Genomic DNA, 56,961 nt, shown 5'->3' with positions numbered 1-56,961 from the left:
TGGTCGGGGTGACCGCAGTGGCCGGGGGGACGAAGATCATGACCTACGACGGCCGGCCTGTCTACTACTTCAGCGGCGACGACTCCCCGACCCCCACCGGGGTCGGCATCACCTCCTTCGGCGGCAGCTGGTACGCGGTCTCGGTCTCGGGCGCGCCCATCGACGCCGCTGGGGTCGAGGTCACCGGCTCCGCCGCCAGCAGCGCCTCGAGCGCCGGCCCCAGCTACTGAGCCACCGAGCCGACCGGCCCAAGCCTCCCCTGGGGGCCCGGTCCGACCGGCCTCCCCGACCAGCCGGACCGGGCCCTCCGCACGGGGTTCCCCGCCTTGCTCCCCCTCTTCAGCCGATCGTCCCGGCGCTGACGCCGCCGGCCCCCTGGCCGGTCACCACCAGCTGGCCTGGCCCAGCCGCCGCGCTCGACGCCAGGGCCCCGTCGACCGCCCCGAGGACCTGGCGGGACACCGCGCCGGCCGTGCCCTCGGCCGTCCCGACCAGGCGGGTCGCCGCCGCCCGGGCCTGAGCGACGGCGGCACTGGCCCGGGCCTCGGCCGATCGCACCCGATCGGCGACCTCGCCGAGGAGCCCGGTCGCGCTGGTCGACCCCCCGGTCAGCCGGAGGCCGCCGGAGGCGGTGACCGCCGTTCGAGCCCGGCTCGTCGAGGTCCCCGGCACTGGCTCCCCGGTGGGCTCCGCGGCCTGCGCCGTCCCCTGCCCGGCTGCGGCCCCCCGAACCGTGGCCTGGCCACCGGCCGAGGGCCCACTGGCCGAGGGCCGGCTCGCCGAAGACCCGCCGGGCACCGGCGCAGGGGTCGTCGGCGAGACCGCCGGCGCGCTCGACTCGCCCCTCGCTCCGCCCCGTCCCTGGGTGGTCCCGTGGGCGCTCAAAGCCCCCACCGCCCCGGCAGCCCCCGCCCCGACCGCGGCTGCCAGGGCCACCTTGGCGCTCAGCTGGCCGATCAGCATGCTCCGCATCACCATGGGTCCGTCCTCCCATCCACGATAGCCGCCATCCGTAGCGACTCACTCACCCTCTGTGAATGGCAGTGGGCGGGGCGTCTTGCACAACATCGGATCAAGGGCACCGGCGGGGGTTCGGCCTACGCTGCGCGGGTGGCCACTCGTCTACTGCAGGTCCTTTTGGACGAGGAGCTCTGGTCCCGACTGGTGGACGAGGCCAGTCGCTGCGGCGTCTCCGTGGAGGCCCTCGTGCGAGAAGCCGTCGTCCGGCGCCTTGCCGCAGCCCGAGACCACCGTCGAACCGCCCTGCAGGCCGTCGTGAACGCCGAGCCGATGGAGGTGCCGGAACTCGCTGTCCTGCGGGACGAGCTGGGGCGCCTGCGGGGCGGCAAGCGTTGCTGACCTCCGGGCTCAGGCTGCCGGGCCTCGCCGGGGCCAGAGCCGAAGGGTCGGGACCTGGACGGTCTCGTCCTCGGCGCGCTCGGCGGCCACCAGGGGCGACTGGGCGTCGAACACCACCCGGAGACCTCGGCGGGCCAGCTTCTCGGTCATGATCCGCTCGTCGAGCAGCGCCTCGGCCACCACCTCGGCGAACGCGGTGGCCAGCAGCAGGGGGAGGAGGAGGTGGAAGCCGCCGGTGACCTCAGCGGCGAAGACCACCCCGGTCAACAGGGCCCGGGCCCCGACCCCGAAGGTGACGCCCATGCCGACCAGGGCGAAGGCCCCCGGCGCCAGGTGCCAGCTGGGCACGAGCCGAGCGAAGCCGCTGCCGACCAGCTCGCCCATGGTGGCCCCGATGAGGAACATGGGGGCCAGGGTGCCCCCCGAGGTGTTCGAACCGAGGCCCAGCCACCACGAGACGGTCTTGCCGACGAGGAGCACCGCAGCCACCCCGAGGGCGAAGCGGTCGTTCACCGCGTCGGTGATGGCCCAGTAGCCCACCGAGAGGGAGCCGGGGACCGCCAGCCCGACCAGGGCGTACCCCAGGGCGCCGAGCACCGGGTGGAGCCACTCGGGGACCGGCAACCGGCGGAACCCCGCCTCGACGGCCACCAAGCCCTTGTTCAACACGACCGCCAGGAGCCCGGCGACGAGCCCGAGGACGGCGAAGAACGGCAGCTGGCGGGCCGGGACGGCCAGGTCACGGGCCAGGGGGAAGAGTGGGTGGGGCGAGATCAGCACCTCGTGGAGGGCGCTCGCCACGGCGGTCGCCGCCACCAAGGGGAGCAGGGCCCGCAGGGACCGCTCGAAGAGCAGCAGCTCGAAGGCGAGGACGACCGCCGCCACCGGCGTGTCGAAGACCCCGGCCATCCCCGCTGCGGCCCCGCAGGCCAGCAGGATGCGCCGCTCGGCCGGACTGACCGGCAGGAGCTGGCCGAGGAGCGAGCCGATCGCCGAGCCGGTCACGATGATCGGCCCCTCGGCCCCGAAGGGCCCGCCGGTGCCCATGGCCACCGCGGCCGACAGGGGCTTGGCCAGCGCGGTCCGGGGCCGGACCCGGCTCTGGCGCAGCAGGATGGCCTCGATGGACTCGGGGATCCCGTGGCCCTTGATGACCGGGCTCCAGAAGGCCAGGCCGGCCACCACCAGGCCGCCGGCCAACGCGATGGGAATGAGCCACGGCGAGGGGTGGTAGTGCCGGAGGTCGGGCAGGCCGAAGCCCACCCGGTGCAGGAGGGCCAGGTTCGAGAGCAGCCCGACCAGCCGGACCACCACGAAGGCCGCCACCCCGCCGACCCCGCCGAGCAGCAGGCCGAGCCCGAGCAGCAGGAGCATGCGCTGTGGCGAGGTGCCCAGGCTCACCTCGCCCTCGCGCCACCGAGTCGCCCACCCCCTCTTCCCCGCCTCGCCGGCTCCTCCGGGCATGGCCCCCGGGTTCGTCCCCATCCACCCTCCACAGATCCTGCTACGATCATATCGTGCCACGATATGATGTGCCGGATGAAGTGTACCGGCAGCTACTGGCCTTCCGGACCGAGCTGCGCCGTTTCCTGCGCTGGAGCGAGACCCAGGCCCGCCGCCAGGGCCTGACCCCGGCCCAGCACCAGCTCCTCCTGGCCATCCGGGGGAGCCCCGACCCCGCCGGCCCGACCCTCGGGGAGGTCGCGGAGGCCCTGCTCCTTCGGCACCACTCGGCGGTGGGCCTCGTGGACCGGGCCGAGACGGCCGGGCTCTGCACCCGGGAGCGGGACCCCGAGGACCACCGGGTGGTGCGCCTGCGCCTGACCCCCGAGGGCCGACGGCGCCTGGCGGCCCTCTCGAGCGCCCACCTCGAGGAGCTCGCCCGTCTGGCCGGTCGGATCCCCCAGGTGGCCGAGGGGCTCGGATCCCCAGCGCCGGGGCCCCGGACGCGTCAGGCTGGGGCCTGATGCCGCCAGACCTGGGTCCCCGCCGCACCTACCTCGCCCGCCTGGACCCGCCCGGGCGGGGCCTTCGGGTGGCGGTGAAGGGCTGCGTGGCCGTCCGGGGCCTGCCCACCACCTCGGGTTCGGCGGCCCTGGCCGCCCGGGCCCGCCCCGAGGCGGCCGACGCCGCCTGTCTCGCGGGGGTCCGGGCCGCCGAGGCCGCCGGGCGGGCCCGCCTCGTGGGGGTCACCACCCTCCACGAGCTCTGCTTCGGGGTGACCGGCATCAACGCCTGGGCCGGCACGCCCCGCAACCCCCTGGACCGTCGCCTCGCCCCCGGGGGGTCCTCGAGCGGTTCGGCGGCCGCCGTCGGGGAGGGCAGCGCCGAGGTGGCGATCGGCACCGACACCGGCGGGTCGGTCCGCATCCCCGCGGCCTGCTGCGGGGTGACCGGCCTGAAGACCACCCGGGGGCGCCTCCCCCTGGAGGGCGTCCAGCCCCTGGCCCCGAGCCTCGACACCCTCGGCCCCCTGGCACCGGACTGCGGCGGGCTGGCGGAGGCCATGGCCCTGCTGGACCCCGCCTTCCCCGAGGAGCTGGCCACCGCCTGGCAGCGGGTCCGCGAGGGCCGCCTGCGGGTCGGCCGGCTCGACCTGCCCGCCGACCCGCTCGTCGACCAGGCCTGCGACCGGCTGCTCGCTCGGCTCGGCCTCGAGACCCGCCCGCTCCATCTGGCCAGTTGGCGGGCCGCCGACCAGGCGGCGCGGGTCGTCCTGCTCAGCGAAGCGGCCGCCACCCTCGACCCGTTGCTCGCCCCGACCGGCGTGGGTCCCCCCGGCGTGGGTCCCGACGTCGCCGAGCGGCTCGAACGGGCCCGGCGGGTCCGCCCCGAGGACCTCGAGGCGGCCCGCCTCACCGCCGGCATCTTCGCTGCCGAGCTGGCCGGGGTCCTCGCCGACGTGGACCTCCTGGCCCTGCCGACCCTGGCCGGGCCCGTCCCCGAGGTGACCGACGCCGCACGGCTCGACGAGCTCCGCCTCACCTTGCCGGCGAACCTCGCCGGCCTGCCGGCTTTGGCCCTGCCGGCCCCCGCTCGCCAGGGCCCGCCGGCCAGCCTCCAGCTGCTCGCCCCCCGGGGGGCCGACGCCTTGCTGGTGGCCGTCGGCCTGGCCCTCCAGGACCTCCGGCTCCCCCGCCTCGGCCGGATCGGCCGGCCGCTAGCCTCGGCACCGAAAGGGAGGCGCCATGGAGAAGCCCAGTGAGCTGCTCGCCGACCTCGCCGGCCTGGGCCGGCAACTCCGGGAGCACGTCCCCGCGGTCTACGAGGCCTACGGCACCCTTCACCGGGCGGCCATGGCGGACGGGGCCCTGCCGGCCCGCACGAAGGAGCTCATCGCCCTGGCCATCGCCGTCACCCGGGAGTGCGACGGCTGCGTGGCCAGCCACGCCCGGGCGGCGGCCCGCCGGGGGGCCACCACCGAGGAGGTGGCCGAGGCCATGGGGGTGGCGATCCTCATGAACGGCGGGCCCGGCACCGTCTGGGGCCCCAGGGCCCTCCACGCCTTCGAGGAGGCCAAGGCGGCCATGGGGGCCGGCCCGAATCCCGCTGCCGGGGAGGCCCAGTGAGCACCAGCGAGGCGGGCGCCGACGGGCCCGGGCCGGTGCGGGCGGCCTTCCTCGGCCACGGCTCCCCCATGAACGCCCTAGAGACGAACCGCTGGACGAGAGCCTGGGCCGAGCTCGGGGCCCGGCTCGGCCGGCCCCGGGCGGTGCTGGTGGTCTCGGCCCACTGGTACGTGCCGATGACGGCGGTGACGGCCATGGCCCGGCCCCGGACCATCCACGACTTCTTCGGGTTCCCGCCCGAGCTCTTCGCCGTTCAGTACCCGGCGCCGGGGAGCCCCGAGGTGGCCCGGGAGGTGGCCGCTGCCCTGGCCCCCACCTGGGTGGGCCTCGACGAGGACAGCTGGGGCCTCGACCACGGCACCTGGTCGGTCCTCCGTCACGTCTTCCCCGAAGCCGACGTGCCGGTGGTCCAGCTCTCGGTCGACGCCACGCTGCCCCTCGCCGCCCACCTCGAGCGGGGCCGGCGCCTCGCCCGCCTGCTCGAGGCCGACGTTGCCGTGCTGGGCAGCGGCAACGTGGTCCACAACCTCCGCCGCATGGACCCGGGACGGCCCGAGGCGGGCGAGGACTGGGCGGTCCGCTTCGACGAGGCCACCCGGGCGGTCATGACCAGCGAGCCGGCCAAACTGGTCGACCTCGAGGCCCACCCCGACTGGGCGCTGGCCGTGCCCACCCCCGACCACTTCCTGCCCCTCGCCACCCTGGCCGGGATCGCCGCCGAGCTCGGCCGGCCGGTCGAGGTGCTGACCGACGGCTACGCCTACGGCTCGCTCTCCATGACGGCCTACGCGCTCGCCCCCACCTGAATCACCCCGGCCTGGGCGGGCCCCGTCGAGGGGTGGCCCGGGGCGGGGGAGAATGGGCCATGCCCGACCTCCTTCAGACCCTCGCCGACCGCCTGGCCGCCGCCTTCGCCCAGGTGGCCCCCGGGGCCGACCCGGTGCTGCGCCGCTCGGACCGGGCCGACTTCCAGGCGAACGGGGCCCTGGCCCTGGCCAAGCGGCTCGGCCGGCCGCCGCAGGAGGTGGCCGAGGCGGTGGTCCGAGGCGCCGACCTCGGGGACCTCTGCGAGCGGGTGGAGGTGAGCGGCCCGGGGTTCGTGAACCTCACCCTCGCGGCCGACGCCCTGGCCGAGGCCCTCTCGACCATGGGGGCCGACGATCGCCTCGGGGTCGCCCGCAGCGAGCCGGCCGAGCGGGTCGTGGTGGACTACTCGGCCCCGAACGTGGCGAAGGAGATGCACGTCGGGCACCTGCGCTCCACCATCATCGGGGACGCGCTCGTGCGGGTGCTCGGGTTCCTGGGCCACGAGGTGATCCGGGAGAACCACGTGGGGGACTGGGGCACCCCGTTCGGGATGCTCATCGAGCACCTCCTCGACCTGGGCGAGGCGGCCGCCCTGAAGGAGCTCTCGGTCGGCGACCTCGACGCCTTCTACCGCGAGGCCCGGGCCTCCTTCGACGCGGACCCGGCCTTCCGGGAGCGCAGCCGCCGACGGGTGGTGCTCTTGCAGGCGAAGGACCCTGAGACCCTGCGGCTCTGGCAGCTGCTGGTGGCCGAGAGCGTCCGGGCCTTCCAGGAGGTCTACGACACCCTCGGGGTGCTCCTGCGCCCCGAGGACGTGGTCGGCGAGAGCGCCTACAACGACCAGCTGCCCGAGATCGTGGCCGAGCTGGAGGCCAAGGGCCTCCTCGTGGAGGACCAGGGGGCCCGCTGCGTCTTCCCGCCCGGCTTCACGAACCGGGAGGGCCAGCCCCTGCCCCTCATCGTCCAGAAGTCCGACGGGGGCTTCGGCTACGCGGCCACCGACCTGGCCGCCATCCGGGACCGGGTCCAGCGTCTCGGGGCCCGCCGACTGCTCTACGTCGTCGGGGCGCCCCAGGCCCAGCACCTCCAGATGTGCTTCGCCGTGGCCCGCCTGGCCGGCTGGCTCCCCGAAGCGGTGGACGCCGAGCACGTGGCCTTCGGCTCGGTGCTGGGCACGGACGGGAAGATGTTCCGCACCCGGGCCGGGGGCACGGTGAAGCTGGCCGACCTGCTCCAGGAGGCCGTGGCCCGGGCCGAGGCCGCCCTGGCCGAGCGGGGCCAGGAGGACGAGGACCCGGCGGAGCGCCGAGCGGTGGCCCGGCAGCTCGGCATCGGGGCGGTGAAGTACGCGGACCTGGCCACCGAGCGGACCCGGGACTACGTCTTCGACTGGAACCGCATGCTGGCCTTCGAGGGCAACACCGGGCCCTACGTGCAGTACGCCCACGCCCGGATCCGCTCCATCTTCCGGCGGGCCGCCACCGAGCCGCCCCCGCGAGGCACCCGGCCGCTCCTCGAGGCGCCCGAGGAGCGGGCCCTCGCCCTGGCCCTCGTGGCCTTCCCCCAGACCGTGGCCGAGGTGGCCCGCAGCGCCTTCCCGCATCGGCTCTGCCAGTTCCTCTCGGAGCTGGCCAGCACGTTCACCGCGTTCTACGAGACCTGCCCGGTGCTGCGGGCCGAGACCGAGGAGCGCCGGCAGAGCCGCCTGGCCCTCTGCGACCTGACCGCCCGGGTCCTCGCCCAGGGCCTCGACCTGCTCGGCATCGCCGCCCCCGAGCGCATGTGACGAGCGCAGCGGGGAGCCGGAGCGGCCCGGTCCCGCCCCCCGCCAGAGAGCTCAAGGCGAGGCCAACGACGCCCGATACCTCTTGACGGACGGGGGCTTGCCGGGTCCCTCGCCGAGCCCGGCTCGCTCCCGTCCAGCAGGCACCACGTGCGCCTCGGCCCGAGCGCCGCAGGACGCCGGCAGCGCTCGGCCCCCCGCCTCCCCGGGCCGCCGAGCGGGAGGACCGGTGCGCGGCGCTCGGGCCCGGGGCGAGGTGCCGGATGGGTGCTCGGGCGGCGGGAGGACCAGAATGGGACCATGGTCGACACCCCAGGTCCCCTCGCCCGCTCCCAGGACAGCTTCGGTGCCCGCGGCCAGCTGACCGTCGGCGACCGGTGCTTCGAGGTCTTCCGCCTCGAGGCCCTGGCCGGCCGCTTCCCGGTGGACCGCCTGCCCTACGCCCTGCGGGTCCTCCTCGAGAACCTCCTGCGCCACGAGGACGGCCGGCACGTCCACCCGGCGGACATCCAGGCGGTGGCCAACTGGGCGGCCCAGGGGGGCCGTGCGGGGAGCGGCGAGATCGCCTTCAGCCCCGAACGGGTCCTCATGCAGGACTTCACCGGGGTCCCGGCGGTGGTGGACCTGGCGGCCATGCGGGACGCCATGGCCGCTGCCGGCGGCGACCCAGGGCGGGTGAACCCCCTGGTCCCCGTCGAGCTGGTCATCGACCACTCGGTCATCGCCGAGTACTCCGGCCGACCCGACGCCTTCGCCGCCAACGTCGAGCTCGAGTACCAGCGGAACCGGGAGCGCTACCAGCTGCTGCGCTGGGCCCAGGGGGCCTTCGAGGGGTTCAAGGTGGTGCCCCCCGGCACCGGGATCTGCCACCAGGTGAACCTCGAGTACCTGGCCCGGGTGGTCTTCGCCACCGACGACGGCCAGGCCTACCCCGACACCCTGGTCGGCACGGACTCCCACACCACCATGGTGAACGGCCTCGGGGTCCTCGGCTGGGGGGTCGGGGGCATCGAGGCCGAGGCGGCCATGCTCGGCCAGCCCCTCACCATGCTCGTGCCCCCGGTGGTCGGCCTGCGGCTCACCGGCGAGCTGCGGCCCGGCACGACGGCCACCGACCTGGTCCTCACCATCACGGAGCTGCTCCGGCGCCACGGGGTGGTCGGGAAGTTCGTGGAGGTCTTCGGCCCGGGCCTGGCCCAGCTCCCCCTGGAGCACCGGGCCACCATCGGCAACATGTCCCCCGAGTACGGGGCGACCTGCACGATCTTCCCGGTCGACCAGGCCACCTTGGACTACCTCCGCTTCACCGGCCGCTCCCCCGAGCACCTGGCCCTCGTCGAGGCCTACTGCAAGGAGCAGGGCCTCTTCCACGACCCGGCCAGCCCTGAGCCGGTCTTCACCGAGCTGGTCAGCCTGGACCTCGCCGACGTCGAGCCCTCCTTGGCCGGCCCGGCCCGGCCCCAGGACCGGGTCCCCCTCGGCCAGGCCCCGGCGAGCGCCGCCCGGGCGATCGCCACCCAGCGGGGCGAGGACCCCGGGCAGCTGACCCGCCGGCAGGCCCGGGCCACCTTGGAGGACGGCCAGGAGGTCACCCTGGAGGACGAGGCGGTGGTCATCGCCGCCATCACCAGCTGCACGAACACCTCCAACCCCCAGGTCATGGTGGCGGCCGGGCTCCTGGCCCGCAACGCCCTGGCCCGGGGGCTGCGGCCCAAGCCCTGGGTGAAGACCTCCCTGGCCCCGGGCAGCCGGGTGGTCATGGACTACTACGACCGGGCCGGGCTCACCGAGCCCTTGGCCGCCCTGGGCTTCGACCTGGTGGGCTTCGGGTGCACCACCTGCATCGGCAACTCCGGGCCCCTGCTCCCCGGGGTCTCGGAGGCGGTCCGCTCCGGGGAGCTCTCGGTGGCCGCCGTCCTCTCGGGGAACCGGAACTTCGAGGGCCGCATCCACCCCGACGTCCGGCTCAACTACCTGGCCTCCCCGCCCCTCGTGGTGGCCTACGCCCTGGCCGGCACCATGGCCCTGGACCTCACCACGGACCCCCTCGGCAAGGACGCTGACGGCCGCCCGGTCTACCTGCGGGACATCTGGCCGAGCGAGCAGGACGTGGCCGAGACCATCCGGGCCGCGGTCAGCTCGGCCCTCTTCCAGAAGCGCTACGCCTCGGTGTTCGAGGGTGACGAGCGCTGGCAGGCCATCGAGGTGAGCGGCGGGCAGACCTTCGCCTGGGACCCCCAGTCGACCTACGTGCTCAAGCCCCCCTTCTTCGACCAGGGTCTCGAGCTGCCCCCGCCGCCGGCCGACCTCCACGGCGCCCGAGTCCTCTGCCTGCTCGGGGACTCGGTGACCACCGACCACATCTCCCCCGCCGGCAACATCCGCCCGGACTCCCCCGCCGGCCGCTACCTCCAAGAGCACGGGGTGGCGCCCGCCGACTTCAACTCCTACGGCGCGAGGCGAGGCAACCACGAGGTCATGGTCCGGGGCACCTTTGCGAACATCCGGCTCCGCAACCAGCTGGCCCCGGGAACCGAGGGCGGGGTCACCCGTCACCTGCCCGACGGCGCCCAGATGAGCATCTTCGAGGCTGCCATGGCCTACCAGGCCGAAGGGGTGCCGCTCGTGGTCCTGGCCGGCAAGGAGTACGGCTCGGGGTCGTCCCGGGACTGGGCGGCCAAGGGCCCGGCCCTGCTCGGAGTCAAGGCGGTCATCGCCGAGAGCTTCGAGCGGATCCACCGGTCGAACCTCGTGGGCATGGGCATCGTGCCCCTCCAGCTCCCCGAGGGCCGGACCTGGGCGGAGCTCGGGGTGGACCCCACCGAACCGGTCGAGATCCTGGGTCTTTCGGCCCTCGGGGAGGGCCAGGTGCCCAAGGAGGTGACGGTCCGCATCGGGACGGTCGAGTTCCCGGTCCGGGTCCGCATCGACACCCCCATGGAAGCCGAGTACTACCGCCACGGCGGCATCCTCCCCTACGTGCTCCGGCAGCTGGCCGGCTGACCTCCGGTGGCCGGGCCGACCCCGACCTCGGTCGACGGAGCCGACGCCGTCCTGGCCGGCCGCTGGCAGCTCGGACCGCTCCTCGGCCGGGGCGGCATGGCCGACGTGCACCGGGGCCAGGACCTCGTCGGGGGCGGGGCCGTGGCCGTCAAGGTCCTGCGGGTCCCCGAGCCGACCCTGGCCCGGCGCCTCGCCCAGGAGGCCCAGGCGCTGCGCCGGGTCAGCCACCCGGGGCTGGTCCGGGTCCTCGACGCCGGCAGCACCCCCGACGGTCGGGCCTACCTGGTCATGGAGCTCGTCGAGGGCATCAGTCTCGCCCAGCGCCTCGCCGCGGGCCCCCTCAGCGCCACCGAGACCGCCCGGCTCGGCACCCGGGTCGCCGGGGCGCTGGCCGCGGTCCACGCCGCCGGGGTCGTCCACCGGGACGTGAAGCCCGGCAACCTGCTCGTCGCCCGGGACGGGCAGGTGAAGCTGGCCGACTTCGGCATCGCCAGCCTGGCCGACGTCTCCTCCCTGACCGTCACCGGCACCACCCTCGGTACCGCCGCCTACATGGCCCCCGAGCAGCTCCAGCACCACCAGGTCGGTCCGGCGGCCGACGTCTGGTCCCTCGGGCTGGTCCTCCTCGAGTGCCTGCTCGGCCGCCGCCTCTACCAGGGCAGCCCGGCCGAGGTGGTGGCGAAGCGCCTCGCCGGACCGGTTCCCCTCCCCGAGGACCTGCCGGCCCCGTGGCGCACCCTCCTCGCCGCCATGCTCGCCGAGAACCCCGCCGGCCGGCCCAGCGCCGCCCGCTGCGCCGAGCAGCTGGCCGACCCGGGTCTACGGGTCCCCTGGCAGCCCGCCAGCAGCGTGGCACCGGCCACGGTTCCACTCGCCGCACCCGGCCCGCCCACGGCCGCCCTGGTCCCCACGGCGCTGGCCGACGGCACCGCGCCGCCCGCCCCTGACCTCTCGGCCACCGCCATCGGGGCGCCGGTCCTCGTCCCCCCGGGCGGGCCCACCCGCCGACGCCGCCGTCGGGCACTGGCCGGGGCGGGTGCTGGCCTGCTGGCCGTCGGTGTCCTGGCCTTCCTGCTGAGCGCCGGGGGCGGGACGGCACGACCGATCGAGCATCACCACCGGGCCGCCCCACAGCGCGCGGCGACGCCGACCAGCAGCGGATCGGCAAGCGGCTCGGCCAGCAGCTCCCCGAAGACCCCAAGCCCGCAGGCGGCGGCCGCGGCCCTCTTGGCCGCCGTCGGCGCCGACGTGGCCGATGGAGGGCTCTCGAGCGACCAGGCAGCCAAGATCGGCCGGGACGTCTCGGCGGCCCTCATCGACACCGCCGACGGCTCCCTCGCCAGCGCCGAGAGCGACCTGGCCGGCATCGAGCAGATCGTCGCCAAGGCGACCGACCAGGGCTCGCTGAGCGCCGCCCAGGCGGCCAGCCTCCAAGAGGACCTGGCGAGCCTCGCAGCGGCCCTCGGCCTGCCCGCGCCCAGCGCCCCGACCCAGACCCAGCAGACCAGCGGCGCCAGCGCCTCGGCGCCGGCCCCCGGGCCAGGCCCGTCTCCACCGCCGGGGCCCGCTGGCGGGGGCCCCGGCGGTGGTGGTCCGCCCGGGCACCAGCCGGGCCACTGACGAGGCGAACCGCTGGCGGCCCCGGGGGTGGTATATTTTCTGGTATGTTTTCACCGAGCGATCCTGAGGCCGTGATGGCGGAGCTCGGTGATGACTTCCTCCGGTCGCTGGTTGGTGCAGTCGACAGCGCACGCGAGGACCTGGAGGCGTTCCGGTCCTGGCAACCAGCCTGGTTCCCCAGCATGGCGGAACGAACCCTCGCGAGCTTCGTGCACGACCGCATCTGGGACTCCCTCGGCCAGCTCCTCGGCCCGCACGACGGTTTGACCATGCGAGAGGCTGGCGTGATCCGAGAGGTCGTCGTCGGACGGTACCGTCTGCGTCTGAAACGACACGATTTCGACAATCGGATCAGCAACTACCCGACCCAGACGGCGCTGTCGTTCTGGATCCAGGAGCACGACGGGATGCTCCCGGGCACGGAAGAAGTGCGGCTGGCTGCTGGCTACCGATGGGACCGGGAGACGAGGTCCATGGGTCCAGCACTCCTTTCCTACCGAGACGGGCAGGACAACGTCATGTGGGCGGTCGAGATCGAGTCGCCTGCCGACGCGGTGACCCCGATTCGGGTGAAGCAGGTCGACTGGCCGCCGGCTCCTCGCATCGAGCTGCCCTCGACGCGCCGAGGACGCGTGGCTCCCGGGAACGGGGACCGATCGACTGAGCCATGAGCACCATCGGTGAGCTGCTCACCGTCGCTCGCCGAGCAAGGGGCATGACCCAAGCAGAGCTCGGCGAGCAGGTCGGGGTCAGTCAGGTCACGATCAATCGCTACGAGTCTGGTGATCGCGAGCCGAACGAAGTGATGGTGCGGCGGCTCGCAGCCGTCCTGGGGGTCACCGAGCGATTCTTGCTCCACGGCGAGCGGTATCGCGGTGCCCTGCTCGTCGATGCCCACATGCGGCGTCAGAAGTCCACGAAGGCCTCGCTGTGGCGAATGGCCGAAGCGAAGCTGAACCTCCTCCGGGCCCATGCCTCCCTCCTCTTCGAGGAGGTCGCGCTCGTGGCGGAACAGCGGGTCCCGACCTTCGACCCGGAATTCACCGGTCCGGATGAGGCGGCACGACTCGTTCGCGCCCAGTGGCACCTGCCGATCGGCCCCGTGAGGAATCTTGTCCGGTGGATGGAGGCCGCTGGGTGTCTGGTCTTCGACGAGGATCTTGGCACCCCTCGGATCGACGGTCTTTCCCAGTGGGTCGGTGACTACCCAGTCGTCCTGGTCAACGCGCAGGCCGCGCCCGATCGTCGACGCTTGACCCTCGCTCACGAGCTCGGCCACCTCGTCTTGCACGCAAACGACATCCCGGACGATGCCGAGCGCCAAGCCAACGAGTTCGCTGCGGAGTTCCTCATGCCAGAAGCCGTCATCCGCCCCCAGCTCCGCCGATTGGACTACGGACGGCTGTTCGATCTGAAACGGGAATGGGGGGTTTCCATCCAGGCGATCTTCGAACGAGCCCACCAGCTCGGCCTGGTCACGGCGGACGAGCGGCGTGCCTTCTATCGAGGGCTCAATGCACGCGGGTGGAAGACGAAGGAGCCCCGGGCAGCGGACGTCCCCCTCGAACAGCCCGAACTTCCCGCTTCCATCGGCGCCGCTCTCCGGGCCAAAGGCTTCAGCGTCGAAGAGATCGACGCGCTCGCCGGTTATGCCGCCGGCACGGCAAACCCTTTCCGGCCGCCGAACCGCCGGCTCAGCGTGGTCTGATCGGCGGCCCCCGACGCCTCAGCCGACCGGCAGGGCCTCGGCCGGGTCCTCCAGCGCGGACCTGGCGGCGAGAGGTGCGCCCCCTCCGAGCTCGTCGAGGCTCTTGCCCCGGGGTTCGGGAAGGGCGACGAGGGTGAGGAGGGCCCCGACGAGCGAGGCCCCGGCCATGACCCCCATGACCCCCCGCAGCCCGACCCAGACGAGCAGGTGGGGGACGAGCAGGGCCCCGGCGAAGGCCCCGAGCTTGCCGGCGGCCGCGGCGATGCCGTCGGCGGTGCCCCGCACGGCGGTCGGGAAGAGCTCGGCCGGGTAGACGAAGGTGGTCTGGTTCGGCCCGAACTCCACGAAGAAGTAGCTGAGGGCGAAGAGGCCGAGGAACGCCCCGGTGGTGGCGGTCACCGCCGGGACCAGCCAGATGAGGGCGAAGCTGAGGGCCATGACCGCGAAGCCCTGGGCCTGGATCCAGCGCCGGCCCAGGCGGTCGAGGAGGGCGACCGCCAGCCAGTAGCCGGGGAGGGCGGCCACGAGGAAGATGACCAGCGAGGTCAGGGTGTGGTGGAGCAGGGAGCCGTGCGGCTCCAGTCGGGCGAGGATGAGGGGACTGGAGACGGAGTTGCCGTAGAAGGCGACGTCCATGAGGAACCAGGTCCCCGCCGCGCCGACCAGCCGCAGGAGGAACGGGCTGCGGGTGAGGCGGGGCCGCGCCCCGGGCCGGGCCGGCCGCCCCCGGCTTTCCTCGACGCCCCGGGTGCCGAGGGCCGGCTGCTGGCCGGTCACCCAGGCGGTGGCCGCCGCTGCAGCCGCCTCGTCCCCCCGGACCTCCAGGCTGAACCGGGGGGTCTCCTGGACCTTGCGCCGCAACCAGACCACCGAGGCCGCCGGCAGGGCCCCGAGGGCCAGCAGGAGCCGCCAGGTCAGCCCGGGTGAGACGCCGCCGGCCAGGAAGGCCGAGGCGATGGCCGGGCCGGCCACGAGGCCGACCCCCTGGAGGGCGAAGACCGAGCCGACGAGCTTCCCCCGGGAGCGCCGGTTGGCGTACTCGGCGGTGATGACCGCCGAGGTGGCGTAGTCCCCCCCGATGCCGAAGCCCACCACCAGCCGGAAGACCAGCAGCGACGTGAAGTTCCAGGCCAGGCCCGAGGCGAGGGCGCCGAGCACCAGGATCGCCACCTCGGCCCCGTACATCCGCTTGCGGCCCAGCCGGTCCATGAGGAGCCCGAAGCTCACCGCCCCGACCACCGAGGCGAGGAGGGACGCCGAGTTCAAGAAAGAGATCTGACTGGTGGAGAGGTGGAAGATCGGGGTCAGGATGACCGTGACCGTGCCGACGATGAACAGGTCGTAGGCGTCGGTGAAGAACCCCATGCCGGCAGTCAGCACGGTGAGCCAGTGCCGCCGACCGACCGTGGCCTCGTCGAGCGCCTGGGTCACCCCGCTCGCCTGATGAGCCTGCGAGGGCACGAGGAAGAGCCTTGCCGGGGTCCTTGACCCCCAGGTGTCCTCCGGGTGACCCGAAGGTGAAGCAAAGGTGAACTTCCGGTGACCTGTCCGCGCTCAGGCGGTGGGCAGCGCCTGGGTCATGGCCGTCACCCCGCTCGCCAGGGCCTCCCGACCCGAGTCGTCCAGGACCCCGAAGGCGGGTCCGAGCAGCCGGTCGGTCAGGGCCTCGGCTGTCTGGAGGGCCGCCCGGTCGGCGTCGGTGGGCTCGGGCACCTCGGCCTCCTGCCAGCCGAAGAGCCGGAGCGCGTCGGGCCGGGCTGCCCGGTGGGCCACCGGGGTGGCGAGGCCCGAGGCGACGACGGCCACGAGGTGGGCCGAGCCCCGCAGCTCCCGGAGGGTCACCACGAGGCGGATGGCCCGGCCCGGGAGGTCCTCCGGCAGGGGCTGGGCCACCTGGCCGGCGAAGAGCGGCAGGGCGGAGAAGTCCCGGGTGGCGGCCTGGACCACCGCCTCGGCCGCCTCGCAGAAGACGTCGAGGCCCGCAAGCTCGGCGAAGTGGCGCCGGCCGAACGCCTCGGCGCAGCCCAGGTGGGCCCGGGCGGCCTCCGCCGGCGCGACCCGCTCCCGGCCGGCGGTCCAGGCCCGCTCGACGACGGTCGGGTTGAAGTAGCCGAAGGCGGCGTGGACCACCGTCCAGGGCACGTCCCCGAGGACCCCGCCCCGACCCAGGAAGTAGAAGGTCCCGGGGTCCAGGCCCAACCGCTCCCCGGCGGCCGTGGTCTCGGGGTCGAAGTACCAGGCGGCGCCCAGGCGGTTGATCGGGGGGCAGACGGTCGCGAGCAGCTCTTCGATGGTCACCGGGCCAGCCTAGGGCGGCACGGCCTGGTGCGCCGTGGGACCTGACGGGCCGAGGCCCTCCTCCCGGGCTGCTCAGCCGGTTTGGACCGCCCGGAAGGCCTCGGCGGCCCGCCCCGGCGGCAGGCCGGCCGCCTCGGCGGTGGTCGCCAGCCAGCCGCGGACCCGTTCCTCCATGGCGGCCACGTCAGGGTGCTGGCTGGCGTGGCAACGGAGGGCCGCCAGCTTCCGTTCGACCTGGTCGGTGACGTCGACCACCCGGTCGGGCTGGTCGGTGCCCATGAGCCAGAGCTCCCGGACCACGTGGGGCTCGAGCCCCTCCTCCTCGAGCAGCTCAGGGTGGGCGAAGGGGTTGCGGGCGTCGGGGTAGACGGCGCAGACCGTCGCCTCGGCCGCGGCCAGGTGGTCGGGGTGGCTGGCGAAGATGCGGCTCCAGCTGCGCTCGGGGGACTGGCAGACCACCCGGTCGGGCCGGACCTGGCGGATGACCCGGCTGATGTCCCGCCGGAGCTCCAGGCTGGGGGCGAGCCGCCCGTCGGGGTAGCCGAGGAAGACCACCTCCTCGACGCCGACCTCCTTCGCGGCGGCCTGCTGCTCGGCCCGACGGATCCGGGGCATCTCCCGGCGGGGCACGCTCCGGTCGAACCCGCCGGCGTCGCCGTCGGTCACCACGCAGTAGCTCACCCGCACCCCGGCGTCGGTCCAGGTGGCCACCGTGCCGGCCATCCCGAAGTCCACGTCGTCAGGGTGGGCGGTGACCACGAGCACCGAGCGGACCGGGTCCTCGCCGGGCCGGACGACCAGCAGGCCAGGCCGCTCGCTCACGCCGCGCCCTCCGCCGGGGCGAAGGCGGCCAGATCGGCCAGGCGGGGGTCGTTCGAGAAGATCTCCACGATCGGTTCCTGCAGCCCGAGGCGGCGCTGGATCCGTTCCACCTCGAGGACCTGGTCCCAGAGGACCAAGGTGACCGCCACCCCGCTGCCCCCGGCCCGGGCCGTCCGGCCCGAGCGGTGGAGGTAGGCCTTGTGGTCCTCGGGCGGGTCGTAGTGGACCACCACCTCCACGTCCTCGATGTCCAGGCCCCGAGCGGCCACGTCGGTGGCCACCAGGACCGGCAGCCGGCCGCTGGCGAAGTCTGCGATGGCCCGCTCCCGGGCGGCTTGCCGGAGGTCCCCGTGGATGGCCGCGGCGCTCACCCCCTCCCGGCGAAGCTGCTCCACCAGGCGGTCCGCCCCTCGCTTCGTCCGCACGAAGACGATGACCCGCCGCCGAGGCCGGCAGATGGCCGCGGCGGTGCGGACCTTGTCCATCTGGTGGACCTGCAGGAAGCGGTGGACCATGGAGTCCACTGTCGGGGCCTCCTCGGCCACCTCGTGGCGCACCGGGTCCGACAGCCGCCGTCGGATCAGCCGGTCCACGTCCCCGTCCAAGGTGGCCGAGAAGAGCATCGTCTGGTGGGGCCGCTCCACCCGCCGCAGCAGCCAGTCCACCTGGGGCAGGAAGCCCATGTCGGCCATCCGGTCGGCCTCGTCGAGGACCACGACCTCCAGCTCGCCGAGCACCGCGGCGCCCCGCTCGACCAGGTCGATGAGCCGGCCCGGGGTGGCGATGACCACGTCGGCCCCCCGCTCGAGGGCCCGGACCTGGCGGTCCAGGTCGGCACCGCCGTAGACCACGGCCACCCGGCGTTCGACCGCGGCCGCCAGGGGCTCGAGGACCTCGGCGACCTGCAGGGCCAGCTCACGGGTCGGGACCAGCACCAGGCCCCGCGGGGCCCCCGGGTCGGCCCGGCCGACCCGGCTGAGCAGGGGCAGGCCGAAGGCCAGGGTCTTGCCCGACCCGGTCTTCGCCTTCCCGCACACGTCCCGTCCCGCCAGCCCGTCGGGGATGGTCTGGCGCTGGATCGGGAAGGGCTGCTCGATGCCCTGGGCGCCGAGGACCCGGGCCAGGGGCTCGGCCACCCCGAGGGCCACGAACGCCGCCGACGGGGGACCCTCGGGCACCACCGTGGCCACCGTGCGCGTCGGGGCCTCGGGCCGCGAGCTCACCGACACCGGGGAGCGATCAGCGCTCCCGCCTCCTGGGCGCCGCCTCCGCCGGCGGCGCCGAGGCTGCTCGGTCGGATCCGATCGGGGCACCTGCCCCGCGGCGGCTTCGTTCGTCATCGTTCTCCTGTCCCTGTCGGCAGCCCCGGGGGCGCCTCGCTGCCGGTCCCTTCCGGCACCTGGCGCGTGCCCGCACCACGGCGACCGGCGTACCAGCAGCGACCCGCTCCGACCGGCGAGCCCTCGCCAGCGGCACGGAGCGCACGGCACAGGAGCACCAGGCGGTGCCCTCGACGACCGGCGGTGCTCCGCCGGCGAGACCGGCGTCCGGTGTCCCAGGACCGCCCGTGCGGCAGTCCGCAACCGAACGCCCCTAGTCTACCGGCTCGAGGTTCACTCGGCGCGGACCCCGGGGAGGGCACCCGACGCCGTCCCCGCCGAACCGACGAAGGAGACCCCCATGGCGCCGCCCCGCAAGCTCCAGGCCGGCCAGCCGGCACCGCCCTTCACCCTGCCGGACCAGGACGGCAACCCGGTGTCCCTGGCCGACTTCGCCGGTCGGCGGGTGGTCGTCTACTTCTACCCGGCCGACGACACCCCGGGCTGCACCACCGAGGCCTGCCAGTTCAACGACAACCTGACGGCCTTCGAGCGGGCCGGGGTGACCGTCCTCGGCATCTCGCCCGACGGGGCCGAGCGCCACCAGCGCTTCCGGGCGAAGCACGGCCTGCGCTTCCCCCTCCTCACCGACGCCGACCACCAGGTCATGGCGGCCTACGGCGCCTACGGGGAGAAGACCCTCTACGGCCGGACCACCCTGGGCGTCATCCGCTCGACCTTCGTCGTGGGCCCCGAGGGCACCGTGGAGCGGGCCTGGTACAACGTCCGGGCGAACGGGCACGCCGAGAAGGTCCTCGCCGCCCTGGCCGAGCTCGGCTGACCCTGCCGGTCTCGCCGGCTGGCGGGTGAACGAGAGGCGACCGCCAGGTGAACGGGAGGGGACTTCGGTAACCTTTCCGTTCCGATGACCGGAGGACCGAGGACCGCACGGCCGGTCGGGGGGCGGGTCCGGTGACCCGGGAACTGGCCTTGACCCGCTCGGCGGGCGGCCTCAGCCTGAACGATCGCTGGTACCTGGACGTCAATCGGTTCGCTCGCCACACCCCGAGCCTGCACGCGTTCATGCGCTTCTACGCCCACTTCGGCGGGGTCGGGCTGCTGGCCCTGCTGCTCCTCGTGGCCTGGTGGGTGGCCCGCTTCGACCGGCGGCCCGAGCGGGCCGTGGCCCTCGTGCTCTGGGCGGCCGGCGGCACCGTGCTGGCGTGGATCCTGGCCCACTACGGCCTGAAGCCTCTCGTGGCCGAGAAGCGGCCCTACCTGGTCCTGCCCCACGTCGAGGTCCTCTTGCACCGCACCCACGGCTATGCGTTCCCCTCGGGTCACGCCACCGTGGCCGGGGCGGTCATCGCCGGGCTGTGGCTGGCCCGCCGCTGGATCCTCGCCGCCCTGGCCACCGTGGCCGGCCTGCTCCTGGGCTTCGGGCGGGTCTACACCGGGATGCACTACCCCTTCGACGTGGTCGGCGGCCTGCTCATCGGGGCGGCCTTCGTGCTGGTCCTGGCCTGGCCGGCCGTGGCGGTGCTCGAAGCCTTCGACCGGCTGCTCGTCGAGCACACCCCCTTCGGCTGGCTGGTCCGGGCCGGGGGCCGCGCCCGGCGCTCGGGACCCCTGGGCGGCGGCTCCCGGAGCGGGGGTTCGCCCTGGCGGGGTGCCGCTCCCATGGTCGGCACCGGGACCCCCGGGGGTGCGGGGGGCGCACCCGGGCCCGCCGGCGGGTCGGCCCCCGGCGCCCCGACCCGGACGGCCCAGACGGTCCACCCGAGCCACCCGGAGTGGCAGCCGGTCTCGGAACGAACCGTCCTCTCCACCCCTGGCGCCCCTCGCCTGGCCGGCATCCCCGGGCCGAGCCCAGCCGGGCCCGAGGGCCCACCGGGCCAGCCGGCCGCCGCCCCCGAGAGGGCCGACCCGAGCTGAGGAGCCCGAGGGCAGCGCGAAGCGAGCAGCCACGGGCCCAGCCTCGCCACGCTGCCCGCTGCGGGCTCAGCGCTGGTGCGCCGGGCACCACCAGGTGGTCCGCCCCCCGACCCGTCCCCGAACCAGGGGCGTGCCGTCCCGGGGGCAGCGCCCTCCGGGGTGCCGCTCGGGCATCAGGTCGCCGAGGTGCGAACCACCCCGGGCCACGAGGTCGGCGAGGGTGCGCCGGAGGGTTCGATGGAGCCGTGCACGATCGGCCGCCCCAAGGCTGCCGGCGGGGCGGTCCGGGGCGAGGCCCGCTCGCCAGAGCAGCTCGTCGGCCACGAGGTTGCCGATGCCGGCGATCCGGCGCTGGTCCAGCAGCCGGGCCTTCAGGGCCACCGGGCCCTGCAGGGCCCGGGCGAGGTCGGCGGGGGTGGCCGTGAGGGCGTCGGGCCCGAGGGCGTCCTCCTCCGGGTCGAGGGCCACCCGACCGAGCAGGCGGGGGTCCACGAGCCCCAGGCTGCCGCCGCCCTCGAAGCGGACCTCGAGGCGGAGCCAGCGCGGCTCGACCCGCGGGCTGGCCCACAGGAGGCGCTCCACAGGGCTCCAGCCGTCGACCAGCAGCCGCCCGGTCATCCCGAAGCGCAGGCCGAGCCGACCCGGTGGCAGGTCCAGGACGAGGAGCTTGCCCCGTCGACGGGCCGCCACCAGCTCGCGGCCCGGCAGCAGCCCGGCGAGCATCGTCGCCGTGGTGCCCGGCGCCAGCGCCCGGGGGTCCCCGACCACCACCTGGGCCACCCGGCGCCCGAGGGCCGCCTGGGCGGCCAGGCGGTACGCCTCGACTTCGGGCAGCTCGGGCACCGGGTCCGACGGTAACGTGGCGCCATGCCGCCCGAGAAGCCCCACTGGGCCCACCTGCTCCGGGAGGTCGTGACCACGGGGCTCTGCACGGGCTGCGCCGCCTGCGTGGTGGCCTGCCCCCACGACGTCCTGCAGTACGACCACGAACGGGCCTTCAAGCCCTGGAAGGTGGAGGCCGACGGGGGCCCCGAGGACTGCACCCACGGGGTCAAGGGCTGCACCATGTGCACCCGGGCCTGCCCGCGTTTTCGGACCTGGGAGCCCGAGGTGGACACCCACCTCTTCGGCCGGCCCCGCGCCGCCAAGGAGGTCGCCGGGGTGGCCCGGCGGACCCTGCTCGCCCGGGCGGCCGACCCCGCGCTGCACCAGGCCGGGCAGGACGGGGGGCTGGTGTCAGCACTGCTGGTCTGGGCGCTCGAGCACGACGTCATCGACGCTGCCCTGGTCTCGGGCCTCGAGGGCGACGGGACGTCGTGGCGGGCCGTGCCCCGGGTGGCCCGGACCCGGGAAGAGGTCCTGGCGAGCGCCGGGTCCCGCTACACCTACTCGGCGAACACTCTCGCCTACCGGGAGGCCACCGAGGCCGGGGCCGAACGCCTGGCCTTGGTCGGCATGAGCTGCCAGGCGTCGGTGCCCGCGGTGATGGCGGCCCGGAAGGCCGGCAAGGTGGCTCGGCGGCTGACCCTCTCGATCGGCCTGCTCTGCTCGAAGACCTTCGACGACGCCATCTTCCCGGAGCTCTTCGAGGCCCGCTACGGCCTGCGCCGGGAGGACATCGCGAAGATCAACATCAAGGGGGTCTTCCAGATCTGGACCCGGGACGGGCAGTACCACGAGGTGCCCCTCAAGGAGGGCCACGCCTGGACCCGGGAGGGCTGCCTCCACTGCCCCGACTTCGCCGCCGAGCACGCCGACATCGCCACCGGTGGCATCGGGGCCTTCAACGACTGGACCCTGACCATCGTCCGGACCGAGCGGGGCGAGGAGGTCCTCGAGGGGGCCCTGGCTGACGGGGTCCTCGAGACCCGGCCGGTCGAGGACGACCCCGACGTCCTGCCCCTCCTCCGCCGCCTCGCCCGGGTCAGCCGCCGCCGGTGGCCGGAGGGGGCCGACCCGGCTCCCCGGCTCCTGCCGGCCGCGGGCGGCACCGGCGGGGCCCCGGCCTGAACCGGGCTGCACAGCACCGGATCGCGCAGCACCGGATCGCTCAGCCCGCGGCCAGGGCCTTGGCTCGCTCGAGGACCTCGTCGAGCATGGCCGCGGTGAGCCGGCCGGTGAAGGTGTTCTGCTGGCTGGGGTGGTAGGAGCCGAGCAGCCAGCGCCCGTCGGGTAGGCGGTGGGCAGCGCCGTGGCCGAAGCGGGGCCGGGGCCGGCAGCCGGCCTCGGCGGCCAGGGCCGCCCAGGCGATGCCCCCCAGGGCGAGCAGCACCCTGGCCCTTGGCAGGAGGGCCAGTTCGCGGCGGAGGAAGGGCCGGCAGGCTGCCAGTTCCGCCGGGGTCGGGCGGTTGGCCGGCGGGGCGCAGCGGCACACGGCGGTGACGTAGGCGTCGCGAAGCTCCAGGCCGTCGTCGGCGGCCACGCTCGTCGGCTGGTTGGCCAGCCCGGCCCGGTGCAGGGCAGCGACGAGCCAGTCCCCGGAGCGGTCCCCGGTGAACATCCGGCCGGTCCGGTTCGCCCCGTGGGCCGCCGGGGCCAGGCCGACGAGGACGATGCGGGCCGAGGGGTCCCCGAAGCCGGGCACGGGCCGACCCCAGTAGGGCTGGTCGGCGAAGGCCCGGCGGCGCTGGCGGGCCACCTCCTCCCGGTGGGCCACCAGGCGGGGACAGGCCCGACAGGACTCGACCTCCGCCCGGAGGGCCGCCAGCGCGGCGGGCGCCGGCGAGGCAGCCGGCGGGAGTCGACGGGCCATGGGCGCAGCGTACGATGCGTGTTCGTGCCCCCCCGTCGTCGAGCGTCCCATGCCGTCTGCTTCCTGGTCCGCCACGGTCGGACTCCGACCACCGGCAAGGTGCTGCCGGGGCGGGCCCCGGGGCTGCACCTCTCCGACGAGGGCCGCCGCCAGGCCGAGGCCACTGCCGAGCGCCTGGCGGCGCTGCGCCGCCCCCCGGTCGCGGTGTACGCCTCGCCCCTGGAGCGGGCCATGGAGACCGCCCAGCCCATCGCCCGGGCCCTCGGGCTCCGGGTGCGGCCCCTTCGGGGCCTGCTGGAGCTCGACTTCGGGGAGTGGACCGGGGCGTCGTTGGCCGCCCTGCGCCGGCGCCGGGAGTGGCAGGCGGTCCAGCACCTGCCCAGCACCTTCCGGTTCCCCGGGGGCGAGTCCTTCGCCGCCATGCAGCAGCGGGTCCTGGCCACCTTGGACGACCTGGCTGAGCGGCACCGGGGCGAGTCCTACGTGGCCGTCTCCCACGCCGACCCCATCAAGGCGGCGGTGGCGGCCACCGCAGGGGTGCCCCTGGACCTCTTCCAACGGCTCGTGGTCTCGCCCTGCTCGGTGACCGCCCTGGCCCGGGGCGGCGGGATGTCGCACGTCTTGTGCCTGAACGCCACCAGCGACCTCGGGGAGCTGGGCCTCTCGTGAGCACCGTGGATCTTGGCGACGTCGATCGCTTCACCGTGGCCGCCCTCGGGCCGGTCGGGCAACGGACCTTCTTGCTCCAGTGCCGATCGGAGCAGACCGTCTTGACCCTGAAGGTGGAAAAGCAGCAGGTCGCCGTCCTCGCCGAGTACCTGGGCCGGCTGCTGCGGGACCTGCCCCGGCCCGGCCACCTGCCCGAGGACCTCGAGGTGGAGGAGCCGGTCGAGCCCCACTGGGTGGTGGGGACCATGGGGGTGAGCTACGACGCCGAGCTGGACCGCATCGTGCTCATCGCCGAGGAGCTGGTCCCCGAGGACGAGGAGGGCGACGCGGCCCGGTTCACCGTCACGCGGGAGCAGGCCGCGGCCTTCGCCGTCCGGGCCACCCGTCTCGTGGAGGCCGGCCGCCCCCCCTGCCCCCTCTGCGGCGGGCCCATCGACCCCTCCGGCCACGCATGCCCCAGGACCAACGGCCATCGTCCACCGACGAACTGATCGCCGTGGCCGCGACGGCGGCCGAGGCGGAGGTCGATGCTCGCCTGGCGGCCCTCGGCGCCGGGGAGGTGGAGCTGGTGGGTCGGCTGGCCGACAGCTCGAACCAGGCCTTCGTGGTGCTCTGCCGGCAGGGCCCCCTCGTGGTCCCCGCGGTCTACAAGCCGGCCGAAGGGGAGCGGCCCCTCTGGGACTTCCCCCCGGGCATCCACCGCCGGGAGGTGGCCGCCTATCTGCTGTCAGAACTCCTCGGCCTGGGCCTGGTGCCCGAGACCGTCGAACGGGTCGACGCCCCATTCGGTCCCGGTTCCCTCCAGCGCTTCGTCCCGGCCGACTTCGCGGAGCACTACTTCACGCTGGTCGAGCAGCCGGCCCAGCAGGAACGCCTCCGAGCACTCGCCGCCTTCGACGTCGTGGCGAACAACGCGGACCGCAAGGCCGGCCACGTGCTGGCCGAGCCGAGCGGCACCCTGTGGGCCATCGACAACGGCCTCTGCTTCCACGCCGAGCCGAAGCTCCGGACGGTCATCTGGGAGTTCGCCGGCCAGGAGCTCCCTGAGGACCTCCGGGAACCCCTGGCCCGGCTGCTCGCCGCCCTGACCGGCCGACGCCGGGCCGACCCTCCGACGCAGCGCCACCTCGAGCTGCTCGGCGACCTCCTGGAACCGGAGGAGCGAGCCGCCTTGGTCCGGCGCATCCGCCAGCTGCTGGCCCGGGGACGCCTCCCGTCCCCGGACTCCCGGCGCCGGCCCTACCCCTGGCCCCTGGTGTGAGGGCCCTGGCGCGCGGGCCCGGCCTCAGCTGCGGGCCTTCAGGGCCTCGATGAGCTTCGGCAGGACCTTGTGGACGTCACCCACGATCCCGAGGTCGGCCACCGAGAAGATGGGGGCCTCGGGGTCCTTGTTGATGGCGATGATGTGCTTGGCGCCCTTCATGCCCACCAGGTGCTGGGTCGCCCCGGAGATGCCGCAGGCGATGTAGAGGGTCGGCTTGACCGTCTTGCCGGTCTGGCCGACCTGGTGCGAGTAGGGCACCCAGCCGGCGTCCACGATGGCCCGGCTGGCCCCGGCCGCCCCGTGGAGCAGGCGGGCCAGCTCCTCGACCAGGGCGTAGTGCTCGGCCGCCCCGAGGCCCCGGCCACCGGAGACCACCACGTCGGCCTCGTCGAGCTTCGGGCCGCTGCGCTCCTCCACGTGGCGCTGCTGCACGCTGGCCGCCGACACCGCCCCGACCTCGGGCACGGTGAGGGTCTCGACGCTCGCCGGGCCGCCACCCGCCGACTCGGCCGGGAAGGACTTCGCCCGGATGACGAAGATGCCCGGCCGCGCCCCGGTGAAGCGGGCGGTCACGATCTGGGTGCCACCGAAGACGGCGTGCTCGGAGCGCAGCTCCCCGTTCTCCTCCACCAGGCCCACGACGTTCGTCAGGACCGGCACGTCCAGGCGGGCCGAGAGGCGCCCGGCGATGTCCCGGCCGTCGTAGGTGGTGGGCACGAAGATTGCGTCGGGCTGGTCCCCCGAGCGGACCCGCTCGGCCAGGGCCGCGGCCACCAGCGGACCGGGCAGCTTGCCGCCGAGGTCTCCCAGGTCGTAGACGACCTGGGCGCCGTACTCCCCGAGGGTGCCGGCCAGGCCCTCGGCCCCGCCGCCCCAGGTCACCGCCTTCACCGTCCCCGCCATCGCCCGCGCCTGGGTCAGCAGCTCCAGGGCCGTGGGGACCGGGGCGCCGTCCTGCTGCTCGGCCAGCACCCAGATGGTGTCGATCGCCATGACTGTCCCGTCTCCTCCTCGCCGGCCACCCCCTGGCGGCCCGGCCCTCGTCAGATCAGCTTCAGCTGCTCCAGGAACTGGATGATCCGCTCGTGGGCGTCGCCCTCGTCGGTCACGATCTCGCCGGCCCCCCGCTCCTCGGCGGGGACCACCGACACGATCTCCTGCCGGGCCCCGCCGAAGCCGACCTCGTCCGGCGAGAGGCCCAGGTCGGCCACGGTCAGCTGCTCGACCGGCTTGGACTTCGCGGCCATGATCCCCTTGAACGACGGGTACCGGGGCTCCACGACCCCGGCGGTCACCGTCACCACGCACGGCAGGGGGCACTCCACCTCGTCGTAGCCGGCCTCGGTCTGCCGCTCGACCCGGACCTTGCCGCCCTCCACAGTCACCTTCTTCGCGAAGGTCACCGAGGGCAGTCCGAGCAGCTCGGCCAGCTGGACCGGCGTCGTGCCGGTGTAGCCGTCGGTGGACTCGGTGGCCGCGATCACCAGGTCGGGGTTGACCCGCTCGATGGCCTTGGCCAGCACCTTGGCCGTCCCGAGGGCGTCGGTGCCCCGCAGGGCCTCGTCGCTCACCAAGATGGCCTTGGCGGCCCCCATGGCCAGGGCGGTCCGCAGGCCCGAGACCTCACCGTTCGGGGCCATCGAGACCAGGGTCACCTCGCCGTCGTCCCCGGCCAGCTGCAGCCCCATCTCGACCCCGTAGGCGTCGGAGTCGTCCAGGATCAGCTTGCCGTCCCGGACCAGGGTGTGCCGCTCGGGGTCCAGCGCCGGGGGCGCGGCGGGGTCGGGGATCTGCTTGGCGCACACGACCACGTTCATGGGCGCGATTGTTCCCGAAGACCCCCCGGCTCGACCAATCCGCTGGAAGGGGGCCCCGTCACCGCCCGGACCTCGGCCGCCACCGCCAGGGCCTCGTCGGCGATCACCCCGTCGACCCCTGCCGTCAGGCAGGCCCCAAGCGCCGGGCCGGGCAGGACCGTCCAGGTCATCACCCCGAAACCGGCCTCCTGGGCAGCGGCCACCGCGACCGGGTCCAGGTCCTCGACGAAGGGCAGCACCCACGTGGCCCCGAGGGCCTCGGCCCGCCCGAGGAGCGCGGTGGCCTCCAGGCCAGGTCGAAGGAGCCAGCCCCGGGCCACGGGCAGGTCGGCCTCAGCCGCGGCCGCCCCCAGGGCCTCCAAGGCCTCGGGCCAGAAGCAGCTGAGCAGCCAGCTGGCCGCCGGGTCGGGGACGGGGCCTGGGTCGGGGACGGGGCCAGGGTCGGGGGCCGGGCCGGGCCCGGGCCGGACGAGCACCTCCCGGCGGGCCTCGGCCAAGCAGGCCACCACGGCGCGCACCAGGGCGGCGGTCGACTCGGGCCCGAGCTCGAGCGGCGAGGCCTTCACCTCCACGTCGACCAGTCGACCCCGAAGGGCTGCCAGGGCCGCCCGGAGGGTCGGGACGCCTGGGGGCAGGTCGGCGGCGGGCACCTCGGCGAGGAGCCGACCGTCGGCCAGCTGGGGGTCGTGGTGGACCATCACCACCCCGTCGGCGCTCAGCCGAGCGTCGAGCTCCACCCCGGCCACCCCGCTGGCCGCGGCGTTCGCCACCTGCTCGAAGGCAGCCAGGCTGTTCTCCGGGGGGTCCTGCCCCGCCGGCTGGCCCGCCCGCCCCCGCAGGAGGCCGCGGTGAGCGAGGACCACGGGCCGCCCGCCCGATCTTCCCTGCTCACGCCCCTTGCAGTCGGACCAGCTCGGGAGTATGTTCACGAGGCCGAGTCGATCAGACGGTCAACTGCCGTGGCCAGTCTTGTGACCTGGTGCACAAGCGACCGCGTGCCACGACGATGGGGACAGCTTGAGGAGGCGCTCCGTGGCACTCACGTGGAACCGGGCTGTGGAGTGGGATGCGGACGACTGGCGGAAGCACGCCGCGTGCCGCCACACCGAGCCCGACCTGTTCTTCCCGGTGGGCACCACCGGCCCGGCAGTCGAACAGATCGAGGCAGCCAAGCGGGTCTGCCAGACCTGCGCTGCCATCGAGCCCTGCCTGGAGTTCGCGCTGGCCACGAACCAGGAGTCGGGCATCTGGGGTGGCACCTCCGAGGAGGAGCGCCGCAAGCTGCGCAAGAGCTGGCTGGCCGCCCGCCGCCGAGCCTCCTGAGCGACGATCCGTCCCGGCCGCGCCGGCGAGCCACCCCGCAGCTTTCCCAAGCCCCTCCCCAACCGACGGTCGGACCAGCTCGTGGCGGCGCTCACGCGCCCTTCCCCCTCCACGGTGCGCATGCTGGCACGGCTCGGACCGCCGATGCCAGCCGTGCGAGCCGCGACCGTCCGCACCCCGGGGTGGCGAGCCGAGAAGCGTCGGGGGGCAAGGAGGGCGACCAGCGAGGACGCCAAGGGCCTCGAGGAGCCATGAGGCGTCACGAGCGTTTTCGACGCTGATCGCCTATGGTGGGCTGCTGTCGGAGCCTGCGGGTCGGGGTGGGGTCGGTCGACCGCAGGCACCCCTGATGCCGGGGCGGCCGCGACCACGGAGGGGTGGCCGGTCCATGGGCACACGGTGTCGGCGTAGCGGGAAGGGAGCGAGCCCAGTGGAGCGGACCCTGAGGTGGCCCAGATGAGCGCCTCTCGCCAGAACCCGGCGATCCTCATCGCCGAGGACGATCCGGGCAGCCGGACAGCCACCCGACTGTTCCTGCAGCGCTTCGGGTACCGGGTCGGGGAAGCGACCGACGGGCCGGGCACCCTCCGGGAGGCCAGCCTGGGCCGCTACGACCTGGTCCTTTTGGACCTGGGCCTGCCGGGGCTCGACGGCGAGGACGTCCTGCTGCGCCTCCGTCGGGACAGCGCCCTGCCGGTCATCGTCCTGACCGGCCGGTCCGAGGAGCAGGAACGGATCCGCCTGCTGGACCTGGGGGCCGACGACTACATCGTGAAGCCCTTCTCCCTGCCCGAGCTCGAGGCTCGGATCCGGGCGGTCCTCCGCCGGGGTCAGCCCCAGCCGGCCAGCGGGCGGATCGAGCACGGCGACCTGGTCGTCGACCGGCACACCCACCGGGTCACGAAGGCGGGCAAGCCCATCGAGCTGACCCCGAAGGAGTTCGACCTCCTGGCGTTCCTGGCCGCCAACCCCGACCAGGTCTTCACCCGAGAGGAGCTCCTGCCGTGACCGAGCACGTCCGGCGCCTGCGCCTGAAGCTGGAGGACAGCCCGGCGAACCCCCGGTGGATCCACACCGTCCGGGGCGTGGGCTACCGCTTCGCCGACCTGGGTCCCCAGGGCCCTGGCAGCTCGGCGAGCTGACCCCCGGTCGGCCCCTCAGCCGGCCGGGCCCCCGAGGGGCACGTCGATGACCACCTCGGTGCCCGGCCCGCTGCCCGGCCCGGCGCCCGCCGGCTGGGTGCTGGCCGGGCTTCGCATCTCGATGGTGCCCCCGAGCTGGCTGGTGACGAGGCTCCGGACGATGGAGAGCCCCAGGCTGGTGGTGTCCTCGATCGAGAAGCCCACCGGCAGGCCCTGCCCGTCGTCGACCACCCGGACGTGCAGCCGCCCGGCCTGGGCGCCGAGGTCCACCTCGACCCGGCCGGGGCCCTGCTCCCCGGAGCGGAAGGCGTGCTCGACGGCGTTCTGGAGCAGCTCGGCAAGCACCACCGCCAAGGGGGTGGCGACGTCGGCCGGCACCGCTCCCAGGTCCCCGCTCACCTCGATCGCCACCCGGTGGTCCCCGGTGGCCGAGTCCTCGGCCATGCGGACCAAGGAGGCCACGATCTCGTCGAAGGGCACCTCCTCGCCCGGCTCTCGGGAGAGGACCTCGTGGACCACGGCGATCGACCGGACCCGCCGCTCGGCCTCCCGCAAGGCCTCCTGGCCCCGGCCGGGCTCGAGCCGGCGGGCCTGGAGGCTGAGGAGGGACGAGATGGTCTGGAGGTTGTTCTTCACCCGGTGGTGGACCTCGCGGATGGCGGCGTCCTTCGAGAGCAGCAGCCGGTCCCGTCGCCGGAGGTCGGTGACGTCCCGGACCAGCACCATGGCCCCCGTGACGTCCCCCTCGGCGAGCAGCGGGGTGCAGTGGAGCAGCACGATGACGTCCGGTCGGCGTTCGACCTCCTCGATGACCGGTCGGCCGCTCGCCAGGGCTCGACTGACCGCGGTGTCGTCCACCCCCAGTTCGCCCAGGCGGTGCCCCTCGGGCACGGCCGTGACCCCCATGCGGTGCAGGGCGCTCATGGCGTTCGGCGAGGAGAACACCACCCGGCCGTCCGCGTCGACCAGCAGCAGCCCGTCCCCCACCCGGGGGGCGTCCTCCCCGAGGGCCTCCTGACCCGGTGCCGGGTACGTCCCCTCGGCCACCATGGCCGCCAGCCGGTCGTAGAGGCCGCGGTAGACCCGCTCGAGGCGACCCGAACGCCGCCGGTGCTCGATCGGGGTGATCCGGACCATCGCCGCCACCGGCCGGCCGGCCAGGCAGACCGGCACGGCCTCGAGGCGGACCTCCTCGGGCACGGGGGGCAGCTCGCCGGTCTCGGCCAGGCCCATGCTGGAGACCAGCAAAGCCCCCTCGGGCACGGGCAGGGGGCCGGTGGCCGAGCAGATCTCCCGGCTGGTGAGGGCCTCGGCCACCACCGGCCAGTCCTCGGCTGCCAGCAAGCTGCCCACGAGGTCCCCGGGGAGGACGGTCGAGGCGGTGGTCGGCCGGATCTGGCCCAGGACCACCAGCTGGGCTCCCTCGCCCTCCGCCCCCCGCACCGGCACGAGGAGCAGGAGGTCCGAGAAGGACAGGTCCGCGAGGGCGCCCCAGGCCCCGAGGAGGCGCTGGAGGTGGGCCAGGGCCTCACCGTCCAAGGCGGTGTGGCTGGCGGCCAGGGACCCCGGGGTGCTCATCGGCCCGTGCCCTCGGGCCGCGCCAAGGGCACCGGGCGCGGGACCCGACCCCGGAAGCCGCAGAGCTCCCGGACCCCCGCCGCCCACAGCCATCGCTGCAGGTCGGGCGCCCGGTCGGCCACGTCCGCCAGGCGGTGCCCGTCCGAAGCGGTCGTGAGGGGCACCCCGGCCCGCAGGAGCCGGCCGAGGAGGGGTGGCGCCGGGTAGGCCTCGGCCGCCGGCTTGCGCCACCCGGCCGAGGAGACCTCGACGGCCAGGCCCCCGACGGCCGCCGCCTCGGCGAGCCGGTCCCAGTGGACCTCGGGGGCAGCCGGCCGGCGGGCCGCCACCTTCACGAGGTCCAGGTGGGCCAGCACGTCGCAGGTCCCCGTGGCCGCCAGCTCGGCCACCGCCTCGGCGTAGCGGGCCCAGACCTCGTCGACCTTCGCCTCCTCCCAGACCGCCGCCGAGACCGGGTCGTCGAGGTCGTCGAAGCGCCAGACCCCCAGCCAGTGGACCGAGCCGAGCAGGACGTCGAAGGGGTAGCCGGCCAGCAGCTCGGCCACCTCGTCCATCCGCCCCGGGTAGTAGTCGACCTCGAGGCCCAGGACCACCGGCAGCCCTTCGGCCCGGCAGGCCAGGGCACAGGCCGCGTAGGCCTCCAGGTCGGCCCGGGCGTGCTCGTCCCAGTAGCGGGCCATGGAGGCCCGCAGCGCCGGGTCGGGCTCGAGCTCCCAGAAGCCCCGCAGCAACCGGTCGGCCTGGGCGAAGCGGAAGAGGTGCTCGGTGAGGGCGATCTCCACCACTCCGACCGCCTGGGCCCGTTCCCAGTAGGCGGCCACCTGCGCCACCGTCGGCTCCTGGTCCGCCTGGCCGTGCGGCCACAGGTGCAGGTGGTAGTCGAGCACGCCAAATCCTACGGTCCTCCCGCCGAGGGCCTCGGCCCTCAGCGGGGCCAGAGCCGCTCGCCGAGCGCCAGCAGGGCACGCTGACCAGCACCTCGGGCGCCCGCGAGAGCTCGGCTCGCTGCTCCTGCTCCCGTTCGGCCACCAGCCGGTAGTCCGAGAAGCTCCGGCCCACGGTCTGGAGGACCCGGGCCAGCTGGGCTGCCTGCGCCTTCGGGATCCCCGGCAGCTCGCCGGCCAGGGCCTTGGCGAGCCGTTCGTGGTCGCGCACGAACGCCTCGGCGGCCTGGGCACCGGCCGGGTCGAGGAGGAACGGGGGCAGGACCTTGTTGAGGACCATGGCCCCGAGGTGCAGGCCCCGGGCCTCGAGGGCGCCGACGAAGGTCTCGGCCTCCCGCAGGGGGGTGGGCTCGAGGGTCGAGACCACGAGGAAGCTGGTGCGCCGATCGGCCAGAAGCCGCTCCACCGCCTTGGCCCGCGTCACGAACCCGTCGTACATGGACTGGAAGAGGATGAAGAACTCGGCGATGTCCGAGAGGAACTGGCTGCCGAGGATCCGGTCGGCCACCTGGTAGAAAGGGCGGGAGGCGACGTTCACCAGCCGGGACCGGTACGGGACGATGAGCCAGCGCAGCAGCCGGCTCGAGAAGAAGTCGGCCATCCGGGCCGGGGCGTCGAGGAAGTCCAGGGCGTTGCGGGACGGGGGGGTGTCGACCACCAGCAGGTCGTAGCAGCCCTCGGCGTGCAGCTCGTAGAGCCGCTCCATGGCGATGTAGTCGTGGCTCTGGACGAAACGACCCGAGATGTTCCGGTACAGGGGGTTGGCCAGGATCTGCTCCCGGGTCCGGGCGTCGGGGGCGTGCCGGCGGACCAGGTCGTCCCAGGACTGCTTCGTGTCGAGCATGGCGGCCCACAGCTCGCCCTTCGGATGGACCCCGGCGGCGGCGAAGGCCTCGGGAGGAACCCGGACCGCCTCGTTGCCGATGCCCTTGACCCCCAGCGCGTCGGCCAGCCGCCGGGCCGGGTCCACGGTGAGCACGAGCACCCGGCCTCCCGAACGCACCGCGGCGGTGGCCGCAGCGGCGGCCGCCGTGGTGGTCTTGCCCACCCCGCCGGGCCCGCAGGCCACCACGATCTCCTTCGAGGCCAGCAGACCGCCGAGGGACGGGGCGGGGGACGGGCGGCCGCGTGCGGTGCCCCGCGCCGGGGGGCTCACGTGACCAGCTCCTCGGCCAGATGCTGGGCGACCCGCCGGACCTGGCGGCGGCCGTGGCTGCGGGTGAAGAGCTCGGGCACGTAGGCCAGCTGGACCCCCTCGGGCAGGCCAGCCCGCAGCCGGGCCAGGTGCTCGGCCCGGGTTCGCCGCAAGGTGACCGCCAGGCGGGCGGCCTCGAGGACCGGCTCGGGGTCCCCGGGCACCAGCCGACGCAGGGCCCGCCGCCCGGCCGCCTGCCGGAGGGCCTCGAAGACCTCCTCCTCCCCGGCGCCGAAGAGCTCGGGCAGGACCCGGTTGGCCACCACGGCGCACAGCGTCACCGTGGTCTCCCGCCGCACCCGTTCGGCCAGCTCGAGGGTCTCGTTCACCGGCATCTCCTCCGGCGTGGTCACCACCACCAAGCCGGTCACCGCCGGGTCCGAGAGCAGGGCCAGCATCCAGTCGGTCTGGGTCCGCACCAGGCCCACCTTGACCAGCTCGTTGATGGCCTGGGGGGCGCTCAGCTGCCCCACCACGTGGCCGGTGGCCGACGCGTCGACCACCACGAGGTCGTAGTGGTCCTCGCGGACCTCGTAGCAGAACTTCCCGACGGTCAGGATCTCCTTGACCCCCGGGGCAGCGGTGGCCACGAAGTCGAAGGCCTTGGCCAGGGGTCCGATGCGGCCCACGATGGGCACCTTCAGCTGCAGCCGCAGGTACTCGCGCAGGGAGGCTTCGGTGTCCATGGCCATGGCCCACAGGCCCCCCAGGACCTCCCTCGCCTCGAACCCCACCGGGTCGACCTCCAGCTGGGCGGTCACGTCGCCCTTGGCGTCGACCTCGCAGAGCAGGGTGCGCCGGCCCTCCCCGGCACCGAGCAGGGCGAGCGCGCAGGCCACGGTGGTCTTGCCGACCCCGCCCTTGCCGGTCACGAAGAGCAGGCGGCGATCGAGCAGGCCGGGCACGGGCACGGCCGGAGACTCAGGGCGCCCCGAAGCCCACCCGCCGTTCGGTGGCCGGGGCCCCGATCTCCACGTAGGCCACCTTGGCCACCGGCACCCCGACCCGCCGGCCCTTGCGGTCCGTCAGCCAGAGCACCCCGTCCGCCGCCTTCAGGGCCTGGTCGATCTCCTCCAGCACGGCGTCGCGCTCCACGCCGTCGCCCAGGTCCACCTCCAACTCCTTCACGCTCTGGGCGATCCCGATCCGCACGTCCACCTGGCAGGCTCCTTCCCTCCGCGGCCCTTCCTCGGCCGGCCGTGCCGGGTCGCCGGCACCCCGCCGACGATACCCCCCTGCCCGCTCGGGCCCTCCCCGCGGGCCCTCTGACCGAGCCCCCTGACCGGGCCCTCCCCGCAGGGCCCCGGCCGGGCCCCGGCGGCCGTCACAGGGCCGAGCCACACTGGGGTCGATGCCCGCCCCGAATCAGCGCGCCGACGCCCCGGCCCCGACGCCGTTCCAAGTCCACAACGGGCTCGTCCCGTCGGACCGGGCCCGACGCTGGGCGGCCACCATGGACGGCCACGGCGGGCAGCGGCCGGGCCTGCGGCGGGCCCACGCCGGTGAGACCGTGGCCCTGGGTCCGCTGCGGGTGCTCGATCGAGAAACCCGGGAAGCCCTGGAGGATGAGCGCCTGGCGCCGGGTGCCACGCGGGCCCGGGGAGCGGGCGAGCGGCCCCGGCCCGAGGAGCCGGACCCGTGGCGGACCTGCTTCGAGCGGGACCGGGACCGAATCCTGCACTCCCCGGCCTTTAGGCGCCTGGCCGGCAAGACCCAGGTGTTCGTGTTCCCCGACGACCACCAGCGGACCCGGCTGACCCATGCCCTGGAGGTCGCCCAGGTGGCCCGGGCCATCGCCGCCGCCCTGGGCCTGCACGAGACCTTGGCCGAGGCCATCGCCCTGGGGCACGACTGCGGCCACGGCCCCTTCGGGCACGCCAGCGAGGACGCCCTCGACCCGCTGGTCCCCGGCGGGTTCGACCACGCCCCCTGGGGGGCCGACGTGACGCTGGCCCCGTTGAACCTGACCCGGGAGGTGAGCGACGGGATCCGGAACCACAGCTGGTCCCGCCCTGCACCCCGGACCCCCGAGGGCGAGGTCTGCGCGCTCGCCGACCGGATCGCCTACACCACCCACGACGCCGAGGACGCCAGCCGGGCCGGGGTGGTCGACCTGGCCGACCTGCCCGGGCTGGTGGTCGAGCGAGTCGGTCGGCGCCGCTCCACGCAGCTGGCCCGCTTCGTGGAGGACGTGGTGCGGACCAGCCAGGAGGCCGGGGTGGTGGGGATGAGCGAGCCCATGGCCGAGACCCTCGGCGCCCTGCGGGCCTGGAACTACGAGCGCATCTACCTGCGGCCCGACTCCCTGGCCCAGGCCCGGGCGGTCGAGGGGTTGCTGCGGGCCCTGGTCGAGCACTACGTCGGCCACCCCGAGGACCTGCCGGGCGCCGAGACCGACGACACTGACGAGGAGCGGCTGCGCCGGGCAGTCAGCTACGTGGCCGGCATGACCGACCGGTTCGCCTGCGCCCAGGCGGTCCGGCTCCTCGAGTGGCCCCTGGACCGTCTGCCCAAGGGCTTCGACACCCCCTGGCCCCGCTGACCGCCAAGAGCGGAACCGTTCCCTGCCCGACCGACCCGACGCGGTGGGCCCCGTCCCGAGGGGACGCCACCCGTGCTGGGAATACCCCAGAGGGTTTCTGGGTTGTCCTCGGTGTCGTCGCCAGGTCGGCGGCGACATGTGGAGGTTTCTTCCCATGGCCACCAAAGCCCTGACCGCAGCGACGTTCGACGAGGTCGTGAACGGCAACCCGATCGTGTTCGTGGACTTCTGGGCGGCCTGGTGCGGCCCGTGCCGGATGTTCGCCCCGGTGTTCGAGCAGGCCTCTGAGGCCCACCCGGACATCGTGTTCGCCAAGGTCGACACCGAGGCCGAGCCGGAGCTGGCCGCCCGCTTCGGGATCATGTCCATCCCAACCCTCATGGTCTTCCGGGACCAGGTCCTGCTCTACGCCCAGCCCGGAGCCCTGCCGGGCTCGGCCCTCGAGCAGCTGATCGAGGCGGTCGAGGGTCTGGACATGGACGAGGTGCGCCGCCAGCTGGCCGAGGCCGAGGCCGCCGAGGCCGCCAGCCGCTGAGCGACACCACCGCCGCACCCCCGTCGTCGGGACGGGAGACCCCTGACCAGGCCCGGCGGGCGCCGGCTCACCGGGCCCTGGAGCGAGAGGAGGAGCCATGCACGGCATTCGCACCACCCTGGACCGCCCCCTGCCCGAGGCCGAGGCCCAGGTCCGCGAGGCCCTGGCCAGCGCCGGTTTCGGGGTGCTGACCGAGATCGACGTGGCCGGCACCCTGCGGGCCAAGCTGGGGGTCGAGCGCCCGCCCCTCAAGATCCTCGGTGCCTGCAACCCCAGCTACGCGCACCGGGCCCTCGAGGCCGATCCCCAGGTGGCCTTGCTGCTGCCCTGCAACGTGGTCCTCGAGGAGACCACCCCGGGCCGGACCACCGTGACGGTCGCCGACCCCGAGGAGCTGCTTCCTGGACCTGAGCTGGCGGCCCTGGCAGCCGAGGCCAAGGGTGCCCTCGACCAGGCGGTGAGCGCCCTCCAGGCCAGCTCGGGGACACCGGCTCCGGCGGTGAGCACCGCCAGCTGAGCCGGCCTCACCGGTCGCCGCACCCCCACGTCACCGCACCCGGCGCCCCACCCGGACAGCCCCCTCCCCCACTGCCCGGGTGGGGCGCCTTCTCCCCCCGTTCGCTCGGGCCGAAAGGGGGAGGGACGACGAGGTAACGACCCGTTGCAGCCGGCGGCCTGGGCGTCCTAGCGTCAGGCCCAGGTCGCGAAGGGGGAGGGGCCATGGCTGCTGATCGGTCGTCGTCCGCCGCCACTGGGACGCCCGCTGGCTTCGAAGACGTGCCGGCCATGGTGAAGGAGAGCCGGCTCGTGCCCCCGCCCCGCCCCGCCTCGGGCCGCTTGGGGCTCCGCACCCCAGAGGACGTCCTGGCCCTCGCCGAACGGGCCGCCGCCGACCCTGGCGCCTACTGGGCCGAGGTGGCGAGCGAGCTGCGCTGGTCCTCGGGGTGGCCGCCGGCCAGCCCGCTGATCGGGAGCCTGGCCGAGGGTTTCGCCTACTTCCCCGGGGCGACGGGCAACGTGTCGGTGAACTGCGTGGACCGCTGGGCCGAGGCCGACCCGGACCGCCTGGCGGTCCACTGGGTCGGGGAGGACGGGACCGAGCGTTCCTGGACCTACGAGGAGCTGCGGGCGACCACCGCCCGCTTCGCCCAGGCCCTCACGGACCTGGGGGTCGGTCGGGGCGACGTGGTGGCCATCTTCCTGCCGAACCTCCTCGAGACCTTCGCCGCCGTGCATGCCTGCTTCCGCATCGGGGCGCTCTACAACATCGTCTTCTCGGGCTTCTCCCCCCAAGCCCTGGCCGACCGGATCGTCGACACGGGCGCCAAGGTGGTGGTCACCTGCGACCAGACCTGGCGACGGGGCCGTCCCCTGCCCCTGAAGGCCACCGTGGACCAGGTCCTCGACGAGCTGCCCAGTGTCCGGCACGTGGTGGTGGTCCGCCGTTCGGGCCTGGCCGACGTCCCCATGCGGCCCGGCCGGGACGTCTTCTTCGACGAGCTGCTCGCCCAGACCACCAGCGAGGCCGAGCCCGTGGCCCTGGAGGCCAACGAGCCCGGCTTCCTCATCTACACCTCGGGGACCACCGCGAAGCCCAAGGGCCTCATCCACAGCGGCATGGGATTCCTCGTGGCCGCCTACCACAACTGCAAGCTCTCGCTGGACCTGGCGCCCGCCGAGCGCTACTGGTGCACCGCCGACTGCGGCTGGTTGACCTTCCCGATCTTCGAGATCGTCGGAGCCCTGGCCATGGGGGCCAGCTGCCTGGCGGTCGAGGGCGCCCTGGACTACCCCACCCCGGCCCGCTTCTACGAGCTCTGCGAGCGCTTCGAGGCCACGAAGGTCTTCACCGCCCCCACCCTCGTCCGCATGCTGGCCCGGGCCGGGGACCGCTGGGCGGCGGGCCACGACCTCTCCCGCCTCGAGCTCCTGGCCCTGGTCGGCGAGCCCCTGGACGCCCCCACCTGGTGGTGGGCCCAGGAGCACCTCGGCCACGGCCGGCTGGAGATCAACAACACCTACGGGCAGAGCGAGACCGGCAGCGCCTGGGCCTCCTCGGTGGCCGGGGTCACCCCGGCGAAGCCCGGGTCCTGCGGCATGGCCCTGCCGGGCCACCGCTACGAGATCGTCGACGATGAGGGCCGCCCGGTCCGCCGGGGCCAGGTGGGCTACCTGACCCTCACCCAGCCCTTCCCCGGCCTCTTCCGGGGCATCTGGGGCGACCCCGAGCGTTACCGGGCCCAGTACTTCAGCCGGTTCGGCCCGGACCGCTACGACTCGGCCGACGCCGCCTTGGAGGACGAGGACGGCCACCTCTGGGTGGTCGGCCGGGTCGACGGGGTCATCAACGTCGCCGCCCACCGCCTCTCGACCATGGAGATGGAGAGCGCCCTGCTCGGCGCCCCCGGGGTGGCCGAGGCGGCCGTGGTCGGGGTGCCCCACCCCGAGAAGGGCCAGGTGCCCCTGGCCTTCGTCACCCAGGCGGCCGACGCCCCAGCCCCCCTGGACCCCGACCAGCTGGCCGAGCGCCTCGTCCAGGCCATCGGGCCCATCGCCCGGCCAGAGGCCGTGCTGGTCGTCTCGACCATGCCCCGGACCCGCTCCGGCAAGATCGTCCGGCGTCTCCTCCAGGAGCTGGCCACGACGGGCACGGCCACCGGGGACACCTCGGGGCTCGAGGACCCCGAGGTCTTGAGCGTCCTGGCCGAGGAGCTCAGCCGCCGGTCCTGACCCCCTCCGCTGCGCCGGCCCCGTCGGATCGCGAACCGGCGGGTGCGGGCTCGGGTTCGAGCTCGCCGAGGAACCGCCCGATGGCGCCGAGGACCAGCTCCCGGTGGCTCTGGTGGGGCGCGTGGCCCGCCCCGGCCACCACGAGCCGCCGGACCGCTCCTCCGCTTCGGGCCTCGATGCGCTCCAGCTGAGCCAAGGTGCCGTACTCGTCCTCGTCCCCTTGGACGAGCAGCAGGGGGCAGTCGATGCGGGGCAGGTACTCCTCGATGCTCCAGCTGACGAAGGCCGGGGAGAGCCAGGCCCCGTTCCAGCCCCAGAAGGTGGCGTCCACGTCCCGGTGGTGGCGGGCCAGGCGCCGGCGCAGGTCGCCGTGGAGGTAGGCGGCGCGGGCGGCCTCGATGCCGGCGATGGAGCGGTCCTCGACCACCACGTGGGGGGCGATGGCCACTACCCCTCTCGGCGGCCAGAAGGACCAGGGGGCCAGCTCCTCGGGCAGCTCGGCCGGCTTGGCCCCGGCGTGGACGAGGGCGATGGAGGCCCCGTCGCTGTGGCCGAGGAGGACCGGTCGGGCGAGGCCCAAGGCGGCGAGCAGCCGGGGCAGCACCGAGAGGGCCTCTCGGTGCATGTAGCGCAGGGGACGGGGCGGGCGGACCGGGGTGGAGCGGCCGTAGCCGGGGCGGGAGTAGCAGACCACGGCCCGCCCGGCCCCGACGGCCTGGAGGGCCTCCGGGAGGTCCCGCCACAGCCCGGCGGAGCCCAGGCCCTCGTGGAGCAGAACCAGGGGGGCCAGGGCCTCGGCGCCGGGCCGGGCGGCCAGCACCCGGACCTCGAGCTCGTGGGGTCCGACCCGGACCAGGCCCTCGCTCACCGCCCCGCGGGGGCGTTCGCCGCCGGGGCGTTCGCCTCCTGGCGGAGCCGGTAGCGCTGGATCTTGCCGGTGGCGGTCTTCGGCAGCTCCTCGACCACCACGATCCGCCGGGGCCGCTTGAACGCTGCCATCCGCTCCCGGCAGTGGGCCTCGACGGCCCCGGGGTCCAGCTCGACGCCCGGCCGGGGCACGACGAAGGCCACGACCTCCTCCAGGCCCTCGGGGGTCCGGCCCCCCACGACCGCCGCCTCGGCCACCGCCTCGTGGGCCAGCAGGACGTTCTCCACCTCGGCCGGCGACACCCAGATGCCCCCGGCCTTGATCATGTCGCTGGTCCGCCCCAGGAACTGGTAGCAGCCGTCCTCGGTGCGGACGTAGACGTCCCCCGTCCGCAGCCAGCGCCCCTCGAAGGCCGCCTGGGTGGCCTCGGTCCGGCACCAGTAGCCGGTGGCGATGGAGGGGCCGGCCACCTGCAGGTTGCCCGGCACCCCGGGCTCCTCCACCACCCGCCCCTCGTCGTCGACCAGCCGGACCTCGTACCCCGGCACCGGGGTGCCCGAGGTCCCGGGTCGCTCCGCCCCGGGACGGTTGGACAAGAAGATGTGGAGGGCCTCGGTGGAGCCCAGCCCGTCGAGCACCGGGAACCCGAAGCGCTCCGTGAACCGCCGGTGCACCTCGGCCGGCAGGGCCTCCCCGGCGGTGGCCCCGAGGCGCACCGAGGCGAAGGGCCGGGGGTCGACCTCCTGGGCCACCATGGCGGCCAGGAGCCCCGGGCTCCCGAAGAAGAGGGTGGGCTGGTCCCGGGCCACCACCTCGGCCACCATCGCCGGCGAGGCCGGCCGGGGGTCGAGGACCGTGGTGGCCCCCACCGACAGGGGGAAGGTCAAGGCGTTGCCCAGCCCGAAGGCGAAGAAGAGCTTGGCCGCCGAGAAGCAGCGGTCCTCCGGCCCGATCCGCAGGACCTCGGCGGCGTAGGTCCGGGCGGTGGCCTCGAGGCTGCCGTGGCGGTGCATGACCCCCTTCGGGGTGCCCGTGGTCCCCGAGCTGTAGAGCCAGAACGCCGGGGAGTCCCGGCCGGTCCGGCCGGGGGGCAGCTCGTCCTCGTCGTCGAGCTCGGCGAAGGAGACCAGCCCCACCCCCGGGACCACCGGCAAGGGTCCTTCGGGCTCCCCGACCACCACCACCTGGGCGAGGTCCGGGGCGCAAGCCGACAGGGCGGGCAGCAGCGGCAGGGAGGCCGCCGAGAGGACCGCCACCCGGGCCCGGGCGTCGTCGACGATCGCCCCGAGCTCCTCGCCCCGCAGCATGGTCGAGAGCGGCACCGGCACCACCCCGGCCCGCAGGCACCCGAGGAACCAGGCCAGGAACCCCGGCTCGTCCCGCACCACCATGGCCACCCGCTCCTCGGGCCGCACCCCGAGCGCACCCAGGCCGTGCTGGGCCCGGCGGACCAGGCGGGCGAGGGCCTCGTAGGAGAGGCGCTCGGGGCCGGCCACCACCGCCGGCCGCCCGCCCCGGCCCTCCTCGAGGTGCCGGTCCACCAGCCACGAGGCGGCGTTGTAGGGGGTCACGGCCGGACGTACTCGAAGTCCAGCGGCTTGCCGTGCACCCCGGTGGCCGGCGGGGCGATCCACCCGGCCATCTTGCCCGGCTCCCGGACCGGCACCATCAAGGAGGCCACGTGGGCCCGGTCCGCCTCGGTCGGCAGCCACTCCTCCTGGGCCCGCCGGGCCCAGGTCCCGGGGTCCACGAGCTGGCCCTCGGGGGTGATGGGCTGGCCGGCGAACACCCCGACCTGGCGGTGAAAACCCACGTGGGGGAGCCGCAGCTCGGCCCCCGCCGGGGCGAGGAGCCGGTTCCAGCGCTCCACGCCCTTCCGGCAGTCCTCCACGTAGTCGTCCCGCAGGGTCTCGTTCAGCGCCGAGAGCGCCGGCACCGCCCGGGTGGCGACCTGGCCGTCGACCAGCGCCGGCACCGCCCGGGTGGCCCCCTGGAGGCGGTGGTCGTCGGGCCGCTGGTCCTCGTGGAAGCGGCCCTTGAGCCCGGCGGCGAAGTAGTTCGCGGCGTTCGTCGAGGTCTCGGCCCCGAAGAGGTCGAGGGAAACCGAGAAGTGGAGGTTCAAGTAGCGCTGCAAGGTGGCCACGTTCACCCCGCCGTAGGGGGCCACGTCGTCGGTGTCGTGCTCCCGCATGAGCTCGACGGTCCGCTGGACCACCCGGCCGACCCCGGTGGCCCCCACGAACATGTGGTGGGCCTCCTCCTTCAGCATGAACTCGCAGGTCCGGGACAGGGGGTCGAAGGCGCTCTCCTTCAGCGAGGCCAGCTGGAACTTGCCGTCCCGGTCGGTGAAGTAGGTGAAGAAGAAGAACGACAGCCAGTCGGGGGTCGGCTCGTTGAAGGCCCCGAGGATCCGCGGGTTGTCCTGGTCCCCCGAGTGCCGCTCCAGGAGCTCGTCGGCCTCCTCCCGGCCGTCCCGGCCGAAGTAGCGGTGCAGGAGGTAGACCATGGCCCACAGGTGCCGGCCCTCCTCCACGTTCACCTGGAAGAGGTTCCGCAGGTCGTAGAGGCTCGGCGCGGTGAGGCAGAGGTGCCGCTGCTGCTCCACCGAGGCCGGTTCGGTGTCCCCCTGGACCACCACCAGGCGGCGCAGCTCCGCCCGGTGCTCCCCGGGGACCTCCTGCCAGACCGGTTCGCCCAGGTGGTCCCCGAAGCCCACCCGCCGGTCGGGCGTCGGGTCGGCGAGGAAGATCCCCCAGCGGTACTCGGGCATCCGCACGTAGCCGAAGTTCGCCCAGCCCTCCTGGGCCACCGAGATGGCCGTCCTGAGGTAGACGTCGTGGTCCTGGAAGGCCACCGGCCCGAGCTCCTTCCACCAGGCCACGAACCGCGGCTGCCAGCTCTCCAGGGCCCGCTGGAGCCGGCGGTCCTGGTCCAGGTCGACGTTGTTCGGGATCCTCGTGGCGTAGTCCACGCTGCTCATCGCCTCACACCCTCCCCCAGTCGTAGGACGGCCTGGCCCCCGAGCCGTAGCGGCGCAGCGCGCCCTCGGGCCCCACGGCGTTGGGCCGCTGGAAGATCCAGTTCTGCCAGGCGGACAACCGCCCGAAGACCTTCGAGTCCATGGTCTCGGGTCCCGCGAAGCGCAGGTTCGCCTCCATGCCCGTCAGGGCGTCGGGCGAGAAGCTGGCCCGCTCCTCCAGGAACACCCGCACCTCGTCGGCGAAGTCCAGCTCGTCGGGGGTGTGGGTCACCAGGCCGGCCTCGGCCGCCTCCTTGGCCGCAAGGGGCTGGCCGAAGAGGGAGCGCGCCCGGGCCAGGGCCTCGGGGTGCCCGAGGAACCGCAGGGCCAGGCGGCTCGTCCCGGTCGTCGTCTCGTACCACCCGTCGTTCGCCGGCCCCAGGGTCAGGGTCGGGGCCGGCTGCTCCCCGTCGGGGCCCTCCAGCATGAAGCTCCGGTCGGCCACCAGGGCCAGCTCGGCCAGGGTGCCGGCGAAGCAGCTGCCCGCGTCGACGAGGGCCACCAGGGTGCGGGCCGAGAGCTCCAGGCGTCGCAGGGTCCGACCCCACCCCAGGCGGATCTCCCGGACCAGCCAGTCGCTCCCGTGGGCCTCGAGGAGGGCGTCGGCGGCGAGGACCGCCTCAGGGTCCCCCCGGGTGACGAGGACCCAGGTGCCGAGCGTCGGCTCCAGGAGCCGCAGGCGCACCAGCGCGTCGTCCAGTTCCCGGCGGGCCGCCAGGAGCCAGCAGCGGCTGCCCTGGGCCTTCAGCCCGGCCAGGTCCTCGGGCAGGGGTCCCTCCGGGCCCTCCAGCACCACCCAGGCCGACCGGGTGGCCCGATCCAGGCGGACCGCCACGTGGGCGCCCCGCCACCCCTCGGGGGTCGGGGTCCACTGGACGGGGGCCAGGGACACCCCGGCCTCCCCGTCCGGCCGGTCCGAGGCGGCGGCCCGCTCGAGGGCCCGTTCCCGGACCCGCTCCTCGAAGCGGCTCCGGGGGACCGCCTCGTCGACCAGGCCCCACTCGACCGCCTGGCGGCCCTTCACCCCCTCGACCTTCGTGCACAGCACGTCGGCCAGGTCCCGGCGGACGTAGCGCTTGTCCACCAGCCGGGTCAGGCCCCCGGTCCCCGGCAGGACCCCGAGGAGGGGCACCTCGGGCAGGGCCACCGCCGAGGACCGGTCGTCGACCAGGAGGATCTCGTCGCAGGCCAGGGCCAGCTCGTAGCCCCCGCCAGCCGCCGTCCCGTTCACCGCGGCCAGCCAGACCTGGCCGGAGCGGGCCGAGGCCTCCTCCATGGCCGCCCGGGTCTCGTTCGTGAACTTGCAGAAGTTCACCTTCAGGTGATGGGTGGCCGAGGCCAGCATCTGGATGTTCGCCCCGGCGCAGAACACCCGGTCCAGGGCGCTGGTGAGCACCACCGCCTTGACCTCGGGGTGCTCGAAGCGCAGCCGCTCCACGATGTCCGCCAGCTCCAGGTCGACCCCGAGGTCGTAGGAGTTCAGCTTCAGCTCGTAGCCCGGCAGCAGGCCCCCCTCGGGGTCCACCGCCATGACCACGGTGGCAAGCGGCGGCTCGATCCGCACCTGCCAGTGCCGGTAGGACCCCGGGTCCACCTGGAGCCGGTCGGGGGGCAGGAGGACCTCCTGGCCCTCCTGCCCCGACCTGTCGTCCCCGCTGGGTGCACGAGTCGGCTCACCCATCACGGGCACCCCCTCTCCACGAACGTTCGGCCGCTCGGCGACCGCACCGACATCCTACAACTCAGTGCATAGCTGTCAAGAAGATGTCGCACATCAAGGGGGAGCGGGTAGCCTTGCGCGAGTGGAACCGGCGCAGCAGCACGGCCTGGGGAGCCGGAGCGCCCGGGCCTACCTCCTGACGGTCCTCGGCGAGCTCGTCCTGCCCCGGGGTGGCGCCGTGTGGACCCAGACCCTCCTCGAGGCCCTCGGCCTCCTCGAGGTCGACCCCCGGGCGGCTCGGCAGGCGGTGAACCGGGCGGCCGGCAAGGGCCTCCTCGCCGCGGAGCGCCACGGGCGGCGGACCCGCTGGCACCTGACCCCGGCGGCCACGGCCCTCCTGACCGAGGGCATCGAGCGGATCTACAGCCTCCACCGGGGTCGGCGCCGCTGGGACGGGCGGCTGGTGCTCTGCCTCGTGGCGACGCCCGGCGAGCGGGACCAGCGCCGCCGGCTGCGGACCCGGCTGGCCTGGGCCGGGTTCGGGGCCCTCGCCCCCGGCGTCTGGCTGGGCCCCTGGGCCGAGCGGCGCGGGGCGCTCGAGCGGGTCCTCGAGGAGCTCGGCCTCCGGGGGGCGGCCCAGGTCTTCGTGGCCGAGCCCTCCCCGAGCGAGGACCCCCGACAGCTGGCCGCCGCAGCCTTCGACCTGCCGGGGCTGGCCGCCGCCTACCGGGCCTTCGTGGCCGCCGAGGCGCCCCGGTTGGCGGCCCCGCCGCCCCGGGACGAGGAGCGGGCCACCGCGGCCCTCCTGGCCCTGGTGCACCGCTGGCGCCAGCTGCCCTTCTTGGACCCCGACCTCCCCGAGGAGCTCCTCCCTGAGGACTGGGCGGGGGACCAGGCCGCCGCCTGCTTCCACCGGCTCCACGACCGCCTGGCCCCGTGGGCCGCCCGCTGGTGGGCGGCCCGGGAACCGGCGGTCCCCGAGGACGAGCGGGCCGAGGCCGGCTAGAGGTTCCGGCGGTAGCGGCCGCCGACCTCGAAGAGGGCCTGGGTGATCTGGCCGAGGCTCAGGACCCGCACCGCCGCCATGAGCTCGGCGAAGAGGTTCCGGCCCTCCAGGGCGGCCCGCTGGAGCCGCTCGATCGCCGCGGGGGCCTCCTCGGCGTGGGCAGCCTGGAACTGCCGGACCCGCTCCACCTGCCGGCGCTTCTCCTCCTCGGTGGAGCGGGAAAGGGGCACGCTCGGCACGAGGGGCTCCCCGCCGGGGCGGAGGAAGGTGTTGACCCCCACGATGGGCAGGCTGCCGTCGTGCTTGGCCTGCTCGTAGCGCAGGGACTCGTCCTGGATCCGGCCCCGCTGGTAGCCGAGCTCCATGGCGCCGAGCACCCCGCCCCGCTCGGCCAGGCGGTCCAGCTCCTCGAGGACCGCCTCCTCGACCGCGTCGGTCAGCTGCTCGAGGGCGTAGGAGCCTTGGAGGGGGTTGTCGATCCCCATGAGGCCCAGTTCCCGGTTGATGACCAGCTGGATGGCCAGGGCCCGGCGGACCGACTCCTCGGTCGGCGTGGTGACCGCCTCGTCGTAGGCGTTCGTGTGGAGGCTGTTGCAGTTGTCGGCCAGGGCCAGGAGGGCCTGGAGGGTGGTCCGGATGTCGTTGAAGGCCATCTCCTGGGCGTGCAGGGAACGGCCGGAGGTCTGCACGTGGTACTTCAACCGCTGGGACCGCTCGTTGGCCCCGTAGCGGTCCCGGAGGGCCACCGCCCAGATCCGCCTCGCCACCCGGCCCAGGACCGCGTACTCGGGGTCCATGCCGGCCGAGAAGAAGAACGAGAGGTTCGGCGCCACGTCGTCCACCGCCATGCCCCGGGCCAGGAACGCCTCGAGGTAGGTGAAGGCGTTGGCCAGGGTGAAGGCGAGCTGGGTGATGGGGTTCGCCCCGGCCTCGGCGATGTGGTAGCCGGAGATGGAGACCGAGTAGAAGTGGCGGACCTCGTGGGCCACGAACCACTCCTGGACGTCGGCCATCATCTTGAGGGCGAAGTCGGTGGAGAAGATGCAGGTGTTCTGCCCCTGGTCCTCTTTCAGGATGTCGGCCTGGACGGTGCCTCGGATGGTCCGCAGCACCTCGGCGGCCAGGGCCTCCCGTTCCTCGGGCGAGAGGGCCCGGCCGGCTTCGGCCTCGGCCCGGGCGACGCGCTGGTCGATGGCGACGTTCAAGAACATGGCCAAGATGGCCGGGGCCGGACCGTTGATGGTCATGGACACCGAGGTCTTCGGGTCGGCCAGGTCGAAGCCCTCGAAGAGCTCGGCCATGTCCCAGATCGTGGCCACCGAGACCCCGGCGTTGCCGATCTTCCCGTAGATGTCGGGGCGTTCGTCGGGGTCGAAGCCGTAGAGGGTCACCGAGTCGAAGGCCACCGAGAGCCGGACCGAGGGCATCCCCTCGGCGAGCAGGTGGAACCGCCGGTTGGTCCGCGCCGGGGTGCCCTCGCCGGCGAACATCCGGGTCGGCTCCTCGTCGCTGCGCCGCAGGGGGAAGACCCCGGCGGTGTAGGGGAACCGGCCCGGCAGCTGCTCGGTGAGCAGGAACCGGGCCAGCTCGGCCCGGCTGGCCGGACGGGGCACGGCCACCTTCGGCAGGAAGCTCCCGGCCAGGGTCCGCCGCCCGAGCGGCCCGCCCGGATCGACCCCCTCGACCCGGTGGCGCTCGGCGGCCTCCGCCTGGCCCGGGGAGAGGCACCGACCGAAGGCCCCGGCCCGCTCGTCCCAGGCGGCCAGCTCGGCCCGCAGGGCCGGGTCGACCTCCGCCCAGGCGGCCTCGGCCGCGCCCTGGAGGCGCGCCAGGACCGCCTGGTCGGAGCCGCTCGGGGCAGTGGGATCGGCGGGCTGGGTCGGGGCGCCGGCCAGGGCGGCGGCCGCGTCGCTCAGGGCCTCGGCGCGGGCAACCCGGGCCACCTGCTCGGCGGCCCGACGGCGGTAGGCCCGGATGGTCTCGGCTACCTCTGCCAGGTAGCGGCTGCGGGCCGGGGGGACGAGCGGCGCCGAGGGAGGCCGGGTGGCGGGCCGAGCAGCGAGGAGGCCCCGGCCCTCGGGCAGGCCGTGGGACTCGAGCAGGGCGCAGAGCCGCTCGTAGCAGGCCGTGACCCCGTCGTCGTCGAAACGGGAGGCCACGGTGCCGACGACCGGGAGGGCCTCGCGGGGCACCCCGGCGAAGCGGGGTTGGCGCGCCAGGGTCCGGGCCACGTCCCGGAGCGCGTCGGCCGCCCCGAAGCGGTCGGCCTTGTTGAGGGCCACGACGTCGGCCACCTCCAGCATCTCGATCTTCTCGAGCTGGCTGGCCGCCCCGTACTCGGGGGTCATGACGTAGAGGGCCACGTCCACCCGGCCTTCGAGGTCGGCCTGGCCCTGGCCGATCCCGGGGGTCTCGAGCACCACGAGGTCGTAGCCGGCCGCCTGGCAGGCGGCCACCACGTCGTCGGTCCACGGGGGCAGGCCGCTGCCCGCCCCTCGGCTGGCCAGGGACCGGAAGAAGGTCCACTCGTCGAGGGCGTTCATCCGGATGCGGTCCCCGAGGAGGGCCCCGCCGCGCCGCCGGCTGGGGTCGACGGCCACGACGGCGATCCGGAGGGGCTCCTTGTAGTCGAGGCGGAACCGCCGGAGCAGCTCGTCGGTGAGCGAGGACTTGCCGGCCCCGCCGGTGCCGGTCACCCCGAGCACCGGCACCCGCCGAGCCCTGGCCGCGGCCCGGACCTCGGCCAGGGTCCCCTCGGGCACGAGGCCCCGCTCGAGGGCCGAGACGAAGCGGGCCAGACCGACCTTGCCGACCTCGGCCAGGGATCGGCCCTCGTAGGGCGCGGGGTCGGCGGCCAGGTCCCGCTGGCAGGCGGCAAGGACCGCCTGGGCCATGCCCGAGAGCCCCAGGCGCCGGCCGTCCTCGGGGGTGAAGACCTTGGCCACCCCGGCGGCCTCCAGGGCGGCGACCTCCTCGGCCACGATGACCCCGCCGCCGCCGGCCACCACCTGGCAGTCCCCTCGGCCCACCCGCTGGAGCTCCTCCAGCAGGTACCCGAGGAACTCCATGTGGCCGCCCTGGTAGGAGCTGACCGCCACCCCGTGGGCGTCCTCCTCGACGGCGGCGGCCACAATCTCGGCCACCGAGCGGTTGTGGCCCAGGTGGACCACCTCGGCCCCCTCGGCCTGCAGCAACCGCCGCACCAGGTTGATGGCGGCGTCGTGCCCGTCGAAGAGGGCGGTCGCCGTCACGAACCGCAGGGGGAACCTCGACTCGGCCACGGGCCACCTCCTCGTCTCGCCCGCCCCAGCACCCCCAGATTACTCGGAGGTCCGAGTATTTGTCGACCGATCTTTTGGGCGGGGGGCGGGGCGGGGAGCCGGGAGCGGCTCCGGGTCGGCAGGGCCCTGCGCCGAGAAGTCCCCGGCCGCTGCCCGGACCGGCCGGAGGAGGGCCACGAGGGCCCGGGCCTGGTCCTCCCCGAGGGCGTCGAGGCCGAAGCCGCTGGCGTTCACTGCCTCGGTGGCCTCCTCCACCAGGGCCCGGCCGGCCGGGGTGATGCGGGCCAGGGTGGTCCGGCGGTCGGTGGGATGGGGGACCCGTTCGACGAGACCGTCGGCCTCGAGACGGTCCACGACGTTGGTGACGCTGGTGGGGTGGACCATGAGGCGGGGCCCCATGCGGGAGAGGGGCAGGGCGCCCTCCCGGCTGAAGGCCAGCAGGCGGAGGGCCTCGAAGCGGGCGAAGGTCAGGCCGTAGGGGCGCAGGGCGGCGTCGACCGCCGCCACCACCAGCTGCTGGACCCGGACCACGGAGGTGGCCGCGGCCATGGCCGACGCCGCCTTCGGCCAGCGGGCCTCCCAGCGCCGAGCGGCCTCCTCGATGGGGTCGAAGGCCAGCGGGCGGGACACCGGCCCTAGGTCCTGACCTGGAGCTCGCTGCGGTAGCGGCGGGCCGGGCCGAGGGCGAGGACCGCCTCGGCCAGGGCATCGAAGGCCTGGGCCGCCTCGCCGGCCGGGGCCGCCACCCGCACCGGCACCCCCTCGTCGGCCCCCTCCCGGATGGCCGGCACCAAGGGGATCTGGGCCAGCAAGGGCACCTTCAGCTCGTCGGCCAGCTGCTGGCCCCCACCCCGGCCGAAGAGCTCGTAGCGGGTGCCGTCGTCGGCGGTGAACCAGGAGAGGTTTTCGACCACCCCTCGGACGGCCAGCTTCATGGTCCGGGCCGCGATGGCCGAGCGCTGGGCCACCCGCTGGGCGGCCGGCTGGGGGGTGGTGACCACGAGGACCTCCAGGCGGGGCAGGACCTGGCCGAGGGAGAGGGCCACGTCCCCGGTCCCCGGCGGCATGTCGACGAGGAGCACGTCGGGCTCCCCCCAGTAGGCCTCGGTGAGGAACTGCTCGAGGGCCTTGTGGAGCATGGGGCCCCGCCAGACCACCGGCTGGTCGTCGTCCACGAAGGCCCCGATGGACAGGCAGCGGACCCCGTGGACCACCGGAGGCACGAGGAGGTCGTCGATCTGGCTCGGGGGGCGGCGGACCCCGAGCATCTTCGGCACCGAGAAGCCGTAGACGTCGGCGTCGAGCAGGCCCACGTCCAAGCCCCGGGCGGCGAGGGCCACGGCCAGGTTGACCGAGACCGAGGACTTGCCCACCCCGCCCTTGCCCGAGGAGATCCCGATCACCCGGGTCCGGCTGCCCGGGTCCAGGTAGCGGTTCGGGCTGCCGGGCTGCTGGACCAGGGGCTGGGGGGCCCCGCCCGGGGGGGCCTGGGGCCGGGTCCGGGGGCCGAGCACCGGGGCTGGTTCGCCACCGGCCGGCCGGGCCAGGGCGGCCCGCAGCTCGGCCCGGGCCGCCTCGTCCATGGCCTCGAAGCGCAGCGAGAGCCGGGGAGCGCCCGGCACGGCGGCCAGGGCCGCCTCCAGCCGGGCGGCCAGCTCCTCCAGGCCGGGCCAGCGGGCCTGGGGCACGGCCAGGACCACCTCGACCCGCCGGCGGTGGACCTCGACCTGGCGCAGCATGCCGAGCTCCCCGACCGCCCGGCGCAGCTCGGGTTCTTCGACGGCCGCCAGGGCCCTGCGCACCTGGTCCTCGCTGGCCTGGTCCACCGATCGCCTCCCGGGTCGCTCCACACCCCGAGCCGCTGGCCCGGTCGGTGACCGGGCCGGCCCACGAGGCAGCCCGAGGCCGGAGACCTAGACTATCGACGTGGCCACCTGCGCCGTCCGACCGCCGGGGAAGGGGCCCACCACCCCGAGGCGCTCGAGGAGCGGCCCCGAGGAGGGGGCGCAGGGCCCGGCCGGGGCCGGCGCGACGGCGGCCTGCTCGCCCGAGGCCAGCCCGCCCGCGGCCAGCCCGAGCGGGGACGCCGGCGCAGACCGCTCGGCGGAGCGCTTCGCTGCCCAGGTCACCGCCGTGGCCGCCGCGTTCGGCGACCCCACGCGACGGGAGATCTACCTCCACGTCCGGGCCCACCCCGAGGTGACCGCCTCGGCGGTGGCCGAGGCCTTCTCCCTCCACCCGAACGTCGCTCGTCACCACCTCGAGCGGCTGGCCGCCGGCGGCTACCTGGAGGTGAGCGTCCGCCCGGGGGATGGCGGGGCCGGTCGGCCAGCCAAGCGCTACCGGGTGGCCGGGGGGACCCAGGCCGAGGCAGACCTGGGCCTGCTGGACCAGCGGGACGAGCTGCTCCTCTCCCTGCTGGCCGAGGCCGTCGCCGCCCTCGGGCCGGCCCGGGCCGAGCAGCTGGCCGAGCGGGTCGGCGAGACCTACGGCCGGACCCTGGCCCGTCGCATGGACCCTGGCCACCCGGCCCGCTCGGTCCGGGCCGCCATGCACGCCGTCGCCGACGCGCTCACGGCCCACGGCTTCGCCGCTCGGGCCGAGCACCGCGGGGCCCTGACCGCCGTGGTCGCCGAGCGCTGCCCCTTCGGCGACGCCGCGGCCGCCAGCCCCGCGCTCTGCGCCGTCGACCGGGGGCTGGTCCGGGGTCTGCTGGCCGGTCTCTGCGGCCAGGATCCGACCGGCGTGCCGGTCGTGCTCTCCTCCCGGGCCCGGGGCGACGACGTCTGCGCCGCCCTGGCCTGAGACGCCCTGGCTGGTCCGACCCAGCCCTCAAGGGAGTCGGCTCGCGCCCCGATCATCGATCGAGGGCACCCGAGGGCGGTGAGGTCGATGGTCGAAGAGGCGAACGTGGCGGGCCGGTGCGAGACGGCGGTGGGGACCCCGTCGCTCGAGGAGTTGGGCCGAGCCTTCCAGAACCTTCCCCATCCGGTGGTGATCCATCGACGGGGCATCATCCTGTGGGTCAACCAGGCCGCCGCCGACCTGGTCCGGGCCCCGAGCACCGAGGTGTTCGTGGGCATGGACTCGCTGCAGTTCGTGGCCCCCGAACAGCGGGAGTACGCCCGGGAGCGGCAGGTGGCGCTGCTTCGCGACGGGGTCCTGCCCGGGAGCTCGATCCTGCGCCTGTTGCGCTTCGACGGGACCGAGCTGATCGGCGAGGCGAAGGCTGCCTTCATGGAGTGGCAGGGTGAACCCGCCGCCTGCCTGGTGGTGTGGGACATCACCGCCCACTACGAGGCCGAGCAGCGCCTGGCGTGGGAGGCGACGCACGACACCCTGACCTCGCTCGTGAACCGGCGCGGGGTGCTCGACGAGCTCAGCACCTGGTCGACCGAACCCGTGACGAGCGAGCCGGGTGTCGGCGTGGTCATCGCCGACCTGGACGGCTTCAAGGAGGTCAACGACACCCTGGGCCACGATCGCGGGGACCAGGTCCTCGTGGAGGTCGCCGAGCGGCTCAGGCAGCTCGCGGCCGGCCACCTCGTCGGGCGCTTGGGCAGCGACGAGTTCGTCGTCTGCGTGCGCGGCTCCCGCCAGGAGCTCGCCGCACTGGCCGAAGCCGTCGCCGCCATCCGCGTCGCGCTGTCGACCCCGGACCAGGCAGCCGAGCTCACCGTGGTCCCGAGCGTCGGGGCAGCGTGGCGGCCCTGGGGAGCCCACGAGCCGAGCGTCGACGAGCTCCTCGTTGCCGCCGACCACGCCATGTACCGGGCCAAGAGGCACCAGCTCGGCTGGGTGCTCGACGACCTCCCCGCCGACTCGGACGGAACCGGCCTGCGTCGCTGAGGCACCGGGCGACCGCATCGAGCTGGCTTCCCGTGGTGCACACATCGTCGTAGACCAGGATCCGACGCCCCCGGGTCCCTGCCGGGTCCGGCACACACAGAGCGTCGAACAGCTCGGCCGCCGCTCTCCGCTTGGCGCCAACATCTCCTCCTGCCGACTTCGAGGTCTGCCGTGTCTTCACGATCGCCCGGGTCGTCGCAACGTCGAAAGGCCACGTGCCGAGCAGGTCCTCGGTGGCCGCAGCGTCGAGGACCTGCTCGGTATGGGCGAAAGCATTGCCGCCTTCCCCGGTGGACGTCGGGTTCGCGACGATCAAGTCGAAGGTTTCGTCCCGAGCATGCTGATCGAGCCAAGCGACGAGCAAACGACCGAAGATCCGGGACCAGCCGATTTTACCCCTGTACTTGTAGCGAATGATTGTGTTCCGGAGCTGATCAGTGTGGTACGCAATGGCTCGAATCCTCTTGATTCGGCGGTTCGGGTCGGCGCAGAGCCAGTTCGGGCACGACCCGCCCTCGAGGACCTGACTGCACACGGGACAGGCGTTCTTCGCAATGTTCTGGGAAGACTGCCTCGCACAGGAGAGGCGGAGCCGCGGCGGACCGGTGGACAGGTAGCTGCACGACGGGCAGCTCGGGAAGCCAAGGGATGGGCCGGGGACCGACCAGAACCGACCCGGCATCGTGGCCTCAGAGAAGCGAAAGGCAGAGCTGCTGACGCTGCTCGCTCACCAAGCGGAGCCTGTCCGGCGTCGCAAGGTGCCGGACGACCTCCTCGACGTCACTGACCTCGATCGCACCACGCTGCTGCACGAAGCTCCGGGCCCACGGCTTATCCGTCACGAGGGATCGGACGAGGAAGACCTTCTTGCCGTGCTCCAGTGCGAGACGCGCTTGCATCTTGGCTCCAGACGTGCTCGACGCCTCGATGACGACGGTCCCCTGGCTGAGTCCGGAGGTGACCACATTGCGACGGGGAAAGGTGTCTCGTCCCGGCCCCCTCGTCGGCCAGAACTGGGAGACGAGCGCACCGTGGCAGGTGATCTCCTCGGCGAGTTCACGGTTCTCGGGCGGGTAGCACCTCGTGATGCCAGTCCCGAGCACCGCGATGGTCCTGCCACCCGACTCGAGCGCACTGCGGTGGGCAGCGGTATCGATCCCGCGGGCCAGTCCGGAGACAACGGTGACGCCCCTCTGGACGAGCAGCGTCGCCATCCGCGTGGCGCGACGAAGACCGGCTTCGGAGGCTGCGCGGGTTCCCACGACCGCCACCGACCGGGCGTCCTCTTCCTGGAGGTCGCCGCGCACGAAGAGGAAAGGCGGAAGGTTCGGGACGAGCCGGAGGTTCACCGGGTAGCCCTTGTCGAGGACGGTGACCAGTCTGGCCCCAACGGTGTCGGCTGCAGCGACCTCCGCGTCCACTCGCTCGTTCAGCTCGTCGAGGCGATGAAGGCCGTGGCGAAGCACCGGCAGGGCCTTTGCCGCAGCAGCACTTCGTTCCTGAATCCTTCCATCCCAGAGCTCGTCGAGTCCTCCGGGGCGCTGGGCTTGCCGGGCGATCAAGCTCCAGTCGATGCTTGCGTGATCCACTCGGATGGCGCAGAGAGCGAGGAGGCGACGCTGATCCTCGGACAACGTGATCGCCATCTGCGTGCTCCGTCCTCGACCTGTCTCCAGGGTACTGGTCCTTCCATCCCGGAGCCGATCCCGATCGCCTCGACGTGACGTGCCCGCCGGCCGCCTCCGTCCGCTCCTCGGTGAGCGGGACGTCGTTCGAGGATCCGCCACGCACCGGAAGGCTAGGGATCCGCTGTGACAGCGGCGGGCTCCCCGACGCGCTGTCGCCTTCGGTGGCGGCTCGGCCGGAGAGGACAGGCCCACCACCTCCAGACGGTCGAGGACGCCACGTGCTCCTCGGGCGACAGGCGACCCCGACCCGGCCCGTGGCGCCCCGCTGGACAGCACCACCAGGCCCATGACCACGACCAGCACCACCAGGGTCAACAGCAAGAACGCCGGGTCAGTGACAAGGCTCCCCGGACCCAGCACCGGTCGGGGCACGGACTGCACCGGTCCCTCGCCCCTCCCGTGGCAGGAGCCCTCGGGGGACGCCTGAAGGAAGACCGGTGCCGACGCACACCCTCGCCATCGGCCCCGAGGTGCGGCAGGGGTGTCAATGGCCACGTGGTTCTCCCCACTGGCGGCCATGAGTTTTCCCCGCGGGCGGTCATGCCTTCTCCCCACGTGCGGCCACACTGCTCCCCGCGCGCGGCCACGAGAATTCCCCGCGGGCGGCCGCGAGAACTCCCCGCGGGCGATGATCAGGCGAGGGGCATCACCCCCTTCCCTGCCATGGCGTCCGCGAGGCGGATGCTCTCCCCTTCGGTGAAGAGGACATGGGCGTGGTGCAGGAGCCGGTCGACGAGCGCGGTGGCGATGGTGCGGTCCATCAGCTGGTCAAAGCCGCTCGGGTGGAGGTTCGAGGAGATGGCGAGGCTGCGACGCTCGTAGGCGACGTCGACGAGGCGGTAGAGGCCCTCGGCGGCATCAGCCGACAGTGGGAGCAGGCCGACGTCGTCGACGATCACGAGATCGGCCCGCAGGACGGGGGTGAAGGCCTTGACGACCGAGTCGTCGACCCGGTGACGGCGCACGAGCGCGCCGAGGTCCTCGATGCGGAACCACGCGACGCGAACACCCTGCTCGATGGCTTGCTGGCCGAGCGCCTCTAACAGGTGGGATTTGCCGGTGCCGCTCGGCCCGCACACCACCACGTTCTCGTGGCGAGCTACCCACTCCAAGGTCCGTAGCGCCCGCTGGGTCGGGGCAGGAATGGAGCTTTTGGTCGCGTCCCAGGTGTCGAAGGTCTTGCCGGCAGGGAAGCGGGCCTGGCGGCGGCGGGCCTCGGTCGTGGAACGTGTGCGTCCGTCCACTTCGGCCTGGAGCAGGACCCGAAGCACCTCGGCGGGCTCCCAGCGCTGGGCCTTGGCCGTGAGCAGGACCTCGGGGGCCTGTTCTCGCACGTAGCGGAGCCTCAAGCGCCGGCAGAGGGCCTCCACCTCGCCCAAGACGGGGTCGGGCGCAGTGTGCGCCGGAGTCATCGGGCCTCTTTGTGCTGAAAGCCGGCCCAGCGCCCCGTGCCGGGCTGCAAGGAGCTGACGGGGTCGGCGCGGCGCACCTCGGCGCGGCGGGCGGCGCAGATCGCGGCGAGGTCCCCCGGGGCGAAACGCCCGGCCATCGCCGCGAGCCCCAGTGCCTCATCGACCCGGTCGTGCCCGAGCACCCCGGCGAGGGCAACGGCCTCCTTCATGCGGGCCTCGATCCCCCTTATGCCCACGGAGGCCGCCTCAAGCAGCCAGAGCTTCGCTCCTTCGCCAAGCGAGAGGAACGCTGCCTCGGCGGCAGTGGTTGCCTTGGGACGGCGGTCGGCTGGTTCCTTGCGCTCGGGGTAGTGGGCAGGGTCGATCGCCGCTTGGCCCGGGCCGACCCGGCGGTGGCGTGCCACCTCTTTGACCTCGCCGGGCCCGCCAGCCACGATGACCACCTCGTCGCCAGCTACACGCACCCACACCTTGGTGTCCCGAAGCGTGTGCGGCACCGAGTATCGGGCACCATCAAGGGTCACCGTCGAGCTCCACGACACCGAGCGCGAAAGCCCGAAGGCGACCTGATAAGGCTCGTCGGGGATGCGGTGGAGGTGGGCTCGCTCCTCAGCGAGAGCCTCAAAGGGCACGCGACGGGTCACCGCGTGAGCCCTGGTGTTGAACCGGTCCATCGCCGCTTGGCACGCGGCCTCAAGCTCGGCGAAGGTCGCGTAGCCCGGACGCAGGTTCGCCTCGGTCGGGACCACGTCGGCCTTGGCGATACGCACCGTGGACTCGGCGCCGCCCTTGGACTCGGGGTCAGCCACGACGCAGGTGCGCACGACGACGCCGTAGTAGACAGCCGCCGAGACGATCGCGGGGTTTCTGACCGGGATGCGGGCGACATGGCGGGTCGTGACCGTCTTCTCGTTGTCGGTGAGCAGGTAGGTCGGAGCCCCGCCCAGGATCCGGAACGTCCGGTCCCACGCCGAGATCACCGAGGGGAGGGTCCGGTCGAAAAGCGGGAGGATCACCCGGAACCGGCTCCAGGCGAGCCAGGCGCAAAACAGCACGGTCGCCCGCCCACCCACGACCGGGCCGTCACCGTAGTCCCACTGCAGCCACAGCCCCGGCTCAGGGATCCAGGGCCGATACGCACGAGCATGGTCCCTGCGCCACGCGGCCTTCACGGCCCGCACGACCCTCCGGGTGGTGCGAGGCGAGCCCTGATAACCAAGGGCTGAGAGCTTGTCGTGGACCACATCAGCCCGGACCCTCCCCTGGGAGCGATCGACCCACTCCTCGATCTTCTCGATGAACGGGTCCGACAGCGAGCCCCGATCGCTCACCCCGATCGAGGTCGGGTCGAGCCCCGCGCTGCGAGGATAGGGCCCCGCCACGTGGTGGGAATCCGAGTGTGGTCCTCGGTGTGGTCAGCTCGAGAGTTCGGGCTGACGGTCGACAGTTTCGCGCGGTCGGTTC

The 56,961-nt window shown here is 74.3% G+C and carries 50 protein-coding genes and 3 pseudogenes (1 of these 53 only partly in view); 26 read left to right on the top strand and 27 right to left on the bottom strand.

Annotation, left to right across the window (positions count from 1 at the left end; genetic code table 11):
* Window positions 1-230 carry the 3' end of a COG4315 family predicted lipoprotein gene (locus tag Acit_RS09580; protein WP_248108472.1) on the top strand. The gene continues 343 nt to the left of window position 1, outside the view, so 230 of the gene's 573 nt are visible here — the last part of the coding sequence; its start codon lies beyond the left edge, outside the window; it ends in the stop codon at window positions 228-230.
* A gap of 109 nt (window positions 231-339) precedes the next feature.
* On the opposite strand, the gene Acit_RS09575 is transcribed toward Acit_RS09580, so the two are convergent.
* A complete protein-coding gene (locus tag Acit_RS09575) occupies window positions 340-978 on the bottom strand; it encodes a hypothetical protein (RefSeq protein ID WP_248108496.1) in 639 nt (212 codons plus the stop codon).
* Between the two features lie 132 nt (window positions 979-1,110).
* On the opposite strand from Acit_RS09575, the gene Acit_RS09570 reads away from it, so the two are divergent.
* Window positions 1,111-1,359: a hypothetical protein gene (locus Acit_RS09570; protein ID WP_248108470.1), complete on the top strand. Its 249-nt coding sequence runs from the start codon at window positions 1,111-1,113 to the stop codon at window positions 1,357-1,359.
* A 9-nt stretch (window positions 1,360-1,368) separates the two neighbouring features.
* On the opposite strand, the gene Acit_RS09565 is transcribed toward Acit_RS09570, so the two are convergent.
* Complete coding sequence (locus tag Acit_RS09565) at window positions 1,369-2,760, bottom strand: chloride channel protein (RefSeq protein ID WP_248108468.1); 1,392 nt, start codon at window positions 2,758-2,760, stop codon at window positions 1,369-1,371.
* Between the two features lie 116 nt (window positions 2,761-2,876).
* On the opposite strand from Acit_RS09565, the gene Acit_RS09560 reads away from it, so the two are divergent.
* The 9 genes from Acit_RS09560 (at window position 2,877) to Acit_RS09520 (ending at window position 13,849) form a co-directional block, all read left to right on the top strand.
* Window positions 2,877-3,326 (top strand): MarR family winged helix-turn-helix transcriptional regulator, encoded by a 450-nt coding sequence (locus Acit_RS09560; protein ID WP_248108466.1) that lies wholly within the window; start codon window positions 2,877-2,879, stop codon window positions 3,324-3,326.
* Entirely contained in the window at window positions 3,326-4,564 is a 1,239-nt protein-coding gene (locus tag Acit_RS09555; protein ID WP_248108464.1) for an amidase family protein, read from the top strand. Before Acit_RS09560 ends, Acit_RS09555 begins: the two co-directional genes overlap by 1 nt.
* Window positions 4,548-4,928 carry a carboxymuconolactone decarboxylase family protein gene (locus Acit_RS09550; protein WP_248108462.1) on the top strand — a complete coding sequence of 127 codons (381 nt, stop codon included), beginning with the start codon at window positions 4,548-4,550 and terminating at the stop codon, window positions 4,926-4,928. The genes Acit_RS09555 and Acit_RS09550 overlap by 17 nt, the downstream gene beginning before the upstream one ends.
* A 35-nt stretch (window positions 4,929-4,963) precedes the next feature.
* Window positions 4,964-5,734, top strand: a complete 771-nt coding sequence (gene ygiD, locus Acit_RS09545) for a 4,5-DOPA-extradiol-dioxygenase (protein ID WP_446650471.1) — start codon at window positions 4,964-4,966, stop codon at window positions 5,732-5,734.
* Window positions 5,735-5,793: 59 nt separating this feature from the next.
* The gene (gene argS, locus Acit_RS09540) at window positions 5,794-7,521 is read left to right on the top strand and encodes an arginine--tRNA ligase (protein WP_248108458.1); all 1,728 of its coding nucleotides are present in this window, start codon (window positions 5,794-5,796) and stop codon (window positions 7,519-7,521) included.
* A 297-nt stretch (window positions 7,522-7,818) separates the two neighbouring features.
* Window positions 7,819-10,521 (top strand): aconitate hydratase AcnA, encoded by a 2,703-nt coding sequence (gene acnA / locus Acit_RS09535; protein ID WP_248108457.1) that lies wholly within the window; start codon window positions 7,819-7,821, stop codon window positions 10,519-10,521.
* A gap of 6 nt (window positions 10,522-10,527) precedes the next feature.
* Complete coding sequence (locus Acit_RS09530; RefSeq protein ID WP_248108455.1) at window positions 10,528-12,141, top strand: protein kinase domain-containing protein; 1,614 nt, start codon at window positions 10,528-10,530, stop codon at window positions 12,139-12,141.
* Window positions 12,142-12,212: 71 nt separating this feature from the next.
* The gene (locus Acit_RS09525; RefSeq protein WP_248108453.1) at window positions 12,213-12,812 is read left to right on the top strand and encodes a hypothetical protein; all 600 of its coding nucleotides are present in this window, start codon (window positions 12,213-12,215) and stop codon (window positions 12,810-12,812) included.
* Entirely contained in the window at window positions 12,809-13,849 is a 1,041-nt protein-coding gene (locus tag Acit_RS09520; protein WP_248108451.1) for a helix-turn-helix domain-containing protein, read from the top strand. Before Acit_RS09525 ends, Acit_RS09520 begins: the two co-directional genes overlap by 4 nt.
* Before the next feature lie 18 nt (window positions 13,850-13,867).
* On the opposite strand, the gene Acit_RS09515 is transcribed toward Acit_RS09520, so the two are convergent.
* The 4 genes from Acit_RS09515 to Acit_RS09500 form a co-directional block, all read right to left on the bottom strand.
* Entirely contained in the window at window positions 13,868-15,310 is a 1,443-nt protein-coding gene (locus Acit_RS09515; protein ID WP_248108449.1) for an MFS transporter, read from the bottom strand.
* Window positions 15,311-15,403: 93 nt separating this feature from the next.
* A complete protein-coding gene (locus tag Acit_RS09510) occupies window positions 15,404-16,147 on the bottom strand; it encodes an SCO6745 family protein (RefSeq protein ID WP_248108447.1) in 744 nt (247 codons plus the stop codon).
* A gap of 72 nt (window positions 16,148-16,219) precedes the next feature.
* Window positions 16,220-16,969 (bottom strand): PIG-L deacetylase family protein, encoded by a 750-nt coding sequence (locus tag Acit_RS09505; RefSeq protein ID WP_248108445.1) that lies wholly within the window; start codon window positions 16,967-16,969, stop codon window positions 16,220-16,222.
* Window positions 16,966-18,192 carry a DEAD/DEAH box helicase gene (locus Acit_RS09500; protein ID WP_248108443.1) on the bottom strand — a complete coding sequence of 409 codons (1,227 nt, stop codon included), beginning with the start codon at window positions 18,190-18,192 and terminating at the stop codon, window positions 16,966-16,968. Before Acit_RS09500 ends, Acit_RS09505 begins: the two co-directional genes overlap by 4 nt.
* 457 nt (window positions 18,193-18,649) lie before the next feature.
* Between Acit_RS09500 and bcp the strand changes: the two genes are divergently transcribed.
* Window positions 18,650-19,129, top strand: coding sequence for a thioredoxin-dependent thiol peroxidase (gene bcp / locus Acit_RS09495; RefSeq protein ID WP_248108438.1), 480 nt, complete (start codon window positions 18,650-18,652; stop codon window positions 19,127-19,129).
* Between the two features lie 131 nt (window positions 19,130-19,260).
* Window positions 19,261-20,223, top strand: coding sequence for a phosphatase PAP2 family protein (locus Acit_RS09490; RefSeq protein ID WP_248108436.1), 963 nt, complete (start codon window positions 19,261-19,263; stop codon window positions 20,221-20,223).
* Between the two features lie 66 nt (window positions 20,224-20,289).
* Here Acit_RS09490 and Acit_RS09485 read toward each other — a convergent pair whose 3' ends face one another.
* Window positions 20,290-21,066 (bottom strand): Fpg/Nei family DNA glycosylase, encoded by a 777-nt coding sequence (locus Acit_RS09485; RefSeq protein WP_248108434.1) that lies wholly within the window; start codon window positions 21,064-21,066, stop codon window positions 20,290-20,292.
* A gap of 24 nt (window positions 21,067-21,090) precedes the next feature.
* Between Acit_RS09485 and Acit_RS09480 the strand changes: the two genes are divergently transcribed.
* Complete coding sequence (locus Acit_RS09480; RefSeq protein ID WP_248108432.1) at window positions 21,091-22,233, top strand: Coenzyme F420 hydrogenase/dehydrogenase, beta subunit C-terminal domain; 1,143 nt, start codon at window positions 21,091-21,093, stop codon at window positions 22,231-22,233.
* Between the two features lie 40 nt (window positions 22,234-22,273).
* Here Acit_RS09480 and Acit_RS09475 read toward each other — a convergent pair whose 3' ends face one another.
* The gene (locus tag Acit_RS09475; RefSeq protein WP_248108430.1) at window positions 22,274-22,975 is read right to left on the bottom strand and encodes a uracil-DNA glycosylase; all 702 of its coding nucleotides are present in this window, start codon (window positions 22,973-22,975) and stop codon (window positions 22,274-22,276) included.
* A 24-nt stretch (window positions 22,976-22,999) separates the two neighbouring features.
* Between Acit_RS09475 and Acit_RS09470 the strand changes: the two genes are divergently transcribed.
* The 3 genes from Acit_RS09470 to Acit_RS09460 are packed head-to-tail and all read left to right on the top strand — an operon-like array spanning window position 23,000 to window position 24,905.
* Entirely contained in the window at window positions 23,000-23,644 is a 645-nt protein-coding gene (locus Acit_RS09470) for a histidine phosphatase family protein (RefSeq protein WP_248108428.1), read from the top strand.
* On the top strand, window positions 23,641-24,135 hold the full coding sequence (locus tag Acit_RS09465) for an Rv2134c family protein (protein ID WP_248108426.1): 495 nt from the start codon (window positions 23,641-23,643) through the stop codon (window positions 24,133-24,135). Before Acit_RS09470 ends, Acit_RS09465 begins: the two co-directional genes overlap by 4 nt.
* A 5-nt stretch (window positions 24,136-24,140) precedes the next feature.
* On the top strand, window positions 24,141-24,905 hold the full coding sequence (locus Acit_RS09460; RefSeq protein WP_248108424.1) for an Rv2133c family protein: 765 nt from the start codon (window positions 24,141-24,143) through the stop codon (window positions 24,903-24,905).
* Window positions 24,906-24,929: 24 nt separating this feature from the next.
* On the opposite strand, the gene Acit_RS09455 is transcribed toward Acit_RS09460, so the two are convergent.
* Genes Acit_RS09455 through Acit_RS09445 form a run of 3 tightly spaced genes read right to left on the bottom strand, consistent with a single transcriptional unit; the run spans window position 24,930 to window position 27,588 of the window.
* On the bottom strand, window positions 24,930-25,901 hold the full coding sequence (locus tag Acit_RS09455; RefSeq protein ID WP_248108422.1) for an electron transfer flavoprotein subunit alpha/FixB family protein: 972 nt from the start codon (window positions 25,899-25,901) through the stop codon (window positions 24,930-24,932).
* 50 nt (window positions 25,902-25,951) lie between these two features.
* Window positions 25,952-26,725, bottom strand: a complete 774-nt coding sequence (locus Acit_RS09450) for an electron transfer flavoprotein subunit beta/FixA family protein (protein WP_248108419.1) — start codon at window positions 26,723-26,725, stop codon at window positions 25,952-25,954.
* The gene (locus tag Acit_RS09445) at window positions 26,722-27,588 is read right to left on the bottom strand and encodes a glycerophosphodiester phosphodiesterase (RefSeq protein ID WP_248108417.1); all 867 of its coding nucleotides are present in this window, start codon (window positions 27,586-27,588) and stop codon (window positions 26,722-26,724) included. The genes Acit_RS09450 and Acit_RS09445 overlap by 4 nt, the downstream gene beginning before the upstream one ends.
* A gap of 169 nt (window positions 27,589-27,757) precedes the next feature.
* Here Acit_RS09445 and Acit_RS09440 point away from each other — a divergent pair, with 169 nt between their 5' ends.
* Window positions 27,758-28,048 carry a WhiB family transcriptional regulator gene (locus Acit_RS09440; protein WP_312710448.1) on the top strand — a complete coding sequence of 97 codons (291 nt, stop codon included), beginning with the start codon at window positions 27,758-27,760 and terminating at the stop codon, window positions 28,046-28,048.
* 456 nt (window positions 28,049-28,504) lie between these two features.
* A pseudogene (locus Acit_RS09435) lies at window positions 28,505-29,190 on the top strand (response regulator).
* Between the two features lie 15 nt (window positions 29,191-29,205).
* On the opposite strand, the gene Acit_RS14070 reads toward Acit_RS09435, so the two are convergent.
* The 6 genes and pseudogenes from Acit_RS14070 to Acit_RS13670 form a co-directional block, all read right to left on the bottom strand.
* Window positions 29,206-29,916, bottom strand: coding sequence for a sensor histidine kinase (locus Acit_RS14070; protein WP_512700038.1), 711 nt, complete (start codon window positions 29,914-29,916; stop codon window positions 29,206-29,208).
* Window positions 29,893-30,738: pseudogene (locus Acit_RS14065) on the bottom strand (histidine kinase N-terminal domain-containing protein); the annotation flags it as partial. The pseudogene Acit_RS14065 and the gene Acit_RS14070, both read right to left, overlap by 24 nt.
* A gap of 26 nt (window positions 30,739-30,764) precedes the next feature.
* Window positions 30,765-31,655 (bottom strand): PHP domain-containing protein, encoded by an 891-nt coding sequence (locus Acit_RS09415; protein WP_248108415.1) that lies wholly within the window; start codon window positions 31,653-31,655, stop codon window positions 30,765-30,767.
* Window positions 31,656-32,028: 373 nt separating this feature from the next.
* A pseudogene (locus tag Acit_RS13955) lies at window positions 32,029-32,760 on the bottom strand (ArsA family ATPase); the annotation flags it as partial.
* A 104-nt stretch (window positions 32,761-32,864) separates the two neighbouring features.
* Window positions 32,865-33,818, bottom strand: coding sequence for an ArsA family ATPase (locus Acit_RS09405; RefSeq protein WP_248108412.1), 954 nt, complete (start codon window positions 33,816-33,818; stop codon window positions 32,865-32,867).
* 10 nt (window positions 33,819-33,828) lie between these two features.
* The gene (locus Acit_RS13670) at window positions 33,829-34,065 is read right to left on the bottom strand and encodes a DUF3107 domain-containing protein (protein WP_248108410.1); all 237 of its coding nucleotides are present in this window, start codon (window positions 34,063-34,065) and stop codon (window positions 33,829-33,831) included.
* A 295-nt stretch (window positions 34,066-34,360) separates the two neighbouring features.
* Between Acit_RS13670 and Acit_RS09395 the strand changes: the two genes are divergently transcribed.
* The 4 genes from Acit_RS09395 (at window position 34,361) to Acit_RS09380 (ending at window position 38,714) form a co-directional block, all read left to right on the top strand.
* On the top strand, window positions 34,361-35,449 hold the full coding sequence (locus Acit_RS09395) for an HD domain-containing protein (RefSeq protein WP_376746042.1): 1,089 nt from the start codon (window positions 34,361-34,363) through the stop codon (window positions 35,447-35,449).
* A 154-nt stretch (window positions 35,450-35,603) separates the two neighbouring features.
* On the top strand, window positions 35,604-35,984 hold the full coding sequence (gene trxA / locus Acit_RS09390) for a thioredoxin (RefSeq protein ID WP_248108406.1): 381 nt from the start codon (window positions 35,604-35,606) through the stop codon (window positions 35,982-35,984).
* Between the two features lie 97 nt (window positions 35,985-36,081).
* Window positions 36,082-36,501 (top strand): DUF302 domain-containing protein, encoded by a 420-nt coding sequence (locus tag Acit_RS09385; RefSeq protein WP_248108404.1) that lies wholly within the window; start codon window positions 36,082-36,084, stop codon window positions 36,499-36,501.
* A 203-nt stretch (window positions 36,502-36,704) separates the two neighbouring features.
* Complete coding sequence (locus Acit_RS09380; RefSeq protein ID WP_248108402.1) at window positions 36,705-38,714, top strand: acetate--CoA ligase; 2,010 nt, start codon at window positions 36,705-36,707, stop codon at window positions 38,712-38,714.
* On the opposite strand, the gene Acit_RS09375 is transcribed toward Acit_RS09380, so the two are convergent.
* From Acit_RS09375 to boxC, 4 genes are read right to left on the bottom strand one after another with little or no spacing between them, the layout of a single operon-like run.
* Window positions 38,698-39,582: an alpha/beta fold hydrolase gene (locus Acit_RS09375; protein ID WP_312710443.1), complete on the bottom strand. Its 885-nt coding sequence runs from the start codon at window positions 39,580-39,582 to the stop codon at window positions 38,698-38,700. The two genes, Acit_RS09380 and Acit_RS09375, sit on opposite strands and share 17 nt — an antisense overlap.
* Window positions 39,579-41,153 carry a benzoate-CoA ligase family protein gene (locus Acit_RS09370; protein WP_312710441.1) on the bottom strand — a complete coding sequence of 525 codons (1,575 nt, stop codon included), beginning with the start codon at window positions 41,151-41,153 and terminating at the stop codon, window positions 39,579-39,581. The genes Acit_RS09375 and Acit_RS09370 overlap by 4 nt, the downstream gene beginning before the upstream one ends.
* Complete coding sequence (gene boxB, locus Acit_RS09365) at window positions 41,150-42,562, bottom strand: benzoyl-CoA 2,3-epoxidase subunit BoxB (protein ID WP_248108400.1); 1,413 nt, start codon at window positions 42,560-42,562, stop codon at window positions 41,150-41,152. Before boxB ends, Acit_RS09370 begins: the two co-directional genes overlap by 4 nt.
* 4 nt (window positions 42,563-42,566) lie before the next feature.
* The gene (boxC, locus tag Acit_RS09360) at window positions 42,567-44,282 is read right to left on the bottom strand and encodes a 2,3-epoxybenzoyl-CoA dihydrolase (protein WP_248108398.1); all 1,716 of its coding nucleotides are present in this window, start codon (window positions 44,280-44,282) and stop codon (window positions 42,567-42,569) included.
* Between the two features lie 121 nt (window positions 44,283-44,403).
* Between boxC and Acit_RS09355 the strand changes: the two genes are divergently transcribed.
* Window positions 44,404-45,267, top strand: coding sequence for a PaaX family transcriptional regulator (locus tag Acit_RS09355; protein ID WP_248108396.1), 864 nt, complete (start codon window positions 44,404-44,406; stop codon window positions 45,265-45,267).
* Here the strand turns inward: Acit_RS09355 and icmF are convergent.
* From icmF to Acit_RS09340, 3 genes are read right to left on the bottom strand one after another with little or no spacing between them, the layout of a single operon-like run.
* Window positions 45,264-48,548: a fused isobutyryl-CoA mutase/GTPase IcmF gene (icmF, locus tag Acit_RS09350; RefSeq protein ID WP_248108394.1), complete on the bottom strand. Its 3,285-nt coding sequence runs from the start codon at window positions 48,546-48,548 to the stop codon at window positions 45,264-45,266. The two genes, Acit_RS09355 and icmF, sit on opposite strands and share 4 nt — an antisense overlap.
* Before the next feature lie 39 nt (window positions 48,549-48,587).
* Window positions 48,588-49,178: a MarR family winged helix-turn-helix transcriptional regulator gene (locus Acit_RS09345; protein WP_248108391.1), complete on the bottom strand. Its 591-nt coding sequence runs from the start codon at window positions 49,176-49,178 to the stop codon at window positions 48,588-48,590.
* A gap of 5 nt (window positions 49,179-49,183) precedes the next feature.
* Complete coding sequence (locus tag Acit_RS09340; protein WP_248108389.1) at window positions 49,184-50,374, bottom strand: Mrp/NBP35 family ATP-binding protein; 1,191 nt, start codon at window positions 50,372-50,374, stop codon at window positions 49,184-49,186.
* Between the two features lie 100 nt (window positions 50,375-50,474).
* On the opposite strand from Acit_RS09340, the gene Acit_RS09335 reads away from it, so the two are divergent.
* Together Acit_RS09335 and Acit_RS09330 are read left to right on the top strand one after the other, a co-directional pair.
* Window positions 50,475-51,353, top strand: coding sequence for a helix-turn-helix transcriptional regulator (locus Acit_RS09335; RefSeq protein WP_248108387.1), 879 nt, complete (start codon window positions 50,475-50,477; stop codon window positions 51,351-51,353).
* 87 nt (window positions 51,354-51,440) lie between these two features.
* Window positions 51,441-52,397, top strand: coding sequence for a GGDEF domain-containing protein (locus Acit_RS09330; protein ID WP_248108385.1), 957 nt, complete (start codon window positions 51,441-51,443; stop codon window positions 52,395-52,397).
* A 689-nt stretch (window positions 52,398-53,086) separates the two neighbouring features.
* Here Acit_RS09330 and dprA read toward each other — a convergent pair.
* The 3 genes from dprA to Acit_RS09315 all read right to left on the bottom strand — a co-directional run bounded on the left by dprA (window position 53,087) and on the right by Acit_RS09315 (window position 56,828).
* Entirely contained in the window at window positions 53,087-54,043 is a 957-nt protein-coding gene (gene dprA, locus Acit_RS09325) for a DNA-processing protein DprA (protein WP_248108383.1), read from the bottom strand.
* Between the two features lie 674 nt (window positions 54,044-54,717).
* Window positions 54,718-55,497, bottom strand: a complete 780-nt coding sequence (istB, locus tag Acit_RS09320) for an IS21-like element helper ATPase IstB (protein WP_282436689.1) — start codon at window positions 55,495-55,497, stop codon at window positions 54,718-54,720.
* The gene (locus Acit_RS09315) at window positions 55,494-56,828 is read right to left on the bottom strand and encodes a Mu transposase domain-containing protein (protein WP_248108381.1); all 1,335 of its coding nucleotides are present in this window, start codon (window positions 56,826-56,828) and stop codon (window positions 55,494-55,496) included. Before Acit_RS09315 ends, istB begins: the two co-directional genes overlap by 4 nt.
* Between the last annotated feature and the right edge of the window lie 133 nt (window positions 56,829-56,961).

Origin of the sequence: Aciditerrimonas ferrireducens, from assembly GCF_023130475.1 — a bacterium.
Taxonomy (GTDB): domain Bacteria; phylum Actinomycetota; class Acidimicrobiia; order Acidimicrobiales; family UBA8190; genus Aciditerrimonas; species Aciditerrimonas ferrireducens.
This window is presented reverse-complemented; position numbering and strand designations above follow the sequence as displayed.

What these genes read in the sequence shown, in the direction of transcription:
- boxC (WP_248108398.1), bottom strand. Translation starts at nt 44,282, where the DNA reads ATGGGTGAGCCGACTCGTGCACCCAGCGGGGACGACAGGTCGGGGCAG.
- Acit_RS09555 (WP_248108464.1), top strand. Translation starts at nt 3,326, where the DNA reads ATGCCGCCAGACCTGGGTCCCCGCCGCACCTACCTCGCCCGCCTGGAC.
- Acit_RS09575 (WP_248108496.1), bottom strand. Translation starts at nt 978, where the DNA reads ATGGTGATGCGGAGCATGCTGATCGGCCAGCTGAGCGCCAAGGTGGCC.
- dprA (WP_248108383.1), bottom strand. Translation starts at nt 54,043, where the DNA reads ATGGCGATCACGTTGTCCGAGGATCAGCGTCGCCTCCTCGCTCTCTGC.
- Acit_RS09475 (WP_248108430.1), bottom strand. Translation starts at nt 22,975, where the DNA reads ATGGCCCGTCGACTCCCGCCGGCTGCCTCGCCGGCGCCCGCCGCGCTG.
- bcp (WP_248108438.1), top strand. Translation starts at nt 18,650, where the DNA reads ATGGCGCCGCCCCGCAAGCTCCAGGCCGGCCAGCCGGCACCGCCCTTC.
- Acit_RS09480 (WP_248108432.1), top strand. Translation starts at nt 21,091, where the DNA reads ATGCCGCCCGAGAAGCCCCACTGGGCCCACCTGCTCCGGGAGGTCGTG.
- trxA (WP_248108406.1), top strand. Translation starts at nt 35,604, where the DNA reads ATGGCCACCAAAGCCCTGACCGCAGCGACGTTCGACGAGGTCGTGAAC.
- Acit_RS09520 (WP_248108451.1), top strand. Translation starts at nt 12,809, where the DNA reads ATGAGCACCATCGGTGAGCTGCTCACCGTCGCTCGCCGAGCAAGGGGC.
- Acit_RS09380 (WP_248108402.1), top strand. Translation starts at nt 36,705, where the DNA reads ATGGCTGCTGATCGGTCGTCGTCCGCCGCCACTGGGACGCCCGCTGGC.
- Acit_RS09330 (WP_248108385.1), top strand. Translation starts at nt 51,441, where the DNA reads ATGGTCGAAGAGGCGAACGTGGCGGGCCGGTGCGAGACGGCGGTGGGG.
- Acit_RS09395 (WP_376746042.1), top strand. Translation starts at nt 34,361, where the DNA reads ATGGACGGCCACGGCGGGCAGCGGCCGGGCCTGCGGCGGGCCCACGCC.
- Acit_RS09450 (WP_248108419.1), bottom strand. Translation starts at nt 26,725, where the DNA reads ATGAACGTGGTCGTGTGCGCCAAGCAGATCCCCGACCCCGCCGCGCCC.
- argS (WP_248108458.1), top strand. Translation starts at nt 5,794, where the DNA reads ATGCCCGACCTCCTTCAGACCCTCGCCGACCGCCTGGCCGCCGCCTTC.
- boxB (WP_248108400.1), bottom strand. Translation starts at nt 42,562, where the DNA reads ATGAGCAGCGTGGACTACGCCACGAGGATCCCGAACAACGTCGACCTG.
- Acit_RS14070 (WP_512700038.1), bottom strand. Translation starts at nt 29,916, where the DNA reads ATGGTGCTGGTCCGGGACGTCACCGACCTCCGGCGACGGGACCGGCTG.
- Acit_RS09550 (WP_248108462.1), top strand. Translation starts at nt 4,548, where the DNA reads ATGGAGAAGCCCAGTGAGCTGCTCGCCGACCTCGCCGGCCTGGGCCGG.
- istB (WP_282436689.1), bottom strand. Translation starts at nt 55,497, where the DNA reads ATGACTCCGGCGCACACTGCGCCCGACCCCGTCTTGGGCGAGGTGGAG.
- Acit_RS09385 (WP_248108404.1), top strand. Translation starts at nt 36,082, where the DNA reads ATGCACGGCATTCGCACCACCCTGGACCGCCCCCTGCCCGAGGCCGAG.
- Acit_RS09455 (WP_248108422.1), bottom strand. Translation starts at nt 25,901, where the DNA reads ATGGCGATCGACACCATCTGGGTGCTGGCCGAGCAGCAGGACGGCGCC.
- acnA (WP_248108457.1), top strand. Translation starts at nt 7,819, where the DNA reads ATGGTCGACACCCCAGGTCCCCTCGCCCGCTCCCAGGACAGCTTCGGT.